Origin of the sequence: Cognatiluteimonas weifangensis (genome assembly GCF_003416885.1) — a bacterium.
In the GTDB taxonomy this organism is placed as follows: Bacteria; Pseudomonadota; Gammaproteobacteria; order Xanthomonadales; family Xanthomonadaceae; genus Cognatiluteimonas; species Cognatiluteimonas weifangensis.
The window spans coordinates 110,671-166,359 of the sequence record NZ_QVPD01000003.1 but is presented as its reverse complement, the minus strand read 5'-3'; the positions used below and the strand labels follow the sequence as shown (position 1 = coordinate 166,359).

The window sequence follows — 55,689 nt, the reverse complement described above, 5'->3', positions numbered from 1 at the left end:
GGCTCGCCGGTGCATGGCTGCGCACTCGCGCAGCGCAAGATGCTCGAAATCGACGAGTTGCGCGGTGTCGCCATCGCGGGCGATGAAACGGACCATGCGCACGCCCTGCTTGAGCAGGCCGGCCTCGACCGCGTCGAAGCGGCTGACCGAAGCCCAGTCCGCCGGTTCACCGACGTAATATCCCGTCGCCCGCTCGAACGCGGCCATGTCGGCGTCGCGCGGCGTGGCGGTCATCAGCAGCGCATAGTCCGGCTGCAGCACTTGGCTGAAGAAGGCGCGGGCCTGCGCGGCGCGCTGGAAGCTGTGGTGCGCCTCGTCCACCACGCAACCGATACGCAGCCCCTCCTCGCGCGCAAGCGCGATCACGGTGTCGATGGCCAGGCCCGCGTCGCCAGACTGGCGGGCGCGGCGGCTGTCCGCATCGCGCGCAGCCAGCGAAGCCCAGGTGACGACGAACACCCCGCCGCCGCGCACAGCGTCGAGCTGACGGTCGCTGTCGAGGTCGAGCAGCGCCAGTTCCGGCGCCTGCGCAGCGATCACCCGGCGCGACTGCTCCACCAGCCCGGTGAAGGGCGCGAACCAGAACCACAGCACCCGCTCCTGCGCCGAGGTGCGGCGCATGGCCTCCACCGCGAGCAGGGTCTTGCCCGCGCCGGTGGGCGCCTGCAGCACCAGCGCGGCGTCCTTGCGGCGCGCGTCGGCAAACTGCTGCGGCGCGGCGTTGGCCAGTTGCGCGTACAGCGCGCGGACGTTGTCCAGGCGCGCGACGATGCCGTTGCAGACCGTTTCCTGGAACTTCTTGAGGGTCGCGGGCATATCAGCGTCCGAAGCGTTCGCGCAGGTGTTGCGGGATGGGACGCCAGTCGTGCGGCGAGCCGACGGTACGGTAACGCTCGGGCGACCAGCTGTAGATCACGGCCGGGCGCTCGCCGCGCGTCGCCAGCCAAGCGTGCAGGCGGGCGACGCTGGCCGGGTAGGCGTTGGCCAGGTAGGCAAAGGCGACCGCCTCGTCCTGCCCCTCGACCGCGAAGCCCTCGCCCGTCCATGCGCTCAGCGGGCAGGCATGCAGCAGCTGCAGCGCGTTCCAGATTTCCGGGTGGTCGAGCTTCTGGGTTAGCCGGTGCCTGGGCACACGGCGCGCGCGCAGGTAGGCGAAACCGCCGCCCAGCCCGGCGACCGCTTCGCCCTTGGCATTGGTGTAGCCGCCCAGCACCTTGCGCACGCGCTGCGCGCAGACGTCGCGGCAGAGGTTCTTGTCGGGCTGGTCTTCGGTGGCTTCGGTGCTGCTGACCAAAATGAACTTGCGGCTGCCGCCGTCTTCGGCATTGAGCTTGGCGACGGCGTGGGCGGTGGTGCCGGAGCCCGCAAAAAAATCCAGAACCAATGTGTCGCTCGGTAGGTACGAAATGAGATGCGCGAGCAACCCACCGGGCTTGGGAAAAGAGAATGTTTTTCCGTCGCCAAGAATGTCCCGAATTTCGCTAGTACCTTCCTGCGTAAACGGCCCTTCGATGATCGAGTAGGGTTTCGATCCGCGCTCAGCGCCATCTCCATCTCGAAGATACTGCTTGTAGTTGACTGTCCACTCGTCGCCTTTCTTCGTGAACACCAACTCGTCAGCCGCAAGCGCAGCCATAGTCCGCTCCCGCGACCATTGCCATTGCTTGGCAGGCCAAACCTCTTCGCCGTTATACGGAATCGAATAACGAAGATTTTCCCGCGTATCCATGCTTTTCGTCGCCAACGGCTGCAAGCGGTATGGGCCACGTGTCTCGAATTTCTCGTCACGCAACTTGTAGTACTTGAGGACTTTCGGATCTGGTGGAAGCTCAATCCTCTCGATCAGATCCTTCTGTTTGGCGAAGCACAATACGTATTCGTGCAATCCGACGACATGCTTCGTCTTTGCGCCACCGCCGTAAGATTTCTTCCAGATTAGCGTCTGAATCCAGTTGCTTTCCCCAAACACCCGATCCATCAGCATCCCGAGTCGGAACAGCTCGTTGTCGTCGATGCTGACGAAGATCACGCCGTCGTCGGCCAGCAGCTCCCTGGCCAGCGTCAGCCGACGGTACATGAACTCCAACCACAGCGAATGGCGGAAGCGGTGGGTCTTGTCGACGAAGCGGTCGTTGTAGACGAAGTCGCGGTTGCCGGTGTTGTAGGGCGGGTCGATGTAGATGCAGCGGATCGCGCCCTTGTGGCTGGCCCGCAGCGCGCGCAGGGCGTCGAAGTTGTCGCCCTCGACGATGAGGTTGTCCCAGGGCGCGCCGCCGTGGCTGAGCGCCGGGTCCAGTTCGAGCGCGACGTAGTCGTCGTTGAGCGCGTTGTCGGCCTCGATCTCGTCGCGCTCCCACACCAGCCCCAGCTGGCGTTCCGCATCGCGCCGCTGCAGCAGGCGGATGAGGGTCGCGCGATCGAGGTCGTCGTAGTTCCCCATCAGCCCGCCACCCGCGTCGGCAATGCATAGTGTTGCGGCGCGTGGTCCCGCGCCGAGAGCAGGCGCAGATAGGCCGGGTGCAGGAACAGCATTTCCTTGCCCATGCGGCTCTCCTGCAGCACGCCGATGTCCACGAGCTCGCGCAGGTAGCGCGCGGCCGTCTGGCGTTTGGCGATCCCCGCATCCACCACGTTCTGGATGCGGCTGTAGGGCTGGTTGAACAGCACGTCCACCAGTTCGCGGCTGTAGATCTTGGGCCGCTGCTGGCGGATCCAGTCGCAGGCATGCCCGTGCAGTTTGCGGATGGCCTCGATCTTCGCGCAGGTCCAGCGCGCGGTGTCGGCGACCGCATCGAGCATGTAGGCCACCCACTCGGCCCATGCGCCATCGCGGGTGATGCCGAGCAGGAGTCTGTAGTAGTCGGCCTTGCGCTCGATGATGTAGCGCGACAGGTACAGCACCGGCTGGTCCAGCAGGTCCTGCTCGACCAGCATCAACAGGTTGATGACGCGGCCGGTGCGGCCGTTGCCGTCGGTGAAGGGATGGATGGCCTCGAACTGGTAATGGGCCACGGCCATCCGGATCAGCGGGTCGATCCCGCGCTCGTCATGGATGAAGCGCTCCCAGTTGGCCAGTTTCTCGCGCAGCAGCGCTTCTCCGACTGGAGGGGTGTAGATCACTTCCCCGGTCTGCTGGTTGGCGAGCGCGGTGCCGGGCACCCGTCGTACCCGCATTTCCACGTTCTTGATGCGGCTGCAGACGATTTCCGCCGTATTCGTGGACAGCGGTCTTGTGGACAGCGCCTGGAAGCCTTCGTGGAGGGCGGTCCGGTAGCGCAGCGCTTCCCGGGTTGCGGGAGTCGCGGCGTCCGCGTTTGCGGCGTGGCGGAACAACTCGTCGGTGGTGGTGACGATGTTCTCGATCTCGGAGCTGGCCTGCGCTTCCAGGATCGGGATGGTGTTGATCAGGACCGAAGGGTTGGGCAGGTGGCCGGTGGCCTGGCGGAGCGAGGCCAGGGCCTTGTGGGCGTCGATGCAGGCCTTCAGCAAGTCGCGCGTTTCGAGCTCGACGGGCGGCGGGAGGAGCGGCAGGTCGTTGTACGGGTGCCTGGGGTCCATGCGGGCCGCTCATGTCGATGGCGTCGACATGATGCCGCCGTCATGTCGAAAAAGGAAGCAATTTTGGACATGAACGCCCGGGTACGTACCGAATCTTTTCCCCCAGGAGCCTCAAAGAGGCCCTGCAAGGAAAATTAGAGCCGGAATCTTTCAAAGCTCCCGTGGCTTTTGAAACCCGGCTTTGCATGCACGTCCCTCCCGACGTGCATACGAAACTTGAAGGGCTGCCCGGACTGGCGGAAGAAGTCCGCTTTGCATGCACGTCCCTCCCGACGTGCATACGAAACCGGCATTTCCATACACGTCGGGCCTACCAGACCACCTCGGCCATCGAGCAGTTCAGGCCCGAGCCGATGCCCAGCAGGGCGATGCGGCTGCCTTTCTTCAGGCGCCCCATCTCGCGCAGCTTGCTGAGCACGATCGGCACCGAGGCCGGGCCGATGTTGCCGTGCTCGCCGAAGATCGTCAGCACCTTGCGCGGGTCGATGCCCATCGCCTTGGTGAAGGCGGCGGTGTGCACCTTGCTGACCTGGTGGATGACGTATTCGTCCAGCTCCCCGGCGACCCAGCCGAGCTTCTGCTTGGCCACCAGGAAGGTCTTCTGCGCCAGCTTGACGCCCTCGGTGAGCAGGGTGCGGGTGTCGGTGATCATGCCGTCGAGGTTGCCGCGGCACAGTTTGTTCCACTGCGTCGCCGCGCGGGTGACGCCGCCGCGGTAGCGCGGCGCGCCCGGGGCCAGCTCGGCGCGCGCCAGTACCATGGCGGCGGCGCCGGAACCCAGGGTCAGGGTCGCCAGCTCGTTGCGGAAGTCGGCCTCGGTGGAGTCGGCGCGGGTCATGCGCTCCAGGGTCTTCTCGTAGGCCAGGTCGGCGGTCTCGCCGTCGACCACCAGCGCGTACTCGATCTCGCCGCGCTCGATCATGCGGCTGGCGATGTCCATGCCGTTGAGGAACGCCAGGCAGGCGTTGGCGACGTCGAAGTTCTGGCATTCGTCGCCCAGGCCGAGGTTGCCGCTGACGATCGAGGCGGTGGACGGCTCCAGGAAGTCGCGGCTGACCGAGGTGTTGACCAGCAGCCCGACCTTGTCCGGGTCGATGCCGGCGTCGGCCAGCGCCTTGACCCCGGCCAGGGTGGCCGCGTCGGACGCCAGCATGCCTTCCTGCCACAGGTGCCGGGCGTGGATGCCGGCGATGTCCTGGAGCACGTCGGTCCTGATCCCGAGGCGGTCGAGGGTGGGCTTGAGGCGGGCGTTGATCTCGTCCGAGCTCAGCCGGCGCGGGGCGTCGATATGGGCCAGGCCGGCGATGGCGACGTGCTGGAACAACATGGGCAGTGGACCGGTTACGAAAACAATACAGGATAGCGCCTTGCGCGAGCCCGCACATTGCGCGGGTCACGGATCGGCGCGGAACGCAGCGGCAGGCGCGGCCGGGGCGCGCCGCAGCGCGGGGCCGCCCGGCTGCCGGCCGCGGGCGACCCTGCGCCCGGGCCGGTCGGGCGTCCGGCCTTGCCGCGGGGAGAATCCCGCGGGCGTCGCTCCGGCCTTCGGCTCAGCGCCCGCAGCGCCAGGCGGCGTAGCGCTGGCGGCCGTCTTCCGGGCCGTCCAGCGGCTGCACGGTGTCCGCACCCAGGCCCGGGGCCTCGTTGCGGGCCAGCGTCTCCAGCTCCTCGCGCACCCGCAGCCGGTTGCGGTCGTAGAAAACGATGCTGTCCTTGACCGAGACCTCGACCTCGCCGCGCGGCTCGCAGCCGGCCGGGGCCGTGGCCGCCACCCGCACCGCGCTGGCGCCCGGGGCCATGTGCACCCAGGTGCAGCCGCTGGCCAGCAGGGCGAGGGACAGGACGGCGGGCAATCGGCGCATGGCGGCTCCGTGGCGATGACTCATGCGGTGCAGTGTGGCCGCGCGGGGCTGAATCGGGCAATACGGGCGGCCGCGCGTGGCATGCATCCACGCCACGCGGCGTGCGGCCCGCGGACCGCCCGCCGACGCGGGCCGGCGCAAGGCGTGCGGCGGCTCGGGAAACCGGACAACGACCGCCGTCCCCGCGAGAGCGCCGATCCAGCGCCTTCGCTCCATCGTCGCGCAAAACCCCCGGAGGGGCGGACAGGCGTCCGCCGAGCCTCCGGCCTTGCGGGAACGACGCTCCGGCGCGCTGCCCGGGCCTTGCCTTACTCGGTCGCGGCCGCGGCCGTGGCCGCGACCGGCTGGCCGTCGGCGTCGACCACGCTCACCGCGCCCAGGTTCAGCGCGCGGATCGGCTGCTCGATCGTCGCCAGGTCGCCGACCACCACCCAGGTCAGCGCGGCCGGGTCGATCGCGCGCGCCGCGGCCACCACCTGCGCCGGGGTCAGCGCCTTGATCTCGGCGGCGCGGCGCACGACGTAGTCGTCCGGACGGTCGTAGCGGACGATGCCGGCGATCTCGCCCAGCACCGCCGCCGCGGTCTCGTAGGAGCCGGGCAGGCCGCGGATCTCGGTCGCCTTGACCTTCTCGACCTCGGCCGCGGTGGCCGGCGCCTGGCCGCTGCCGTAGTCGCCGATCTCGCGCGCCATCTCCTTGAGCGCGTCGACGGTCTTGTCGATCTGCACCGGGGCGAAGGCCAGCCACGGGCGCTCGCCGAGCGCCTCGCGCAGGAAGCTGTAGGCGCCGTAGGCCCAGTGCTTGTCCTCGCGCAGGTTCATGTTCAGGCGCGAGGAGAACTGGCCGCCGAGCACGGTGTTGGCGATTTCCAGCTGGGTTGCGCCGGGATCCTTGCTCGAGGGCATCAGCTCGCCGGCGAAGATGTTGGCCTGGATCGCGCCGGGCTGGTCGATCAGGTACACGCGCGGCTGCTGCGGACGCGCCACGGCGGCGACCGCGGGGGCGGCCGGGGCGGCGCCGTTGCCTTTCCAGTCGCCGAACACGGCTTCCAGCTTCGGCGTGATCTCCGCCAGCGTGGTGTCGCCGACCACGATCAGGGTGGCGCGTTCCGGGCGCACGTAGGCGTCGTGGTAGGCGACCAGGTCCTCGCGGGTCAGCGCCGCGATCGAGGCTTCGGTGCCGCTGCCGCTGAACGGGATCGCGTAGGGATGGCTCGCGCCGTACAGCAGCGGCGGCAGCACCCGCAGCGCGGCGCCGTTGGGACGCGCCTTCTCCTGGCCGATGCCGGCGATCCAGCTGGCGCGCACGCGGTCGATTTCCTTCTGCTCGAAGCGCGGCTGGCGCAGCATCTGCGCGAACAGCTGCAGCGAGGGTTCGAGCTTTTCCTTCAGCGCCGACAGCCAGGCGCTGCCGCCGTCGAGCGCGGCCGCGGCGCCGAGGTTGGCGCCCAGCGCCTCGGCGCGGTTGCCGAAGGCCAGCGCGTCCATGTCGGCCGCGCCCTCGTCGAGCATACCCATGGCGAAGCTGGCGGCGCCGAGCTTGCCGCCGTGGTCGGAGGCGTAGCCGCCGCCGAACTGGTAGCTCAGCTGCACCACCGGGATGTCGTGGCGCTCGGCCAGGATCACGCGGGTACCGTTGGACAGGGTCGCGCGCTGCAGCGCCGGGAACGCCAGATCCGGGAACGTGTCGACGCTCGGCACGCCCTGGCTGCGGTCCACGCTGCTGGCGGTGGTGGTGTATTTCGCGTCCACCGGCGGCAGGGTCAACGGCGCCGGGGTCACCGCCGGCTCCTCGGCGACCGGCTGGCGCTCGCCCGGCACCACCACCAGGGTGTGCTCGCCACCGGCCAGCCAGCGCTGGCCGGCGGCCTGCAGGTCGGCGGCGCTGGCGCCGTCGATGGTCGCCAGGCTGGCGCGGAAGCAGCCGGGATCGCCGGTGTAGACCGTGCACTCGGCCAGCGCGTCGGCCTTGCCGCCGAAGCCGCCGATGCGCTCGATGCCGCGGATGAAGCCGGCCTTGAACACGGTGCGCGCCTGCTCGGTCTCGGCCGCGCTGGGGCCCTGCGCCAGCAGCCGCTGCACTTCCTCGGCGATCGCCGCCTCGACCTTGGCCGGATCCACGCCCTGCCGGACGTCGGCCATGATCAGGAAATTGCTGCCCAGCTGCGACTGCGAGACCTGCGCGGAGACCTTGTCGGCGAGCTTGTCGTCGAACACCAGGCGCTTGTCCAGGCGCGAGGCCTTGCTGCCGCCGAGCACCTGCGCCAGCAGCTGCAGGCGCTCGACGTCGGGCTGGCCGTACTCGGCGACGTTCCAGACCCGGTAGACGCGCGCCTGCGGCACCTTGTCGGTCATCACCTCGCGGCTGGAGGCGGCGAGGCGGGCGACATCGACCGCCGGTTGCGCCATGGTCGGGCCGGCCGGGATGTCGCCGAAGTACTTCGCCACCTTGGCCTTGGCGGTGGCCAGGTCGATGTCGCCGGCCAGCACCAGCACCGCGTTGTTGGGGCCGTACCAGCTGCGGAACCAGTTCTTGACGTCCTCCAGCGAGGCCGCGTTCAAGTCGGCCATCGAGCCGATGGTGCTGTGGTGGTAGGGATGGCTGGCGGGGTACAGGGCCTTGCCGAGCGCGTCCCAGACCAGGCCGTAGGGCTGGTTCTCGCCCTGGCGCTTCTCGTTCTGGACCACGCCGCGCTGCTCGTCCAGGGTCTTCTGGTCGATCGCGCCGAGCAGGTGGCCCATGCGGTCGGACTCCATCCACAGCGCCATGTCCAGCGCGGTGGTGGGCACGTTCTGGAAGTAGTTGGTGCGGTCGGAGTTGGTGGTGCCGTTCATGTCGGTGGCGCCGGCCAGCTCGAACGGCTCGAAATATTCGCCGGTGTGGTTTTCCGAGCCGTTGAACATCAGGTGCTCGAACAGGTGCGCGAAGCCGGTGCGCCCGGCCGGCTCGTCCTTGCTGCCGACGTGGTACCAGAGGTTGACCGCGACGATCGGCGCCTTGTGGTCCTCGTGCACCACCACCCGCAAGCCGTTGGGCAGGGTGAACTCCTGGTAGGGGATGTCGACCGTGGCGGTCGCGCCCTGGGCCTGCGCCGCCGGGGCGTAGACGCCGCCGCCGAACACGGCGCCCAGGGCGAGGGCGAGGGCGCCCCGGCGCAGCAGCGCGCGGGGACGACGGAACGGACGGGCGACGGCGAGGGACATGCGGCACTCCTGTGCGGGGTCGGGGCGGCGGCCGCGGCGGGAGCCGCGCGGGACGTCGTGAAACGCAGATGAAGCGAACCGGCATCGTAACCGCCGTCACACTCCGGGCTCTAGGCCAAAAGTCCCGATGCCGCGGCCGCGCGCGGCCTGGAACCGCTTGCAACGCGGCATACTCGCGCCATGGACACGCCCCGCAGCCTCGTCACCGGCGCCAACCGCGGCCTCGGCCTGGAATTCGTGCGACAACTGCTGGCCCGCGGCGGGCAGGTGGTCGCGACCTGCCGCCATCCGGGCAAGGCCACCGCCCTCAACGCCCTGGCCGGCGAGCATCCCGGGCGCCTGTACGTGCTGCCGCTGGACGTGGCCGATCCCCGGGCGATCGCCGAACTCGCCCGCGAGCTGCCGCTGCTGGACCACGCCGCGCGCCTGGACCTGCTGGTCAACTGTGCCGGCGTGCTGCACTCGGGCGAGCGTTTCGGCAGCGTGGCGGCGGCGACGCTGGAAGACAGCTTCCGCACCAACGCGATGGGTCCGCTGCTGCTGACCCAGGCGCTGGCGCCGTGGCTGCGCGACGGCGCGCGCGTGGCCAACCTGAGTTCGGTGCTCGGCTCGATCGCCTCGGTGAACCGCTTCGGCACGCCCAGCTACAACCTCAGCAAGGCGGCGCAGAACATGGCCACCGCGCTGCTGGCGCAGGCGCTGGCGCCGCGCGGGATCGTGGTGCTGGCGCTGCACCCGGGTTGGGCGCAGACCGCCATGGGCGGCGAGCGGGCCACGGTGCCGGTGGCCGATGCCGTGGCCGGCCTGCTGCGGGTGATCGACGCCGCCGGCAGCGACGACAGCGGCAGCTTCCGCGACTGGCGCGGACAACCGCTGCCCTGGTGACGCGGCTGCACCGGCGGACGTCCGCGCGGACGCACGGACACGCCGGCGCCGCCGGCAAATCCCGCCGCAGCAGGCGTTTGTCGCTGGCACGCGGCCTGCGTGGTTCCCCGTGTCCGCCCCCATCCCGGGAGCGTGCACGAGGAGACTCCGATGTCCCTGCACACCCAACTGCTCCGCGGCCTGCTGGCCCTGCCGCTGCTGGCGCTGCTGGGCGTCGCCGCCGCGCTCTCGCCGCCGGCGCCGGCGCGCTGCAGCGGCGCACCGGCCGCCGATAATGTCGCGATGTTCGACGTCATCCTGCACCAGCCGCAGATCCCGCCCAACACCGGCAACGTCATCCGCCTGTGCGCCAACACCGGCGCGCGGCTGCACCTGGTGCAGCCGCTGGGCTTCACCCTGGAGGACGCGCAGTTGCGCCGCGCCGGACTGGACTACCACGAGTACGCCAGCGTGCAGGTACACGCCTCGCTCGACGCCGTGCTGGCCGCACTGGCGCGACGCGACGGCAAGCCGCCGCGGGTGTACGCGCTGAGCAGCCGCGGCGACACGCGCTTCGACGCGCCGGCGTTCGCCGCCGGCGACGCGTTCGTGTTCGGCAGCGAAAGCAGCGGCCTGCCTGCCGCGGTGCTCGCGGCATTGCCGCCGGCGCAGCGGCTGCGGCTGCCGATGCGCCCGCACAACCGCAGCCTCAACCTGTCCAATGCGGTCGCGGTGGTGGTGTACGAAGCCTGGCGGCAGTGCGGCTTCGCCGGCGCCGCCTGACTGAACAGGGCGGGAATAGTTCCGTCGCGCCCGCGCAGCGGCTTCAGGCGCGGTTGCGTTCGCGCTTGGACAATGGCGCCACCGGTTCGGCCCCGCCCTCCCCCGCGTCGCTGCGCCGGCCCCATAAAACAGAAAAAGAGGCCTCCATGAAACGTTCGTTCCTTGCACTCGCCCTGATCGCCGCGCTGCCCTTCGCCGCCTCGGCCGCCGACGGCATCTCCTACAACTACGTGCAGGGCGGCTACGTCGCCACCAACACCGATTCCGGCGATGCCGACGGCTGGGGCCTGGACGGCTCGGCCGCGCTCAGCCCCAACTTCCACCTGTTCGGCGGCTATGCCAACCAGGACCTCAAGGATTTCGACGCCGACTTCGACCAGTGGCGCCTGGGCGTGGGCTACAACCACGAAATCTCGCGCAACATGGACCTGCTGACCCGCGTGGCCTACGAGAAGTTCGACGCCGGCAACGGCCTGGACGCCGACGGCTACAGCGTGGAAGCCGGCGTGCGCGGCGCGATGACGCCGATGCTGGAAGGTTACGCGCTGGCCGGCTACGAGGACGGCGACGAGTTCGACGGCGATTTCTACGGCCGCCTCGGCGCGCAGGTGAAGTTCAACCCCAACTGGGGCGTGGCCGCGGACGTCAAGCTGGTCAGCGGCGACACCCAGTGGTTCGTCGGCCCGCGCCTGACCTGGTAAGCGCGCCTCGACAAGCAAGACCCTGACGAAGGGCAAGATCGCGGACGCTCCCTCCCCTGGGTTTTCGCGATCGGACCCGGCCGGCAACGGCCGGGTTTTTTTATGTCTCCGCCGCATGCGCAGGATTCTCTGCGTGGGAAGCCGGTGATCCGGCCCATGCGGGACATGCCGGCTACAAGCTTCAAGTGCGGAAACCTTTGCGGGGGAAGTCAGTGGCCCAGCCCGTGCGGGACACGCCGGATACATGCTTCAAGTGCGGAAACTTTGAGAGGGAAGCCGGCGGCCCGGCCCGTGCGGGGCACGCCGTGAAGACTTCCCTTCAAGCGCGGAAGCTGCCGCGAGGGAAGCCGGTGGCCCGGCCTGTGCGGGACACGCCGTGAATACGTCCCTGTAGGCTCCTCGGCGGCATCCATGCCGCCGACGGTCCCGCACAGGCCGGGCCGCCGGCTTCTGGCAAGTGAGTCGGCGTGCGTGGGAACAACCAGCCGAAGCGACGAGCCTCCAATCTCGCCAAGTCGCTGCCCGGCGGGCTGGGGGTGCGGAGAGTGGACCATGGATGGTCCACGACCCGACTTAAAGACAGGACGTCGTCAGGAGGGCGCAGCACCCCCAGCCCGCCGGGCGGCGACTCCCCCGAAGCCGATCTTCCAAGGTCAGACCAGGATGGCCTGCGCCCCAACTGAAAGACAGGACGTCGTCAGGAGAACGCGGCACCCAGCCCGCCGGGCGGCGACTCCTGCCGAAGCCGATCCCCGCAGTCGGGAAAAGCACCGCAAAACGCCCGCAGTCGAGGAACGCTCGACCAGCTCGGCTTCAAAAGCGCGGCGCGCGCATGCTGCCTACCCCCGAGTCTCGTTTTCGATGGCCCGAGGACACGGGATCCCCGTTTTCGCGGGGATGACGACAACGCTTCGTCAGATCTTCTTGAAGACAGGACGTCGTCAGGAGAACGCAGCACCCCGGGCTCGCCTGGAGATGACTGCGTCCGAAGCCGATTCCCGAGTCGGGAGAAGAATTTTTCCGGGCGCGCAGGACCGTCGCGCACCGATCACGGTTACCGGAACAGGTCGCCCGCGTATTCGGCTTTCTGCTCACGCGCCAGCAGGCGCTGCAGCGCCTCGGCGGGAGTGATGTCGCCGTGCAGCACGTCGCGCACGTTCTGCGCGATCGGCAGTTCCAGGCCGTGGCGCTGCGCCAGGCGCATCACCTCGTCGGCGGTCTGCACCGACTCGACCACCTGGCCGATCTCGCGCACCGCGTCCTGCAGCGACTGGCCGCGACCCAGCGCCAGGCCCAGGCGGCGGTTGCGCGACAGGTCGCCGGTGCAGGTCAGCACCAGGTCGCCGAGCCCGGCCAGGCCCATCAGCGTTTCCGGGCGGCCGCCGATCGCGGCGTTGAGCCGCAGCATCTCGTTGAGGCCGCGGGTAATCAGGCCGGTACGCGCGTTGAGGCCGAGGTTCATGCCGTCGGCGGCGCCGGTGGCGACCGCGAGCACGTTCTTCATCGCGCCGCCGAGTTCGGCGCCGCGCAGGTCGTCGCCGGTATAGGCGCGGAATTCCGGGCCGTGCAGGACTTCGGCGACCTGCTGCACGAACCCGGCGTCCTCGCCGTGCACGGTCACCGCGGTCGGCAGCCCCTGCGCGACCTCCTTCGCGAACGACGGCCCGGTGACCACCGCCAGCGGCACGCCGGGACCCAGCGTGTCGGCGGCGACTTCATGCAGGAAGCGTCCGGAGCCGGGCTCGAAGCCCTTGGTCGCCCAGGCCACGCCGGCGTGCGCCGGACGCAGCGGCGCCAAGGCGTGCAGGGTTTGCGTGAAAGCGTGCGAAGGCACCGCCACCAGCACCAGCCCGGCCGCGCGCAGCGCCGCGGCCAGGTCGGTGGTCGCGCGCAACGCCTCCGGCAGGGCGATGCCGGGCAGGTAATGCGGGTTTTCGTGGCGGCGGTCGATCGCCTCCACCACCGCCGCGTCGCGCCCCCACAGCACGGTCGGATGGCCGTGGCGGGCGATCAGCGCGGCCAGCGCGGTGCCCCAGGAGCCCGCACCGAGGACGGCGACCTTGCCGGTCGCCGGGCGGGAGGACGCAGGTGCCTGCATGCCGGACGCGGCTCAGGCGTTGCCGGCGGTTTCCGCGTCGGCGAGGCCGTCGCCGCCGGCCGCCTGCTGCGCGCGCTGGCGCAGGCTCTCGGCATACAGCGACTCGAAGTTGATCGGCTGCAGCAGGAACGGCGGGAAGCCACCGCCGACGATCAGGTCGCTGATCGCCTGGCGCGCGTACGGATACAGCGCGTTCGGGCAGTGGGTGCCGAGCATCGCGTCCAGGGTCTGCTCGTCGAAGCCGGCCAGGCCGAACACGCCGGCCTGCTGCACTTCGGCCAGGTACGCGGTCTTCTCGCCCAGGGTGCAGGTCAGGGTGATGCCGAGCACCACCTCGAAGGCGTTGTCCGACAGCCGCTGCACCTTCTGGCTGAGGTTCATCTGCAGCTGCGGCTGGCCCTGCTCGTTGAACACCTGCGGCGCGCCCGGGGCCTCGAAGGACACGTCCTTGAGGTAGAGCTTCTCGACCGTGAACATCGGGCCGGTGGCGTCGGCGGGGGCGGCGGCGCCGTTGAGGGTGTCTTGTTCGGCCATCGGGAAAACTCCAGCGCGGATGCGGAAAGTAAGCGGGGGATTATCGCACGGCTGCCGCCGATCCCCGGCGCGGGCGGCGCGTCGCGCGCCTGCGACGCGGCGCCCCGGGTTCAGGCGCGGCGGTGGACCACGCCCGCGGGGATCCGCGCGTCGGTACGGGGCGCCGCGCCCGCCGGCGCCTCAGCGGCCCTTGACCAGCGGCAAATCCGCCTGTTGCCAGACGCCGATGCCTCCATCGAGCACGTACACCCGCTCGAAACCGGCCTTGTGCAGGCGCTTGGCGGCGCCGCCGGCGGTCTGCCCGGACTTGCACACCAGCACCACCGGCAGCGCCTTGGCCGCGGCGAGCTGCTTGCTCTCCGGGTCGAACTGGCTCAGCTGCACGTTCTTCGCGCCGGGGATGTGGCCCTTGTCGAAATCGGCGATCGGGCGCAGGTCGACCACCAGCGCGTTGTCGCGGTTGACCAGCGCGGTCAGCCCGGCCGGCGCCAGGCCCTTGTAGCCGCGGAACAGGCCGATCAGCTCGTTGTAGAGGATGGCCAGGGTCAGGCCGGCCAGCGCCAGCGACAGATAGGGATGGCGGCCGGCGAAGGCGATCAGTTCTTCAAAATTCACGGTATGGCAGGCGCGCGGGGAGTCTGGCGGGCGGCGATTGTCGCACAGGCCGGATGCGGGGCCGTGCCGGCGCCGGACGCTGGTCGCCCTGCTGCTACGGTCGCTATACGGGTGCCCCGTCGGGGAGAAGGCGGGTATTTGCGTCGCTGCGCCGGCCCCTCATCCGCCCTTCGGGCACCTTCTCCCCGCAAGCGGGGAGAAGGCAAAGCGTTGCATCCCCGGTGCAAGGGGGGAGCAGGCAAAGCGTTGCATCGCCCTGCGCGCGGGAAGGAGTCCGGCCAAGGACGCCGCACTGGCGGATGCGTCGTTGCATCGCCCTGCGCGCCGGAAGGAGGCGGGGCATCTCCCTCGCCCCGCTTGCGGGAGAGGGCGGGTGAGGGGCAGCCCGGAGCCGGCTTTGCCCGCAGTCGACGCCGTCGCCGGCACGCGGCAGACGCGCTACTCCCCCTGCCACAGGTCCGGCAGGCCGACGGTCAGCCACCAGACCTTGCCTTCCGGGTCGTAACGCCAGCGCTCGGTGTAGCGCGCCTGGCGCTCGACCAGGGTGTTGCGGTTGATCACGCCGATGCCGATCTCGCGCACGGCGAGGGTCTCGCCGATCTGCTCGCCCATGTCGTGGTAGCCGGAGATCTGCACCTGCCGGTAGCGCGCGAACTCCAGGTCGGTCATCGGATGCGCCTTGCGGTAGTCCGGATCGACCAGGTTCCAAGCGCCCTCGAAGTCGCCCCAGCGGATCGCCGCCGAATACGCGTACTGCGCCTGGCGCAGGGCGTTGGTCTGGTCCATGCGCGCGGCGGCGCAGGCGGTCAGCGCGAGCGACGCCAGCAGCAACAGCAGCAGCCTTCCGAACTTCGACATCCGCATCGTGCGCGCTCCGCCCCGGGTCAGCCTGCATCCTAACCCGCGGCTGCATGGCCCCGGGCGCCCTCGGCCGGCCGCGCGATCGCCACGAAACGGGCGCGGCTCTCCGCGGCGACGCCGCCGTCGGGCAGCCGCACCCACGCCTGCAACCAGGTGCGGGCGCGTCCGTGTTCGCGCAGCGCGGCGCAGACCGCGTCCCAGGACTCGCCGTCGGCCAGCCGCGCCTCGGCTTCCAGGTCGGCGTACAGCGGCGCGCGGTAGCGCACGTTGCTGTCGGCGACGTAGACCTCCGCCGCCAGCCCGGCCTGCTGCAGGCGCAGGGTCGCCAGGCCCCAGCCGGCCAGGGTCATCAGCGACGCCAGACTGCCGCCGAACGCGCAGCCCTTGTCGTTGACGTGCGCCGCCAGCGGCGCGCACAGGCGCAGGCAGGCGCCGTCGTAACCGGCGATGCGCAATTGCAGCGCGGCGACCGGCGGCATCGCCCGGTAATGGGCGTCCAGCGCCTGCAGGGCGGGCGAAAGCGGCGACGCAACGGGGATGGTCATGCGGAACCCTTCTCCGGCAACACGGTGGGCAGGAGCGACGCGCCGGCAACACGGCGCGCATGCCGGCCGGCTTGTGCCAAGCTGATCGCATGGACCTGCCGCTGGCCGGATGCTACGTGATCTCGCTGCGCCCGGTCGGGGCGCACGCGGCGCTGCGCCGCGCGGCCGCCGCGCGGGGCGCGCGGCTGCTGGCGCTGTCGCCATGGCGGCTGCAGGCGCATGACGACACCGCGACCCGGGCCGCCCTGGCGCAGGCGCTGGCGGCGCCGCGGGTGCTGTTCACCAGTCCCGCGGCGGTGCGCGCAGCGGCCCGGCTGCAGGCCCTGGCCGAGGTCCGCGGCCGGCAATGGTTTGCGGTCGGCGCCGGCACCGCGGCCGCCCTGCGCCGCGCCGGTGCCGCCCCGGTCCTGGCGCCGACGCGGATGGACAGCGAAGGACTGCTGGCCCTGCCCGGCCTGCAGGCGTTGGCCGGCACCGCGGTCGGCCTGGTCACCGCGCCGGGCGGGCGCGGCGAACTCGCGCCGGCGCTGCAGCGCCGCGGCGCGCAGGTGTGGCGCGCCGATGTCTATGAGCGCGTCGCGATCGCGCCGGCGCCGCGCGCACAGGCCGCATTGCGCGCGCTGACGGCGCCGGCCTGGCTGGCGCTGAGCAGCGGCGCGGCACTGGACAGCGTGCTGACGACGCTGCCGGCGGACGCCGTCGCCGGGCTGCGCCGCGCGGCGGTCGTGGCGGCCAGCGCCCGGCTGGCGCAACTGGCGCGCGACCATGGCTTCGACCGCATCGTCGTCGCCGCCAGTGCGCGCCCGCGCGATCTGCTGGCCGCAGCCGCCGCGGCGCATCCGCTAGCATGAGCCGCCCCGCCGAGCGCCAAGCCGCCGTGACCGACGCCGTTTCCACCACCCCCGTTGCGCCCGCACCGCGCCGCCGCGGCCGCGCAGTGTTCTGGCTGCTGGTCGCCTTGCTGCTGGCGGTGCTGGGCTGGCGCGGCTGGGGCCTGTGGCAGGCACGGCAGGCGCAGGCCGCCGCCAGCGCGCGCATCGATGCCGAGCAATGGCGCGCACTGGAGGCCCGCATCGACGCGCTGCGCCGCGACCAGCGCGCACAGGCGCAGCGCATCGCCCAGGCCGACGCCGGCACCCGCGTGCTGCGCGACGAGGTGCTCGGCATCGGCCAGCGCGCGGCATTGCTGGAAGACAGCCTCGACCGGCTCGCCGACCCGACCCGCCACGGCGTCCAGGCGCTGCGCCTGGACGAGGTCGAGTTGCTGCTCGGCCTCGGCATGCAGCGGCTGCAGCTGGCCGGGGATCTCGACGGCGCCCGTCGCGCCTACGCGCTCGCCGCCGGCGTCCTGGCCGGCATCGACGATCCGGCCTGGCTCAACCTGCGCCAGGCGCTGGCACAGGAACGCGCCGCCCTCGACGCGCTGGGCACCGACCCCAAGGCGCTGGCGCTGGCGCAACTGGACGCCTTCGCCGCCACCCTGGCGCCGCCTTCGGTGTTGCCGGAGGCCGCACCGGCAGCGGCACTGCCATGGTGGCGGCGCGCATTCGCCGGCCTGGTCCAGGTCCGCCCGGCCGAGCGCGCGGTCGCGGTCGCTCCGCAGGAACGCGCGAGCGGCTACGCCGCCCTGCAACTGGAACTGGCGCTGGCCCGCAGCGCCGCCGAACGCCGCGACCAGGCTGCCTGGCGCGGCGCCCTGCAGCGCGCCGACGGCTGGCTGCAGCGGCTGTGGCCGCCGTCGCCCGCGCGCCAGCAGCAGCAGGCGCGCCTGCGGGCGCTGCAGGCGGCGCCGCTGGTGCTGGCGCTGCCCACGCTCGGCAGCACCTTGCAGCAACTGCAGTCCACGCGCGCGGCACGCTGATCCGCGCTACCGTGCCCGCCGTCGCGGCCCCGCAAACGCCGTGCCGACATCGGCCCGGCTAGGCTGCGGGCGCTGCGGGCGCTACCCGCCACTGCCGGAGGATCGCGCGATGGGCCTGTTCCGCAACCTGCTGTTCTGGATCGTGCTGGCGCTGCTCGGCGCCCTGCTGGCGCAGCTGCTGCTGGCCGATCCGGGCTACGTGCTGGTGCGCTTCCGCGGCAGCGACTACACCACCACCGTCGCCGCCGGCCTGCTGCTCCTGCTGGCCGCCGCCGCCGCGGCGTGGCTGCTGTGGCGGTTGCTGACGCTGCCGTTCCGCAGCTGGCGCACGCACCGCGACCGCCGCGGCCGCGCGCGCCTGGGCGAGGGTCTGGAAGCGCTGCACCAGGGCCATTACGCGCGCGCCGAGAAACTGCTGGCGCAGGCGGCCGACGGCACCGACGGCGACGCCGTCGCGCGTCTGGCTGCCGCCCGCGCTGCAGCCGCGCGCGGCGACCACGCCGCCGCGCGCGCGCAGCTGCAGGCGCTGGGCGAGCGCCACGCCGCCAGCCGCGCGATCGCCGCCGCCGAACTCGCGCTCGCCGAGCAGCACCCCACCGACGCCCTGGTCGCGCTCGACGCTCCCGCCGCGCAGCCGCTGCCGCCGCGCGGGCTGGCGCTGCGCGCGCAGATCCTGGCCGATAGCGGCCAGGCGGCGCAGGCCTACGGCCTGCTAGGAGCGCTGCGCCAGCAGCAGGCGTTGCCGGCCGCGCAGCTGGACGCACTGCAGGCGCAATGGGCCGAGGCCGCGCTGCGCCAGGCCGGCGACGCCAACGCGCTGGCCGAGCGCTGGGAAACGCTGCCCAAGCCCCTGCGCAGCGAACCGGCCGTGGTCGACGCCTACGCGCAACGCGCCGCCGCCCTGCGCTGGGACGAGGCCGCGACCCGATCGCTGGAACAGGCGCTGGACACGCGCTGGGACGAGACCCTGGCTGCGCGCTACGGCAGCCTGGACGTGGGCCGCCTGGAGGCGCGCCGCGCCCAGGCCGAGCGCTGGCTGCCGGCGCACCCGGCCAGCCCCGCGCTGCTGCTGACGCTGGCGCGGCTGGCGCGCGCGCAGGGCCAGTGGCCGCAGGCCGAGAACTACCTGCATCGCGCCATCGCCCAGGGCGCCGGCGGCGAGGCCTGGGAAGAACTCGGCCACGGCTTTGCCGACAACGGCGAGGAGGCGCTGGCGCGGCAGTGCTACGCCAACGCCCTGCGCGTCGCGCGCGACGAACCGCCGGTGGCGCTGCCGGTACGCGACCTGCGCCAGCAGATCCAGGACCACGCCGCAATCGAGGAGCGCGACGAGCACGGCCTGCCGCGGCTGCGCGGCTGACCCGGGCGTCGTCGAAACAATCCGGATCCCGCGGTTCGACGACATGCCAGTGCGGGACACGGTGCGAAGAAGACTTCCCTTCAAGCACGGAAGCTTCTGCGAGGGAAGCCGATACCCCCGCCAGCGCGAGGCACGGTACGAATGACTTCCCTTCAAGCGCGGAAGCTTCCGTGAAGGAAGCCGGTGGCCCGGCCTGTGCGGGACACGCCGGATACATGCTTCAAGTGCGGAAACCTTTGCGGGTGAAGCCGGTGGCCCGGCCTGCGCGGGACACGCCGTGAATACGTCCCTGTAGGCTCCTCGGCGGCATCCATGCCGCCGACGGTCCCGCACAGGCCGGGCCACCGGCTTCCAGGCAAGTGAGTGCGCGCGTGGGAACAACCAGCCGAAGCGAGAAACTCCAATCTCGCCAAGTCGCCGCCCGGCGGGCTGGGGGTGCGGAGAGTGGACCATGGAGGGTCCACGACCCGACTTAAAGACAGGAGGTCGTCAGGAGGGCGCAGCACCCCCAGCCCGTCGGGCGGCGACTCCCTCCGAAGCCGATCTCCCGAGGCCAGGCATCACCCGCGCCCAGACTAAAAGACAGGATGCCGTCAGGAGCACGCAGCACCCACGTCTCGCCGGGCCGCGACTCCTTCCGAAGCCGATCGCACAAGTGCAGGACAGGCATAGTCCGCGACCCGACTTGAAGACAGCTCGTCAGGAGCGCAGCACCCCAGCCCATCGAGCAGCGATTCGTTGCGAAGCCGATCCGGATGTCGGGGGGAGGCACCAGGCCCCTCAGCAGGAACCGCTCGCGCTCAGCGCTCCAGGATCGCGACCACGCCCATGCCGCCGGCGGTGCAGATCGACACCAGGCAGCGGCCGCCGCCGCGCGCCTGCAGCTCCTTGGCCGCGGTGGCGACGATGCGCGCGCCGGTGGCGGCGAACGGGTGACCCGTCGCCAACGAGGAACCGTTGGGGTTGATCCTGGCCGGATCGATCCGGCCCAGCGGCGCGGCCAGGCCCAGCCGCGTCTTGCAGTATTCCTCGCTCTCCCACGCCCGCAGCGTGCACAGCACCTGCGCGGCGAAGGCCTCGTGGATCTCGTAGAAGTCGAAGTCCTGCAGCGTCAGCCCGTTGCGCGCCAGCATCTCCGGCACCGCGATGGTCGGCGCCATCAACAGGCCCTCGCCATGGACGAAGTCGACCGCGGCCACCTGCGCGTCGCGGATGTGGCACAGGACCTCGTGGCCGTGCGCGGCCGCCCAGGTGTCCGACGCCAGCAAGCAGGCGGCGGCGCCGTCGGTCAGCGGCGTGGAATTGGCGGCGGTCAGGGTGCCGTGGCCGGAGGTCTTGTCGAACGCCGGCTTGAGCGTGGCCAGTTTTTCCAGCGAGGTGTCCGGGCGCAGGATGTTGTCGCGCGCCACGCCGCGGAAACTGACCACCAGATCGTCGAAAAAGCCGCGCTCGTAGGCCGCGGCCAGCTTGCGGTGCGAGCCGACCGCCCACTCGTCCTGCGAGTCGCGGCCGATGCTCCATTGCCGCGCCATGTCCTCGCAGTGGTCGCCCATCGACTTGCCGGTGCGCGGCTCGGCCACGCCCGGGAACTCGGGCTTGAGTTCGCGCAGGCGGAAGCCCTTGAACGCCGCGACCTTGTCCTTGAAGGTCTTGCCGCGCGCGGCCAGCAGCAGCCGCCGGCGCAGCGCCTGGCCGTAGACGATCGGCACGTCCGAGGTGGTGTCGCTGCCGCCACCGATGCCGGCCTCGATCTGGCCGGTGGCGATCTTGTTGCCGATGGCGACGATCGCGTCCAGCGAGGTGCCGCAGGCGCGCTGCAGGGTGATGCCGGGCGTCAGCGGCGACAGCCCCGAGGACAGCGTCGCCTCGCGACCGAGGTTCCAGTCCGAGGGGTGCTTGATCACCGCGCCCATCGCCACTTCGCCCAGCTGCTGGCCGTGCAGGCCGAACTTCTCGACCAGCGCGCCGAGCGTGCGCACCGACATGCCGAGGTTGCCGACGTCGGCGTAGGCCGTGTTCTGCCGGCAAAACGGGATGCGGACGCCGCCGAGCACGGCGACTGGACGGCCTTGCAGCATGGTGACCTCGCACGGCCCGCGGAACGTCGCAGGCATAATGGCAGTGTAGTCCCGCAGCCGTGCACGGCCAATCACGCATGAGCGACACCCCTGCCCCGAACGAAACCGGCTGCGCCCTGGTGGTGCTGGTGCTGGAACTGGTGCCCGGCAGCCACGCCGCGCGCGACACCCTGACGCAGGCCCGGGCCGGCGAACTGGCGACCTGTATCGCCGGCGACCTGGCGCGGATCGAGCCGCGGGTGGCGCAGCTGGACCTGGCGCTGGTCGGCGCGCATTACGACCCGGTCGAACTGCTGCGGCCGGGCTGGCCGCTGCACCGCGAACTGGAGCAGCTAGCCGCGCGCGCGCCCGGCGAACGCGGCGACGGCGCCCGGGTCATCGCCTTCGGCGCGCACGCCGGCCAGTTGCCGGCGACGCTGGCGCCGGCCGCCGACTACGCCGGCGGCGCGCTGCGGCTGCTGCCGCTGGTGCTGGTCGGCGCGGACGCGACCGCGGGCGCGGTGGCCGAGGTGTTCGAGAACGAGCTGATCGACCGCGGCATGATCCGTCCGGAAACCGCGCTGCTGCTGCAGGAGGCGTTCGGCGCGCAACTGGAACACGCGCAGTACCTGACCCTGCACGACGTGCTGGCGATGATCGCCGGGCAGTACGAGTACGCCGGGCTGGCGGCGCTGTGGCCGCTGCTGGAAACCGCGCTGCTGGCGCCGCAGGCCGAGGAATGGCTGGACCTGCCGCCGGAACCGCTGGCGCACTACGTCGACGGCGAGGCGCGGATCGCGCTGTTCACGCCCGCCGCCTGGCGCGCGCGCTACATCGTCCGCGGCAGTACCGACGAGGCGCGGCTGGCGCGGCACTTCGAGCGCTTCCAGGCGCGGCAACGGCAATTCGCCGCGATCCTGGGCGCGCACGGGGTACCGGTCAACTTCATCCACTGCGACAGCGGCCAGCCCGAGCTGTAGGCGGGCCCGCGCGCGGCCTGGCTGGGCGCAGGCGCCGTGGGAGCGACGGCAGTCGCGATGACTGTCCGGGTGACGCATCGCGACCGACGTCGCTCAGCAGCCGCTCCTGCGCGGGCCTGGCGCGCGCAAGCCGCCTAGTGATGCCTATTCGAAGGGCTGCTCGTACAGCGCATAACCGGCGTCGCGCATGCCCAGCGCGGCGTAGGTGCGCTGCGCGGCGGCGTTGTGCCGCTCCACGTACAGGCGCAGGCCGACCACTCCGGGCGTCGCCCGCGCCTGCGCTTCGACGTGCCGGTACAGCGCGGCGAACACGCCCTGGCGGCGGTAGTCCGGCGCGACGTACACGCTCTGGATCCACCACCAGTCGCCGTTGCGCCAGTCGCTCCACTCGCGGGTGAGCATCAGCGTGCCGGCCGCCACGCCCACGCTCTCGTGCCCGGCCAGGGGCGCATCGTGCATGGCCACGAAGTAACGCGCGCGAGCCGGATCGGCCAGGCCGGCGGCGACGCCGGCGCGCACCGTGGCCGGATCCAGGCGCTTGTGCTCGGTTTCCCACGCCATCGCCTGCGCCCACTGCGCGAGCAGGTCCAGGTCGGCGGCGACGGCGTCGCGGATGCGTGGAGTTGGCGGCATCCGGGCATCCTAGCCGCGAATCCGCGCGGTCGCCGGGACGACCGCGCCGCGGTGGCGGCCAGCGCGCCCGCCGGCGCCGCCAGGACGGCTGGCGGCAACGGCGCGCGGACGCGGCGGGCGGGTGCCGCCTCAGTCGACCGCGATCACGCCGCAGGCGATGCGCGCGCCGGCGTTGCCGGCGGGTTGCGAGGCGTAGTCGTCGGCGGCGGCGTGCACCACCAGCGCGCGGCCGGCGATGTCGTTGTCGCTGCCGTCGCCGAGCGCGACCCCCGCGACCTGCACGTCGACGCGGGCCACGCCGTCGGCATCGGCGCGGATGTTGTCCATGTCGCCGGCGTGGTGCGGCGTGGCGCCGGCGCGGCCGTGGGCGCTGGCGTGCGGGTTGAAATGGCCGCCGGCGCTGGAGGCGTCCGCGGCGCTGCAGTCGCCGGTCTCGTGGATGTGGAAGCCGTGGCTGCTGCCCGGCGCCAGGCCGCCGATGTCGCCGGCGATGCGCACGCCGCCGGCGGTGGGCGTCAGCGTCAGCCGGCCGCTGACCAGGCTGCCGGAGGCCGCGGCAAGGTTGGCGACCGCGTGCCGGGTGCTGGCGGCGGCCGGCGCCGTGGCGGTCGCCGGCGGCGGCGTGGTGCTGCACGCCCCGAGCAGGCCGAGCGCGGCGCAGGTGGCAACGAGGGCGATACGCATGGCGGGTCTCCTTTCCGATCGTGGGTGGGGGGATTTTGCACCGTCGCGCGCCCGGGCCGCAGGCGGGCGCACCGCTCAGCGCCGCTTGCGCCCGGGGCCCAGACGCCGGGTCAGGGTGTTGCGGCCGAGGCCGAGCCGGGCCGCGGCGGCGCCGCGGTGGCCGCCGGTATGCGCCAGCGCAGCGTCGAACAGCACCCGTTCCAGGCGCGCGCGGGCATCGGCATGCAGCGCCTCGGCGCCGCTGGCCAGACGCGCCTGCGCCCAGGCCGCAAGCGCGGTTTCCCAGGCGTCGGCCGCCTCCGGCGCGGCGCTGGCGAGCGCAGCGGGATGCGCGTCGCCACCGGCCCCGCCAGCGCGGGATGCACTGTCGCGAAGCCCGCGGTCCTGACGCCCGCGATCGGACGCAGCGTCGTGGAGCGCGCCGTCGTGGAGCGCGCCATCGCGGAGCGCACCTTCGAGATCGGCGGCACCGATGCTCGCATCCGGCGCCAGCGCGGCCAGGCGCCAGCACAGGTTCTCCAGCTCGCGCACGTTGCCGGGCCAGGTGTGGGCGCGCAGCCGCTGCAGCGCCGACGCATCCAGACGCTTGACCGGCGTGCCGAGCTTGCGCGCGGCCACGGCGAGGAAGCGCGCGGCCAGCCGCGGCACGTCGTCGCGGCGCTCGCGCAACGGCGGCAACTGCAGCCGCACCACGTCGAGCCGATGCAGCAGGTCGGCGCGGAAACGGCCGGCGGCGACCAGCGCTTCCAGCGGCTGGTGGGTGGCGGCGATCACGCGCACGTCGACCCGGATCAGTTCGCGGCCGCCGACGCGGAAGAACTCGCCTTCGGCCAGCACCCGCAGCAGCCGCGTCTGCAGCGGCAGCGGCATGTCGCCGATCTCGTCGAGGAACAGGGTCCCGCCGGCGGCCTGCTCGAAACGGCCGACGTGGCGCTTGCTGGCGCCGGTGAAGGCGCCGGCCTCGTGCCCGAACAGTTCCGACTCCAGCAGCTCGGCCGGGATCGCCGCGGTGTTGAGCGCGATGAACGGCTGGCGCGCGCGCGGCGACTCGCGGTGCAGTGCGCGCGCCACCAGCTCCTTGCCGGTGCCGGTCTCGCCGGTGATCAGCACCGCCAAGGGCGCCTGCGCCAGGCGGCCGATGCTGCGGAACAAGGTGCGCATCGCCGGGGTGTCGCCGACCAGCGCGGCGCTTTCCTCCGCCGGCGCGGCGGACATCGCCGTCTCGGGCGCGGCAGCCGGCGCCGCCGCCGGCAGCGCGCGGGCCGCCAGCGCGACCGCGTCGTCGAGGTCGAACGGCTTGGACAGGAATTCCCAGGCGCCGCCGCGGAAGGCGCCGGCGGTGCTGGCGATGTCGGTGTAGGCCGACATCACGATCACCGGCAGCTGCGGATGCGCGGCCTTGAGCCGTTGCAGCAACGCCAGACCGTCGTCGCCGGGCATGCGCACGTCGGTGAAGATCAGGTCCGGCGGCGGCAGGCCGGCCGCATCGCGCGTGCGCAGCGCTCCCAACGCGGCCTGCGCGGACTCGAAATCCTCGACCGCGTGCCCGGCCTCGCGCAGCGCGGTCGCCAGCACGAAGCGCACCGCGCGATCGTCGTCGACGATCCAGATGCGCGCACTCATGGCGGCGTGCCCCGTGAGCCCCGGCAACACCATGCGTGCCGAGCGCAGACGGCGCGGCGGTCGCAGCCGAAGGGCTTTCCGGCAGCTCGGGCCGCCGTGGTGACGACGCCCGGCATCCTGCGCCTGCGGCGCTGCGCGCCTGCGCTCGGGACGAACGGCACCCTTCGACTTCGGTGCTGCGTGCCTGCGCTCTGGACGAGCGGCGCCCTTCGCCTGCGGCGCTGCGCGCCTGCGCTCGGGGCGAACGGTCTTCCGGAGTAGTCGGCAGCGTGCATCATGTCGCTTCCTCCTCGGGCATCGCCATCGGCAGCAGCAGGGTGAACACCGTGTGCCCGGGGCGCGAGCGGTAGGCCAGCGAGCCGCGATGCTCGCGCGCCACCTGTTGCGCCAGCGCCAGGCCCAGTCCGGTGCCTTCGGCGCGGCCGCTGACCAGCGGCAGGAACAGCTGCTCGGCCAGCGCCTCCGGCACCCCGCGGCCGTCGTCGACCACCTCCAGCCGCAACGCCAGCGCATGCGCGGCCTCGCCGATGCGCACGCCGTGCTCGGCGCGGGTGCGCAGGACGACATTGGCGGCGCCGGCCTCGATCGCGTTGCGCACCAGGTTCCACAGCGCCTGGGTCAGGCGGTCGTCGTCGCCGACCAGGTCCGGCAGGCTGGGGTCGTAGTCGCGCTGCAAGCGCACCGCCCAGCCGGCGTCGCTTTCGGCCAGGCGCAGCACGCGCTCGAGCACGGCGTGGATGTTGAGCGGCGCGTGCGGCCGCGGCGGCGCCGGCGACAGCAGGCGGTCGAGCAGCGCGGCCAGGCGCTCGACCTCGGACTGCAGCAGCGCGAGCAGTTCGCGTTCCCCGGCGTCGCCGCCGCGGGCATCGGCGCGGCGCGCCAGCAGTTGCGCCGCGCCCTTGAGTCCGGCCAGCGGATTGCGCAGCTCGTGCGCCAGCCCCTTGAGCGCGGCCGACAACGCGCCGGGCAGCACCTGCGCCGGGTCCTCGCCGGGGAACTCGTCGACCGGGTGCGCCTCCAGCCAGCAGCCACCGTCCGTGCGCGGCGACAGCACGACGTCGGCAAAGCGCGCCGGCGTGCTGCCGGGGAAGGCCAGCGGCAGCCGCCGCAGCCGTACCGCCTCGGTGGCGGCCGGCGCCTGCGCCAGCCACTGCGCCAGGCGCTCGCCGTCGGCTTCCAGCGCCGCCAGCGGCAGCCCCGGCAGGCGCCGCGCGCCGACCCCGAGCCAGCGCGCGAAGGCGGCATTGGCGCCGGCGACGCGCCCGTCCGCGCCGCTCCAGGCGATCGGTGTGGTCAGGGTGTCGAGGACAGGCGCATCGCGCATTGCACCAGTATGGGGCAACGCGGCCATCCCGGGGCAAGCCCCCGGCAGCCCGTCCAGGTGCGGCCGGCTAGGGCGACGCGGACCGGGTCAGCGCGTACAGGATCCGCGCATCCTCGGCGTCCAGCGCGTCGCCCTCGTCGCCGCGGAAGTGGCGGCGGAAGGCGCGCACGGTAGCGGCGTAGCCGGGGCTGTCGTCCTGCTGCAGCGGATAGCCGAGCAGCCGCAGCGCCAGCCACGGGTCGAAACCCGGCGGCGGCTCGGCCAGCGGCGCCTGCGGCCACAGGCCGAAACCGGCGTCGGCGAGTCGCTTCCACGGAAAGCGGAAGCCGGGATCGCGCTTGCGCGTCGGCGCCATGTCGGCGTGCGCGATCACCTGGGTGCGCGGGATGTCCAGGCGTTCGCACAAATCCTCGAGCAGCCGCAGCAGCGCCGCGACCTGCGCATCGGTAAACGGCTCGCTGCCGTCGTTGTCGAGCTCGATCCCGATCGAGGCGGAGTTGACGTCGGTGATCGTGCCCCAGCGGCCCGGACCGGCGTGCCAGGCGCGCAGTTCGTCGGCCACCAGCTGGTAGGTCGCGCCGTCGTCGCCGACCAGGTAATGCGCGCTGACCGGACCACCGCTGTTGCCGGTGCGCAGCGTGTCCAGGCTTGCGGCCGCCGACTCCTGCTCGGTGGCGTGCAGCACGATCAGCACCGGCCGCCGCGGCTCGAAGTTCGGCGACGGCACCCATTGCGCCAGCGGATTGCGCGGCGGCGCATGCGTGCATGCGGCGAGCGCCAGCAGCAGGGACAGCAAGACAAGCGTTCGCTGGATCATGGCCGGCATTGCAACGGCTGGGCGACGACTTTGCAAGCCGTCCCGGGCCGCCTTGCGGGAGCGGATTGCTCTCGCCATCATCGTGGCCTCTGGGGGGAGCCGCTATGGGCGAATGCCGAAGGATGCCGAAAACCGTGCGGGTTCTCGGCCTGGGTCTCGCAATCATCGCAATTGCGCCGGGCGCTTCCGCGCAACAGGTATGGAGCGACTATCTGCGCCGAGACGCGGTGGAGAACATCCAGATTTCGCCCGGTGGCAAGCACCTGGCGCTGGCGGAGCGCCATGATGACGGCACCGTGGTCGTCATTCGCGACACCGCGACATTGCTGGTTCAAGGGATGGTGGATCCGGGCAATCACGGCGAGATCAGCGATCTCAAGTGGCTGGACGATGATCGCCTGCTGGTCGGCGCCAACCGCGCGGACACCCGCTACCAGGTCGCGCTGGTGGAGCCGGCGATGTATATCGTCAATCGCAACGACAACTCCAAGTATCGGCTGCCCGCGAACTTCGTCGCCACAATCGACGGCGATTCCGCGCACCTGCTGGTGAGCACCTGTGGCCACTGGGAGGATGGAGGTTGCGTACCGGCGATCCATCGTGCCGAAATCGGCCACCTGAGCCGCCTCGGCGATCCGCTGATCAGCGCCCCGGATACGCACTCCACGTTATGGACGGATCAGCAAGGACACGTGCGTTTCGCAGTGGCCTGGGACGACAGGAGCGACAGCAAGCTCTGGGTTCACCGAGATGGACGCGCCCCCTGGACGCTGGTCAACGACAGCAGCGAGTCGGGCATCGACTCCCTGCCGCTTGGCGTGGACCAATCCGGCATGCAGGCGTATCTGGCGACCGAGCGCAAAAGCGGCGTGGGGGTAATCGAGCGCTACGACATCGCCAGTGGCCAGCGTACCGAGATCTACCGGGACAAGACGTCCGATCCGCTATGGCCGATTTACGCCTTCGATGGCAACACTCCGGTCGGCGCCTGGTACGACGCAACCAGGCCACGCGCGGTGATCTGGAACCAGGCGCACCCCGATGTACCGGCATTCCTGCAAATCCTCAACGCGTTTCCCGGCGATATCGTCACTGTCGTCAGCGCGTCCGCCGACCGCAACCTGGCCATCGTCCTGGTGGGTAACGACCGCGACCCCGGCGCGTTCTATCTGTTCGACCGCACAGCGCGCACGGCGAGTCTGATTGCACGCAAACGGCCGTGGCTTGAATCAATGCCCAAACCGCCCAGCCGTGGCGTGCAATTCGTGGCACGCGACGGACTGGTGCTGCACGCGCTGCTGACGCTGCCTGCCGGCAGCGGGCCGCGGCCGCTGGTGGTGATCCCGCACGGAGGGCCCTACGAATTCATCGACACCTGGGGTTACGACGCCGAGGCCACCCTGCTTGCGAGCCGTGGCTACGCCGTGCTCCGGGTGAATTTCCGCGGTTCCGGCGGGTACGGCCGGGATTTCGTGGAGCGCGGCTACCGGGAATGGGGGCGCGCCATGCAGGATGATCTCACCGACGCCACGCGCTGGGTGGTGTCGCAGGGAGTCGCCGATGTTTCGCGCATCTGCATCTATGGAGCCAGCTACGGGGGCTATGCGGCGTTGATGGGAGCCGTGCGCGAACCTGCCTTGTACCGCTGCGCGGCAAGTTACGCCGCGCCCACAGACCTGTCGAAAATGTACAAATGGGGCAGTATCCGCCGCAGTGACCTGGGCATGAACTACCTCGAACGCGTGCTTGGCACGGACCGGGAAGAATTGGCGCACCGGTCCCCCGCGCAGCAAGTAGCTTCGATCCGGATACCGGTGCTGCTGGGTCACGGGAAGCTGGATGGGAGGGTGGACGACAAGCATGTCCGACTCCTCGCGCGGAACATGCGCAAACAAGGGCTCTCGCCCGAGCTCGTCGAGTACCCCTACGAAGGCCATGGCCTGGCAATCGCCCAGGACCAGATCGACTTCTATGGCCGGCTACTCAGGTTCCTGGACGCCAACATCGGTCCGGACCACGAGCCGGCTCGAAACCCGGACGCTTCGAGGTAAGGGCAAGCCCCGACTTGCGCGGCGCAACGCAGCCCCAACGGGCAACGGCCGCGCCGCCGCTTCTGGCTCCGCGCACAGCAAGGCCCACCGGCGAAGGCGGGCCTGTCGCCGCTCAAATCGTGTAGTACATCTGGTACTCGAGCGGGTGGGTCGCGGCGCGGAAGGCGGTGACTTCCTTCATCTTCACGCCGATGTAGGCATCGATGAAGTCGTCGCCGAACACGCCGCCGGCCTTGAGGAACTCGCGGTCCTTGTCCAGCGCTTCCAGCGCCTGGTCAAGCGAATGGCAGACGGTGGGGATGTTCTTTTCCTCTTCCGGCGGCAGGTCGTAGAGGTCCTTGTCCGACGGTGCGCCGGGGTCGATCTGGTTCCGGATGCCGTCCAGGCCGGCCATCATCAGCGCGGCGAAGATCAGGTAGCCGGAGTTCATCGGGTCGGGGAAACGGATCTCGATGCGGCGCGCCTTGGGGTTGGCCACGTACGGAATGCGGCAGCTGGCCGAGCGGTTGGACGCCGAGTAGGCCAGCATCACCGGCGCCTCGAAGCCCGGCACCAGGCGCTTGTAGGAATTGGTGGTCGAGTTGGCGAAGGCGTTGATCGCGCGCGCGTGCCTGAAGATGCCGCCGATGTACCACAGCGCGGTCTGCGACAGGCCGCCGTAGCCGTCGCCGGTGAACAGGTTGACGCCGCCGCGGGCCAGCGACTGGTGCACGTGCATGCCGCTGCCGTTGTCGCCGACGATCGGCTTGGGCATGAAGGTCGCGGTCTTGCCGTTGCGGTGGGCGACGTTCTTGACGACGTACTTCATCGTCAGCAGCTCGTCGGCCTTGCGCACCAGGGTGTTGAAGCGGGTGCCGATCTCGCACTGGCCGGCGTTGGCGACCTCGTGGTGGTGCACCTCGACCTCGATGCCGACCTGCTCCAGCGTCTTGCACATCTCCGCGCGCAGGTCGTGCAGCGAGTCCAGCGGCGCCACCGGGAAGTAGCCGCCCTTGACCCCCGGCCGGTAGCCGCTGTTGCCGCCGGCGTACTCGCGCGAGGAATTCCACGCCGCCTCTTCCGAGTCGATGTGGAAGAAGGTGTGGCCCATCTCGTTGCCGTAGCGCACCGAGTCGAACACGAAGAATTCCGGCTCCGGGCCGAAGAACGCCTGCTCGGCGATGCCGCTGGCCTTGAGGTAGGCCTCGGCGCGCCGGGCGATGCCGCGCGGGTCGCGGCCGTAGGCCTGCATCGTGGTCGGATCGAGGATGTCGCAGGTCAGCACCAGGGTCGGGTCGGCGGTGAACGGGTCGAGGAACGCGGTGTCCGGATCCGGCAGCAGCACCATGTCCGACTGGTGGATGCCGCGCCAGCCGACGATCGAGGAGCCGTCGAACATGCGCCCGTCCTCGAACAGCGTGGCGTCGACGATCGACCGCGGGAAGGTGACGTGGTGCTGCACGCCGCGCATGTCGGCAAAACGCAGGTCGACGAACTCGACCTTGTGGTCGCGGATCAGTTTCTCGACGTGTTCGAGGGACATGGGAACTCCGGGGTCGGATGGGCGGGGATGCAGGAAGGGGCGCAACGGGGAAGGGGATCGGGGCAGCGGCGGGCGCGACGTCGGGCCTTGAGTACGCAACGAGCGTGCCAGGTCCGGCGCAGGCGCAAAGCCTTGATCGGCAAGGAGCCGCGGAGACCGCTCCGGCTGGCATGCCCGATGATGGTGCGATCTTCCCGCATCCCTGCACCAGACTGGTTCGAATCCGCCTTCGGCTATGCTGCCCGCTTTCCCGTCCCTCCCTCCGGATCCGGCCCTGCCCATGCCCGAGTTTCTCGCTGCCTTGCTGCTGGGCATCATCGAAGGCATCACCGAGTTCCTGCCGATCTCCAGCACCGGCCACCTGCTGATCGCCGAGCGCTGGCTCGGGCAGCGCAGCGACCTGTTCAACATCGCGATCCAGGCCGGCGCGATCCTCGCGGTGGTGCTGATCTACCGCCAGCGCCTGTGGCAGCTGCTGCTGGGCATGCATCCGTGGCGGCGGCGCACCGACATTGCCGCCGCGCACCACGCCCACGACTACGCCCTCAAGCTCGCGCTCGCCTTCGGCGTCACCGCGGCCGGCGGCCTGCTGGTCAAGGCGCTGGGCTGGAAGCTGCCGGAATCGGTGACCCCGGTGGCCTGGGCGCTGGTGCTGGGCGGGGTCTGGATGCTCGCGGCCGAACACTTCGCCGAGCGCCACGCCGCGCGCGTCGGCGAACACAGCCGCATCGGCTGGACGGTGGCGGTGCTGGTGGGCGTCGCCCAGGTGGTCGCCGGCGTGTTCCCCGGTACCTCGCGCTCGGCAGCGGCGATCTTCGTGGCGTTGCTGTTCGGCACCACCCACCGCGCCGCCGCCACCGAGTTCGCGTTCCTGGTCGGGATCCCGACCATGTTCGCGGCCACCGGCTACGAATGGTTCGACCTGTACCGCAAGGACGCCCTGGCCGGCGAGGACTGGGGGCTGCTGGCGGTAGCGTTCGTGGCCTCGGCGGTGACCGCCTTCGTCGCGGTGAAATGGCTGCTGCGCTACATCCAGAGCCATCGCTTCACCGTGTTCGCGGTCTACCGCATGCTGCTGGGCGCGGCGCTGCTGGTGTGGGTGCCGGTCTGAGTCGGGGTGCGGCCCGTGGCGGCGCGCGTCACAGCGTCCGCGTCTGGCCGCCGTCGACGTCCACGATCGCGCCCTGCACGTAACCGGCATCCGCCGAGGCGAGGAAGGCGACCACGCGCGCGACTTCCTGCGGCGTGCCGAAACGGGCCACGCGCAGTTGCCGCGCCAGCTCGGCCGCGGCCGCCTCCGGCGCGATGCCGCGCTCGTCGGCAAGCCGGTCGATCCGCTTTTGCGTGCGTTCGGTGGCGATCGCGCTCGGGTTGACCGCATTGACGCGCACGCCCTCGCGCACGCCGCGATCGGCCAGCGCCTTGGTCAGGTTGAGCAGCGCGGCATTGACGCTGCCGCCGATGGCGAACTCGGCGTTGCCGGTGCGGCCGCCGATGCCGGCGATGTTGACGATGCAGCCTTGCGCCTGGGCCAGCGCCGGCCACGCCGCGCGGCACAGCCGCATCGCGCCGAAGAACTTGAGCGCGAAGCCGTCGTCCCAGTCGGCATCGGAAAACGCGAGGAAGTCGCCGCGCGGGGTGGCGCCGGCGTTGTTGACCAGCACGTCCAGGCGGCCGAAGCGCTGCAGCGTGGCGGCGACCACGCGCTGCGCGGCGTCGCGCTCGCGCAGGTCGGCCGCCAGCGCCAGGCCGGCGTCGGCGAACTCCGCGGCGAGCGTGTCCAGCGCATCGCGCGAGCGCGCCACCAGCGCCACCGCGCAGCCCTCGGCCGCGAGTTGCTGCGCGATCGCGCGACCGATGCCGCGGCTGGCGCCGCTGACCAGGGCGACCCGGCGCGGGGCGGCGCTCATGCCGCCAGCCGCGGGTGCAGGGAATAGGTGCCGAAAAGCGCGGTCTCGCCCAGCACGTGGCCGTGCATCGCGGCGAACACGTCGCCGGCGGCAAAGCGCGCGGGCAGCGCCAGGCGCTCGACGTCGAGCGCGAACAGGCGGAAGAAGTAGCGGTGCGGGCGCAGGTCGTTGGCCGGCGGGTAGGGGCCGTCGTAACCGCAGTAATCGCCGCCCATGTCGGGGTCGCCGGCGAACCAGCCGGTGTAGTCGTTCAGGCCCTGGCGGCTGCCGGCGGGGCCGGGCGGGTTGCGCTTGCCGCGGCGGGTGACGCCATCGCTGCAGCTGCCCGCGGCGATTTCGCGGACCTCGCCGGCAATGTCGGCGACCACCCAGTGCACGAAATCGGTGCGCGGCTGGGCCACCGGAATCTCGAGGTCGTCGCGACCCACCGTGGCCGGGTCGGTCGGCGCGTCGGTGTCGATGCACAGCAGCGCGAACGAACGCGTGCCCGCCGGCACCGCGTCCCAGGCCAGGTGCGGGTTGCGGTTGCCGCCGAACCCGTCGCGCGCGCCGAGCGCGAACTCCGCCGGAATCGGGCCGCGATGCTCGAAACTGTCGCTGCGGATGCGCATGGAACCCCCTCGCCGCTGTTGGAGGCCGCCATTGTAGAAGCGCGGCGCACTGCGCGCGGTGCGCCTGCGGAAATCACGGCATCGCCGCTCGATGCCGGCGGCGGATCACTGCAGCGCGGGTTGCGGCGCCAGGCGACTGGCCACCCAGGCCTCGGCGAAGCCGTCCATCCCGGCGCCCAGCAGGAAGCCGCAATGGCCGCCGCTGCCGGCGATCTCCAGGTGCACCTGCGGCGGCAGCGCCAGCGCGCGGAAGCCGTCGAGCGGGATCACCGGATCGTCGCTGGCCATCAGGATTTCGGCCGGTACCGGCAGCGCCGCCAGCCGCTCGCCGGCGATCGAATAGCCGTCGAAATACGCGTCCAGACTGGCGAACTCGGTGTGCCGCTGCACCAGCCAGCGGGTCAGCTCGCGCATGCCCAGCCGCAGCACGCGGTCGTCGAAGTCGTGGGTGCGCGGAAACAACGCGCGCTTGCGCAGCAGCGAGCGCCGCCAGCGGCGCTCGAAATGGTGCAGGTACACGGGCCAGCCCTGTTCCATGTGGGTCATCGTCCGCGCCGGATCCAGCACCGGGCAGACCGCGGCCACGCGCGTCAGCGCCAGGCCCGCGGCGGGCGCGCGCAACGCCAGACGCAGCGCGAAGTTGCCGCCCAGCGAATAGCCGGCGACCACCAGCGGCGCGCGCGGTCCCGGGGAGAAGCGGCGGGCGATGTCGCCGGCGGCCTGCACCACCTCGCCGATGCGGTTGGAGTGGAACAGCGCCTCGTTGAGGTGGTGGCTGTCGCCATGGTCGCGGAAGTTGAGCCGGAAGGTGGCGAAACCGCGCTGCAGCAACTGCGCCGCGGTCAGGCACATGTAGCTGGAGTCGGCGCTGCCCTCCCAGCCGTGCAGCAGCAGCGCCAGGCCGCGCGGGGCGACGCCCGGCAGCCGGCTGTACACGCCCTGCAGGCGCACCCCGTCGCCGCCGTCGACCACGTGCACGCTGCTCACCGTCCCCAGCGCCGCCAGCGCCCGCCGGCCGCGGCGCTGCCGCCACGGGCTGGAGCCGAGCATGGTCTGCAGATGGCCGTTGCGCAGCCACCACGGCGGCCGGTAGTCGACCGCGCGCAGCGGGCGGGCGCCGCCGGCGCCGGGCACGGCGCGCAGCAATGCGTCCGCCGGCGGTGGTGCCGCCTGCACGTCCGCTTCCATCCGCTCTTCCGCCGTCCCGAATTCCATTCCCTGCCGCTTCCCGATAGCCCCGCCCGCTCCGACCGCGGCATCCTACGGCGCCGCGGATGAGCGCGCCGTGCATGGGTGCGGCTGCCCGGGCGCGCGGCGGCCTAGTCCCGGCGCGCCATCGCCGCGACGATCCGCGCACGCGCCAGTTCGGCGATGCGGCGGCGGCCATCGGCGGCGCCGGGTGCGATCGGCTCCAGGAAGTGCACCTCGGCGCTGCGCGCCGGCTCGCCCAGCAACCGCAGGAAGTTGCCGGGGAAACTCTCGCCGGGCCGGAACGCGATCTGCGTCTGCGCCTGCCCGTCCGCGCCGTAGCGCAGCGCCACCGGCTGCACCGGCACCCCGGCCTCGACCGCGGCCAGGAAGATGCGTGCGTGGAACGGCCCGACCTCGCGGCCGTCGCGGGTGCGGCCTTCGGGGAACACCCCGACCGAACGCCCGGCGCGCAGCCGCGCCAGCATCGCGTGCAGCACGCCGCCCAGCGACTCGGTGCTGCCGCGCTGGTGGAAGATGGTCTCGCCGCGGCCGGCCATCCAGCCGACCAGCGGCCAGCCGGCGATTTCGCGCTTGGCGACGAACCCCATCATCCGCTGGCTGTGCAGCGCCACGATGTCGAGCCAGCTGACGTGGTTGGCGACGAACACCGCCGGCCCCGGCAGCGGCGTCCCGGCCCGGCGCAGGCGAAAGCCGAAGATCCGCATCAGCCCGCCCTGCCACAGCCGGATCGCGCGGTGGCCCAGCGGCTCGCCGCGCAGCTCGATCCCGGCAGTCAGCGGCGTCAACAGCAGCAGCACCAGCGGCAGGTCGACCAGCAGGTGGCCCAGCAGCAGCGGCAGCCGGTAGCCGTAGCGCAACCAGCGCACGCTCAACGTCCGCCGGCCGGCAGCCGGCCGGCGCGCGATGGGAAGGAAACGGTCATGGACTCATGCAGCGGACGGATCGATGCCCCGCACGGGCGGGACGGCGGCGCGGACCGGCGGGCACCGGGCAGCCGGCACCGACCGCGGCGATTCAGGTGAACTTGAACAGGCCCGGGCGCCAGGCGCGGACGTAGCTGCCGCGGCTGGAGGCGTAGCCGCTGCTGCTGCCGTAGCCCACGCCCATGTCGCGCTCGCGGCGCTGGTGCATGCGCTCGACCAGCTCCTCGCGGCGGCTTTCCAGCCAGTCGGCGTGGCCGACCTTGTCGGCCTCCAGGCCGCGGTGCCGGGCCTGGTTCTGGCGGAAGTCGCAGAAGTCGTCGTAGGCGTCGAGCTCGTGCCGCAATTCGCGCACCGACAGCTCGATCATGATCGCGTCGTCGAGGAAGCCCAGCACCGCGACGCTGTCGGGGATCACGTCGTCGGGATCGCAGAAATACGCCAGCGCCGACAGCACGCGCTCGCGGTCGGCCGACGGCAGCGCCCAGGCCTCGTCGCGCACCATCGCGATCATGTCGTCCAGGCGCAGCAGCCGCTGCAGGATGAAGTCCGGGATCTGCACCTTCTGCGCGTCGCTCAGCAGTCGCGCCGCGCAGTCGACGATCTCCTGCGCCGACTTGCCGTTGGCCGCCTTCTTCGCGGCGGCCATCGCCGCCTGGAAATGCTCGAGGTCGCGATCGTTGAGTTCGAAGTTGAGCGAGATCGACATGGCGGTCCGGAGCGGAAAGGAAGGGAAGACGCGCAGACTAGGGCGGCGGCCGCCGGTGCGTCAATCGAGAATGAACGCAAATCCGGCCGGGTTGCGGCCGCGCGGTCAGCGCGCGCGCAGCGGCACCGCCGCCAGCGTCAGCCGCGAGATGCAGACCAGGCGCCCGTGCGCGTCCTCGATGCGGATTTCCCAGACCTGGGTGCTGCGGCCCACGTGCAGCGGCCGCGCGGTGCCGGTGACCGTGCCCTCGCGCACCGCCGCCAGGTGGTTGGCGTTGATCTCGATCCCGACCACGCCCTGGCCCTCCTCCACGCACAGGCCGCCGGCGCTGCTGCCCAGGGTCTCGGCCAGCAGCACCGAGGCGCCGCCGTGCAGCAGGCCGTACGGCTGGCGGGTGCGGGCGTCGACCGGCATCGTCGCCCGCAGGTAGTCCGGGCCCAGCTCGGTGAACTCGATGCCCAGCGGGCGCATCGCGGTGCCCTCGGACAAAGCGTTGAGCTCGGCGAGGGTGGTGGCGCGACGGAACAAGGTCATGCGGCAAGGATAGGCCATCGGTGGGGTGACCTCCGGCACGTTCGACGATAGTCTTGGTGTTGTAGATTACTACCACACCAGTTCATCTGGGCTTCAGGAACCGCCGCCATGACCCGCCACCCCCGCAACCTCGTCCCCGAGTTCCGCCTGGTCCGGCCGGCCGCGCCCCCGCCGGCGGCCCGCCGCGCCGTCTACCGCGAGCGCGAGCCGGGCGTGGGCTACGGCAACAGCAGCGGCTACGCCAGCGACCGCCACTACGCGCAGGGCTGGCAGGGCCAGCCACGGTTCCGCTGCGGCTGAGTCCGCAAGCGGCCGGCGCGACGGCCCTCCCCCATGTCGCGTCGGCCGCTTGCTTACCGTCCGCCCGCAGCCTCGGCACGTGCGGACCGGCGTTGTCGCCCGGCCGCAGGCCAGCTTGCGGCCACGCGCCGAGGCGGCGGGACACAGGCATGACCGGCGCCTTGCGCCGCGACCACCGGCCGCACTACAGGATCGGCGCCAGACCCGCACCGAAGGCGGTGAAGATCCGGGTCAGCAGCGGCTTCAGGCCGAGCGCGACCTCGGGGAAATCCCCCACCGGCCGGTGGCAGACGCCGAACGCCGGATCGAACGGCGAGCGCGGCGCCGGGCAGTCCGGCCCGGGCACGAATTCGTAGCTGGTGGCGTAGCGCACCGGCCACAGGTCGAAGATCGGCATCCGCTCCGAGATCTTCGCCAGCGTGTATTCCAGCCCCGAGAACAGCGGCGGGTCCGGGCGCCGGGCGATGGTCCAGGCGTTGCCCGGGGCGATGTCGCGGCGGATGCTGGCCGCCAGCGCCCGGGCGAATGCGGGATCGTCGATCACCACCGCGCTCTCGGTGTTGTAGTGGTCGCTGCGCGGATCGAAATTGTGGGTGCCGACCACGCCGACGCGCTCGTCCACCACCAGCGACTTGGCATGCAAGCCGATGCGCACCCCGGCGCGCGCCAGCGGCACGCGTTCGTTGGCGCTGCGGCGGGCGTAGCGCAGCGCCGCGTACTCGCTTTGCAGCGGACGCCGGTAGCGCTGCGCGTGCGCGCCGTCGTCGGCACGCGCCGCCAGCAGCCGCGCCCGTGCCTGCGCGATCTCCTCCTCGCTGGGCACCGGCGGCAGGGTCGCGCCGGTGGCGGCCAGGTCGATCGGCGCGTCGGCCGGGAACGGCTTGAACTCGTGGATCTCGAAGCCGAAATCGCGCAGGTAGCGGCGCTTGTACTTGTAGGACAGCGCGTAGGTGATGAACGAGTCGGTCGACGCCAGCGAGTTGGTCGAGACGATCACCCGCGGCGGCGACGCGCGCCGGTGCAGCGCACGGAACAGGTCCTGCGCCGGCTGCGACAGCACCAGGTAGGGCGTCTGCAGCAGCACCTCGTCGCGCGCGGACTCGATCAGCGTGCGCAGTTCGCCGCTGGCCGGCGCCGGCAGCGGCTGCTCGGCGCGGTGCTTGCGCGGCAGGTCGGCGATGTAGGCGACCGCACCGACCGGCAGCGCGGCCGCGGCCAGCGCATCGATGCGGGCGCTGTCGTCGGCCGCGCGCGCGACCTGCGCCACCCGCCGCGGATGCTCGAACGGCGCCTGCGGCAGCGCCGGCACCCCGCTGCGCAGCAGGCGCCGGCCGACATCGTGCAGCTGCGCCGGCGGCAGGCTGCGCTCGTCGTCCCAGAACGCCTGGAAGTTGGCGGCCATCGCCTGCGCCACCGGGCCGGCGACCAGCACGTCGCGGTCGCGGAAGTTGTACTCGTCGTTCCAGTCGTAGTAGTCGTCCTGGTAGTTGCGCCCGCCGGTGATCCCGACCGTGCCGTCGACCAGCAGCAGCTTGCTGTGCATGCGCTGGTTGAGCCGCTGCCAGCAGCAGGCCGCGGCCAGCAGATACTGCGGATAGCTCAGGCGCGCGCGGCCCAGCACCGGGTTGTAGATCCGCAGCGAGAAATTCGCGTGCGCGCCGGCCAGCGCGGCCAGGGTATCCACGCGCTTGAGCGCCGACAGCTGGTCGACCAGCAGCCGCACCCGCACCCCGCGCCGCGCCGCGGCCAGCAGCTCGTCCAGGAACAGGTGGCCGGCGTCGTCCTCGTCGAAGATGTAGGTCTGCAGGTCGATGCTGGTACGGGCGCTGCGGATCAGGTCGATCCGCGCCAGCAGCGCGTCCTGGCCCTGGTCCAGCAGCAGCGCGTAGTGCCGCGGCGCGCCCGGCGCACTCTGCGCGAACGCGCGCGCGCCGAGCCGGTGCAGCGACGAGGGCCGCGCGCAGGCATCGGCGCGGTCGCAGTCCAGCGCGGTCGCGCGGGCTGCCTGCGCGATCTGCGCGCTGTGCGTGCGCTGCGCCGGCGACAACGTCGCGCAGGCGGCGCAGGCCAGCGCCAGCAGCAGGGCGAGCGCATGGCGGCCGCGGCTCATGCCCCGCCGTCCGCGCGCAGCCGGATCCGCAGCGCGAAGGCCACCTCCTCGGAGATCGCGACCCGCCAGCGGCCCATGTCGAAGTCGCTGCGGCGGATGCGGCCGCCGGCGACCACGTCGCAGTCGCGCCCCGGGCGCGCACAGGTCGCCGGCTCGATCAGGAACACCGTGTGCCGCGCGATGCCGCGGATGCGCAGACTGCCGCCCAGCGTGCCGCCGTGCTGCAGCAGCGCCGGCGGATAGGGGTCGGAGAGGAATTCGACCTGCGGCCAGCGCGCGGCGGCGAAGAACCCCTGGCCGCGGGTGAAGCGGGTGTAGCCGGGATGGCCGAGGATCTCGACGTCGCCGGTGGCCAGCTCCAGGCGGACGCGGCGGCGGCCGTCGGCGAGCGTGTCGACCTCGCCGCGCACGCTCGGGAAGCGGCCCTGCAGGGTCTGGCCCCAGCGCGTCTGCAGGCTGAACCCCGCGTGCGAGGCGGCGCCGTCGATCTCCGCGGCCGCGGCCAGCGTCGCGGCCGCGAGCAGCAACGCGCCCCAGCAGCAGGCGCCGAGCCAGCGGACCGGCCGCCAGCGCTGGCTCACGGCCACCAGAAGGCGGAGAGGGTCGCGCTCCCGGGTTCGATCGGCGCATCGGCGGGCAAGCCCAGCACCACGATCGCGCCGGGCGGCAGGCCGCGGTAGTCGCCGGACTGGCCGCTGTGCAGCAGCGCGGCCAGGTGTTCCAGCCCGGGATTGTGGCCCACCAGCAGCAGCCGCTCGGCCTCGCGCTGGCTGTCGGCCAGCGCCGCCAGGGTGCCGGCGGTGGCCTCGTAGATGCCGTCCTCCAGCCGCTGCTCGACGTAGCCGATCGCGCCCAGCACCGCTTCCAGGGTCTCGCGCGTGCGCCGCGCCGGCGAGCACAGCACGCAGTCGGGAATCAGGCCCTGCGCGGCCAGCCAGCGCCCGGCGGCCTCGGCTTCGGCCAGGCCCTCGGGCGACAGCGGCCGATCGAGGTCGGCCTGGCCGGCGCTGGCCGGTTCGGCATGGGCATGACGCAGCAGGATCAGTTCGCGCATCGCAGGAGACCGGGCAGGAAGAAACGGAGCGGCGGTGCGGCGGGCTGTCGCCGCCGGCCGCGGGCACGCGGCGATGATGCCATCGCCGCAGCCATGGCGGCGTGCAGGCGCGGTGCGCGCCCGGCCACGCCCGCTATTTGCGCAACCAGCGCAGCAGCGGCTGCCAGTCGTCCTGGTGCTCGCGCACCTGCGCGGAGTGGTAGTCGAACAGGCTCTTGCCCAGTCCGGTCAGCAGCGCATACGCCTGGCTGTCGCGCAATTGCGCCGCCAGCGGATACGGCCACTGTCGCCACAGGTCCAGCGCCTGCTGCGAGGCGTTGGTCCACGGCCGCAGCTTGTTGCCGACCAGACCCACGCGCAGCTCGCCACGGCGCACGCGCGCGGTCCTGGCCAGGGTGTCCAGGAACGGCACCGTGGCCTCGATGTCGAGCGTGGACGGCAGCACCGGCACCAGCACCGCGTCGGCGCGCTCCAGGAACGGCGCCAGCGCCGGCGCCATCGCCCCGGCCGCGGCATCGACCACCAGCGTCTGCGTGTCCTGCGGCAGTTGCCGCTGCCAGCCGCGGCCCGCGCTGCCGTCGATCGGCAGCACCGCGCTGTCGAGGCCGGCGCGGCGTTGCGCCCAGCGCGTGGCGGAACCTTGCGGATCGGCGTCGACCAGCACCGTACGCTGGCCGGACAGCGCCGCCTGCGCCGCGAGGTGGGTGGCGATGGTGGACTTGCCGACCCCGCCCTTGGAACTGGCCACCACGATCGTTTTCATCCGCGCCTCCGCCATGAACACGAAGTCCGCAGCCTAACACCGCGCCACGGCCCGCGCGGCGGTGTCCGCGCCCGCGCCCGGCGGCCACGCGCGGCTCAGCGCGGGTAGCGCTCGCCGACGTAGCGGCGCAGGCGCTCGGCCGCGGTGGCCAGGTCCGCGGCCAGCGACGGCAGCGGTGCCCAGGTGCCGCCGCGGCCGGCGGCTTCCAGTGCGGCCGCGGTCTGCGCCAGCTCGGGCGCGCCGATCATGCGCGCGGCGCCCTTGATCTTGTGCGCCTGCCGGGTCAGTGCGGCCAGGTCGCCGGCCGCGCACGCGGCTTCCAGCGCGGCCAGGTCCTGCGCCGTGCTGGCGAGGAAATCGTCCAGCAGGGTGCGCGCTTCGGCCGGGTCGCCGCCGGTGAGCGCGTCCAGCGTGGCCGGGTCCAGCGCCGGCGGGTGCGCCAGCTGCGGCAACGGCGCCGGCGCCGCATCCGCTGCCGGTTCCGGCGGTGCGGTGTGCGGCAGCCAGCGTCGCAGCGCCGCGGTCAGCGCCGGAATCCCGACCGGCTTGGCCAGGTAGTCGTCCATGCCGGCGGCCAGGCAGCGCTCGGCTTCGCCCTTCAGCGCCGAGGCGGTCAGGGCCACGATCGGGGTGCGTGCGCGGCCGTCGCGCGCTTCCTCGGCGCGGATCCGGCGGGCGAGTTCGTAGCCGTCCAGGCGCGGCATGTGCACGTCCGACAGCAGCAGCGCGAAACGCCCGCTGCGCCATTGCTCCAGGCCCGCGGCGCCGTCCTCGGCGGCCTCGCTGGCGTAGCCGGCCAGCGCCAGCTGGCGCGCGATCACCATGCGGTTGGTCGGATGGTCGTCGACCAGCAGCACCAGGCTGCGCTCGCGCTCGGCTTCCGCGACCGTGGGCAGGCGGCGCACGGCGAGCCCGGTCGCCGCCGGGGCGGCGGCGGCTTCCGGCCCGACCTCCGCCAGCGGCGCGCGCGGCAGCGTCAGCGTCAGCCGCAGCGTGGTGCCCAGCCCCGGCACGCTTTCCAGGCCGACCTCGCCGCCCATCAGCTCGGCCAGCCGGCGGCAGATCGCCAGCCCCAGGCCGGTGCCGCCGAAGCGGCGGGTGGTGTCGCCCTCGGCCTGCGAGAACGGCTGGAACAGCCGCGCCTGCGCCTCTTCGCTGATGCCGATGCCGGTGTCGGTGACGCGGAAGCTCAGCAGGTCGCGGCCGTGCGCCAGGTCGTCGCGCGGATCGCCGCCGCGCCATTCCAGCACCGCCTGCACCGAGCCGGCCTCGGTGAACTTGATCGCGTTGGAAAGGAAGTTGCCGAGGATCTGCCGCAGCCGCAACGCGTCGGCGTAATGCGCCGGCGGCACCCGCTCGTCGACGCTGCAGGTCAGGGTCAGGCCCTTGCTCGAGGCCGAACCGCTGAAGTTGGCGACCACGCTGTGCAGCACCCGCGCCAGGCTGGTGGCCGCCGGCTGCAGGTCCAGCCGCCCGGCCTCGATCTTGGAGAAGTCGAGGATGTCGCCGATGATCTGCAGCAGCGACTGCGCCGAGGACTGGATCACGTTGAGCGCGCGCCGCTGCTCGGTGTCCAGCGCGGTGTGCGAGAGCACCTCGACCATGCCGGTGACGCCGATCATCGGGGTGCGGATCTCGTGGCTCATCGCCGCCAGGAACGCGCTCTTGGCGTGGTTGGCCTCGCGCGCCCGCGCCTCGCTGTCGCGCAGCGCGTGCTCCAGGCGCTTGAGCGCCGACAGGTCGGTGGCCACCAGCAGCAGCCCCAGCGGCTGGCCGGCGTCGTCGTGCATCGGCGACAGCGCCAGCAGCACCGGCAGCGCGCGCCCGCGGCGGTTGCGCAGCGCCATCTCGCGCGGCGCCTGCTTGCGCGCGGCCAGCCGCTGCAGCGCGTCCCAGCCGGGGGCCACGTCGCCACCGCCGGCACGCGACAGGCTCTGCGCCAGCGCCTGCAGCGAGTCCGGCTCGAACAGCTCGTGCAGTTGCCGCCGCCCCAGCAGGTCGGCCGCGGGCCAGCCCAGCAGGCGCTCGGCGAACGGGTTGATCCGGGTGACCGTGCCGTGCTCGTCGGCCGCCACGATCGCGGTCTGCGCCGCGTCCAGCAGCGAGCGCTGGAACGCCTCGCGCTGTTCCAGCGCCTCGCGTACGCGCTCGTTGCGCACCAGCTGGTCGGTGAGCTCGGCCTCGAACTTGAGCACGTCCGAGCGCATGTCCAGGAACGCATCCATCACCTCGCCGAACTCGCCGCGCGGGCGCGCGCCGGGCGCGGCCACGTAGTCGTGCTCGCGCATGCGTTGCGCCAGCCGGGTCAGGGCCTCGATGCCGCGGTAGGCGTCGCGCAGGATCCGCTGCCCGGCCAGCGTCGCCACCAGCAGCGCCAGCAGCGACAGGCCGATGCGCAGCGCGCTGTCGCGGTAGCCGCGGCGCACCTCGGCGCGGACCTTGGCCTGCGCCTGCAGCATCGCCTGGTCGCTGAGCGTCTGCAGCCGGGTGGCGACCGGATCGATCGCCGGATACAGCGCGCCGTCGGCGAAACGGCCGAGCGCGGCGATGTCCTGCTGCACCAGAATCGCGCGCAGCTCGACCGTGGCGCGGTCGGCCCGCAGCCGCGCCTGCGCGGTCTGCGCGAACAGCCGCTGCTGCGCCGGCGTCCGCGGCATCGCCTCCAGCTCGCGCCAGTGGCGCTGGATCGCGGCGTGTGCGCGGTCCAGCGCGGCCACGCCGTCGGGCCAGTCGATCAGGTAGTTGCGGACCTTGAAGGTGGTGTCGACCACGCCCAGGCTGTAGCCGTCGGCGACCGCCTTGAGCGCGTGCAGCCGCCCCAGCGACTGCGTCTCCAGCGCGCGCAGCGACTGTCGCGCGCGGTGCTGCGCGATCTCGTCCAGCAGCAGCACCGCGGCGCCGGCCAGCAGCAGCAGGCCGAACAGTGCCAGCAACTGGCGGCGGATGCTCGGGTTGGCCGGGCCCAGACGCACCGCCGCGGCTCAGTGCTCCGGGCGCCGCCAGCGCGCGACCGCCGCCGCCAGCTCCGCGCCGGGGACCGGCCGTGCGATCAGGTAGCCCTGGGCGACGCCGCAGCCCAGCTCGGCCAGCATCTGCCACTCCTCGGTGGTTTCCACGCCCTCGGCCACGACCTGCAGCTGCAGCTTGCGCGCCAGCTCCAGGCTGGCCTCGATCACCGCGCGCTTGCGCGGCTCGGCGTGCGCGCCGGAGACGAAACCCTGGTCGATCTTGAGTTCGGTGAAGGGGATCCGCGAGAGCTGCGCCAGCGACGAATAGCCGGTGCCGAAATCGTCGATCGACAGGCCGAAGCCCTTCAGCCGCAGCCGTGCCAGCACCCCGAGCCCGCGCGCGGCGTCGGCCATCAGCGAGCTTTCGGTGATCTCCAGCATCACCTCGCCCGGGTCCACGCCGTGGTCCTGCACGATCTGCTGGTAGTGGTCGGGAGCGGCCGGATCGGCGAGCGTGGACGGCGACACGTTGACCGACAGCTTCAGGTGCAGGCCGTCGTCCTCCCAGCGCCGCTTCCAGCGGCAGGACTGCTCCAGCATGCGGTCGGTCAGCTGCGGCGCCAGGCCCTCGCGCTCGAGCAGCGGGATGAACTGCAGCGGCCGCACGATGCGGCCGTCGCGACGTTGCCAGCGCGCCAGCGCCTCCACCGACACCGCGTGGCCGTTGCCGAATTCCACCTGCGGCTGGAACCACGGCTGCAGCTCGTCCTCGCGCAGCGCCGCGCGGATGTCCTCCAGGCCGACCTCGACCGGCTCCTCGTCGTCGCGCTCCTGGCGGCGGCTCTCGTAGCTGGCCAGCACCACGCGCAGCTTGTCCGCGGTCAGCGGCTTCTCGACGCTGCCCAGCACGTGCAGGCCGTAGGCGCGGGCCATGGTCTGCACGGTGTTGAGCAGTGCGGCGTCGAGCGCGCTGACCAGGGCGACGCCGCGCGCCAGCCGCTGCTGGGCGACATGGCCGATGAACTCCACGCCGTCCATGCCCGGCATGTCCAGATCCACCAGCACCACGTCCGGGGGCTGCGCCAGGCGCTGCAGCAACTCCAGCGCGGCGATGCCGTCGGCGGCCTCGTGCACGGCCTGGATGCCGAGCTCGGCCAGCAGCCGCAGCGCCATCCGGCGCTGGAAGCCGTGGTCCTCGACCACCATCACCTGCAGTACCGGCAGGGTCATCGCACCTCCCCGAGGATGCCCGTCGTCCGGCCAGCGTACTCCAGCGCGGGGGTGGCGTGGTGGCCACCGGGGGGTGGACGGCGCGCGCGACGCGCGGCAAGGCGGCGATGCGAGTGGCGCGCGTCAGCGCGCGGCGGTCGCCAGCAGCCCGTCGCCGCCGCCGCGGGCGCGCGCCCGGGCCAGGATCTCGCGCGCGCTGCGGCCGCTGCAGCCGAACCAGCGCGAGCCCGACAGCCACTCGGCCTCGTCGGCGTAGGCGAACAGCAGCTGGCCCTGCTTGAGCGTGTCGATCACCGCGCGCGCCACCTGCGGGCGCAGCGCCGGGCAGCCCCAGCTGCGGCCCAGCCGGCCCTGGCGCCGCGCCTGCGCCGGGTTCACGTAAGCGGCGCCGTGCATCACGATCAGGCGCCGGCGGGCGTTGTCGTTGAAGCCGGGGTCGAGCCCGTCCATGCGCAGCGAGTAGCCGTTGCCGCCGACGTAGGTGTCGGCGGTGGCGAACAGGCCGAGGCTGCTCTGGTGGCTGCCGTCGCGGTTGGAAAATGCGGTGGCGAGATTCTCGCCGCTGCCGCGGCCGTGGGCGACGTGCTCGTCGTACAGCAACGTGCCGCGGTGCAGGTCGAACACCCACAACCGCGGCTGGGTCGAGGGCCGGGTGTAGTCGATCACCGCCAGCCGCGGCGCGTCGGCGATGTCGCCGGCGGCCAGCGCGCAGCTGCGCGCTTCCAGCGCCAGCGCCAGCACGCCGCGGTCGGCAGCCGGGGCCAGCCGCGACAGCCGCGCCAGCAGCGCGGCGTTGCGGTCCTCGGCGGTCGGCGCCGATACGGATGCCGGGTGCGGGGCCGGCGCGGCCGCGGGTGCAGGCGGCCGCGCGGTGGCGGCGGTCGCCGCGCGCGGCGCGGAGGCGCTGCTGGCGGCCAGCACGACCGCCGTCAGCCCGCTCAGGGCAAGATGAAAACGCGACATGCGCCGCAGGATAGCGGCCTCAGTCGCCGGCCGGCTGAACCGGGGGCGCGGGCTCGGCCTCGAGCACGGTCCGGTCGGCGGCGGCATCGACCTGCGCGGCCACCTGCGGCCCCAGGGCCTCGCCGGTCACCACCAGGGTCGCGCCCGGCGCCAGCGCGTCGTACAGCGCCGCGGCGAACGCCGGCGCCAGCTGCAACCGGCCGTCGCGGACTGCAGCGACCAGCGCATCGGCGCCCGCGTCCGGCGCGGCGGCGGTCGCCTCCATCCAGCGCCGCGCCGGGCGGCCCGGCGCCAGCGTGCTGGCGCCGCTGCCGTTGCCGTCCAGCAACACCCAGGCGCGGGTACCGGTAAACGCCGGGCCCTGCCAGCGCACCGGCGCGCGGCCGATTTCCACACCCTGGCGCAGCACCGCGAGGGCGCCGTCGCGCAGGCTCAGGACCACCGTCAGCGGCCCGTCCGGCGCCAGCTCCGGCTGCCAGCGGTAGCCGGCGATGCCGACCGCCGGCGCCGGCCGCGGCTGCCCGGTGCCCGGCGCCACCGGCGCGAACCAGCCCGGATAGGTCACGCTGGGCGCGTGCGAGACGGCGTCGGCGATCACCACGGTCATGCCGCGCGCGGTGGTCGCGAACAGCAACTCGGAGAACTTGTACGGCAGGCGCACGCAGCCGTGCGAGGCGGGATAGCCCGGCAGCTTGCCGGCATGCAGCGCGATCCCGTCCCAGGTCAGCCGCTGCATGAACGGCATCGGCGCGTTGTCGTAGAGGTTGGAGTAGTGCTCACGGCGCTTCTCCAGGATGGTGAACACGCCGGTCGGGGTTTCGTGCCCGGGCATCCCGGTGCTCACCGTCGACACGCCGATGCGCACGCCGTTGCGGTACACGTGGGCGCGCTGCTCCGGCAGGCTGACCACCACCACCACCGGCCCGCTCGGCGCCAGCTGCGGCATCCACACGAATTCGCCCGGCGCCAGCACCGGCTCGGCCGCCACCGCCGGCAACGCCGCGACCAGCAGCAGCACGCGCGCCAGCCAGCGGCGTGCGCGCGCAACGGGGACGAGGCGTGCAAGACCCATGGCGACAGTCTGCGCAGGACGCGGCGCGCGGATCTTGATCCGGGTCAACCGTCGCGGCGCGGCAGGCATGCGGCAGCCGCCGCAACGCTTGCATGCGGCCGCCGTCAGGCCGCGACGGTTCCCGCCGGCCAGCGCGTGCGCTGGCGACGACGGCCGGCACGACGGGCCCGCGTCAGGCCGCCGACTCGGCTTCGGCCGGCGCCGCGGACCGCGCCGGCCCGGGCGGACGCAGCCAACGCCGGCGGATGGCGCGATCGCAGGGGTCGGTGAAATAGCGCGCCAGCAGCGCCCCGAGCGCCCAGCACAGCGCCACCGCCGGCAGATACCACCAGAAGCCGCTGCGCAAATCCGCGCCGGCGGCCCGGAACAGGGCGACCACCGCGAACACCACGAACATGTGGGTCAGATAGATCTCGTAGCTCAACCGCCCCTGCACCCGCAGCCAGCCCAGGCCGCGACGACCGGCGCGCGGCGCCAGCTGCTGGCGCCAGTGCAGCCCGACCAGCAGGACGGCGACGGACAGCGTGAGCAGCAGCATCGTGCCGTTGCCCAGCGCGCGCCACAGCCACGGCCCGCACAGCAGCGCCGCGGCCAGACCGCCGCCGCCCAGCCCGCACAACGCGCCGGCCAGCGCCCGCCGTGGCCGCACCCGGGCTGCCGTCAGCGCGGCGCAGACGCCCGCCGCGATCGCGGCCATGCCCGGCAGATAGGCCTTCTCCTGCCAGATCTCGTTGCTGCCCGCGAGCGCCGCCAGCGCCAGCGGCAGCGACACGGCGCCCAGCAGCAGCGCCGCGAACAGCACCCGCGCATCGCGCAGCAGCAGGCAGGCCAGCGGAAAGCCGAGATAGAACGCCTCCTCGATCGACAGCGACCACAGCACGTCCCAGTTGCCGGGCAGGTAGCCGGTGACGCCCTCGTACCAGTTCAGGTGCAGCCCCAGCGCCGCCAGCAGCGCGCGCCCGAGCGACTGCTGCGCACCCGCGATCACGTAATCGGGTGTCCCAGCCAGGTGCAGCACGGACAGCACCGCCAGCAACGCCAGCAGCAGCGGCAGGATGCGAGCGGCGCGGCGCAGGTAGAAAGCGCGCGCATCGATCCGCGCCAGCGCGCCCCAGCGGCCGAGCGCATGCGTGGCGATCAGGAATCCGGAGATCACGAAGAACACGAACACCGCGCTGTAGCCGTTCCAGCTCAGGGCCGCGAGGAGGCGCCCGGGCACGAAGTCCGCGAGTGCGGTCTGCTTGAGCGGGATCCGCAGCGCGAGGTGATGCAGCACCACCAGCAGGATCGACAGCCCGCGCAGCGCGTCGATGCCGGGGTTGCGGGGGAAGGCGGCGGCGGACGGTGCGGCGTCGGGCATGGCGGGGCGGCGGGTGCGGCCGGCGCGGCGGCGGCCGCGCTCGGGCGTGGAGGAAAGCCAGCGACGGCGGAAGGTCGGCGTGCCCCGCTTCCCGGTCCCCGCGAACGGCGGGGTTCGCGGCGGGAACCGCGCCGGCCGCCGCCGCCGCCGCGGGCGGCTGCGTTCCCGGCCGCGGGGGTCGGGGCGCTAGGTCATTTGCGTGCGGCGAAGATCCGCGACAGCCGGTCCGGGACACCGTCGATCCGCTGCAGGTGCGGATAGCGCAGGCCGCCGCGGTAGTCGAGGACGACCGTGCGATAGCGGTCGAACTCCTTCACCAGCAGGCGGATCGGTGCGTTGCCATTGGCCGCCGCCTTGACCGCGTCCTCCAGCACTTCCGGCGCGTAGGCCTGGTCGTTGACCGCCACCAGCGTGGTGCCGCTGCCCAGGCCGGCATCGAACGCCGGGCTGTCCCAGCGCACGTCGCCGATGGCGCCGTCCTTGTCCAGCGTCAGCCCCAGCGAATACACGAAGTCGGCGCCGCCGCGGGCGTCCTTCATCCGCGCCTTGGCGTAGGCGTTGGGCGTGTCCTCGTACACCAGCTTCCAGCCGCTGGCTTCGAGCCCGCCGGTGAGGCCGACGCGGCCGTCCAGGCGGTCGCGCAGGAACGTGGCCCAGTCGTACGGCAGCACCGCATCGAGGGTCGCGACCACGTCGTCGAAGGTGTAGGTGTCCTGCACCGCCCATTCGCCGTCGTTGACGCCGAAGAAGGCGCGGGCGAAATCGTCCAGCGACTTGCGGTCGTGGCTGCGGTTGCGGATCAGCGCGTCGGCCTCGAGCCAGATCAGCTGCCCGGCCGAGTAGTAGTCCTCGCTCATCTGGTAGTTGCGGTAGGCACGCGGCGCGCGCGAGGCGATGATCGGGTCGTTGGTGGTGTCCTGCACGTTGCGCCAGGCCAGGCCCGGGCGGTTGTCGGCGTAGGTCGCCGCGACCAGCGCCAGCGCGTCGCGCGAAGCCTCCGGCGGGCGCAGGCCGCCGCGCGCGGCGAGCACGTTGCCCCAGTACTGGGTCTGGCCCTCGTACACCCACAGCAGCGAGTCCTGCATCGGCACGTTGTAGTTCGGCGTCCACAGGTCGGCCGGACGCCGGTACTTGCCGTTCCAGGAGTGCACGAACTCGTGCGCCAGCAGGTCGGTGAAGCCGGCCTTCTCGTTCCAGCCGGTGAAATAGTCGGTGCCCACGCCGTTCTCGCTGGAACGCTGGTGCTCCAGGCCGTTGCCGCCCATCTGCGCGGACAGCGAGAACAGGAACTGGTAATGGTCGTAGTGCTGGGCGCCGAACAGCTTCAGCGCCTGCGCCACCATCGCCTGGTGCTGCGCGATCTGCTTCGGCTTGGTCTCCAGGTACTTGGCGGCGTCGGCGATCACGCCCAGCCGCACCGGCACCGCGCTGCCGGCCGGAGTCAGGTCGATCTGCCGGGCGTGGCGGCCGGCGTACACCGGCGAGTCGGCGAGGATGTCCAGCGGCACGTCCTCGTAGTCGACGGTGTCGCCGGTGCGCCCCTCGACCGCCAGCGCGGTGAACGCGGTCCAGCCGGCCGGGTAGGTCACGCGCGGATCGAAGCGGATCTGCGCCGCGTAGTGCCCGGCCGGATACAGCAGCGTGGAGATCCACTGCAGGTTGAGCATCTGCGGGGTCATCACCACGCGGCCCTGCGCGCGGTCGGTCGCGGTGAGGAAGTCGAACTGCGCGGTGATCGTCTGCACGCCTTCGGGCACGGTGAGGTGGAACGCGTGCACGTCGAGCGGGTCGCGGGTCCACGCCAGCTTCTGCCCGTTGGCGACGAAGGTGATGCCGGCGACCTTGTCGATCGCCCCGCGCGGCGAATGCCCGCCGGGGATCCATTCCGGATACAGCAGGGTCAGCGCGCCGGGCTGCACCGGGATGGTCTGGGTCACGCGGAAGATGCGCTGCGCCAGGTTGGTGGCGTCGACCTCGACCTTGATCGTGCCCGGCGCGTACGGGGTGTCCTGCGGCGCCGGCACCGCGGCCTGCAGGGCGCCGGCGAAGGCGAGCGCGAGGACGGACACGGCAAGGCGGCGATACGACATCGGAATTCCCCCGGCGGACGGACAGCGTTCCATCCTAGCGGCCGCGCGCCGCGCCGCCCCTGCCAAAAGGCACGGAGCGCGCGGCGAGGATCGCCAGCCGCGCTGCCGGCGACACCGCCCCCGGACGCCGCCGTGCACGGCGCCAGTGGCGGCGTTCTCAGGGGCGCATCGATCCCGTTTCCACGAACCGCTGGTGCCAGCTCAAGGCCTCCCTGAGCAGGTGCGGGGTGTGCTTGCCGTAGCTCTCGCGGCAGGCGCGGTCGAAGTAGTCCTGCAGCAGCGGCCGGTAGTCCGGATGCGCGCAGCGCTCGATCACCAGCCGCGCCCGCTGCTTGGGCGAGAGTCCGCGCAGGTCGGCCAGGCCCTGCTCGGTGACCAGCACCATCACGTCGTGCTCGGTGTGGTCGACGTGGCTGACCATCGGCACCAGGCTGGAGATCGCGCCGCCCTTGGCGGTGCTCGCCGACATGAACACCGACAGGTAGCCGTTGCGGGCGAAGTCGCCGCTGCCGCCGATGCCGTTCATGATCCGGCTGCCGGCGACGTGGGTGGAGTTGACGTTGCCGTACAGGTCGGCCTCGAGCATGCCGTTCATGGCGATGCAGCCCAGGCGCCGGATCAGTTCCGGATGGTTGGAGATCTCCTGCGGCCGCAGCACGATGCGCTGGCGGTAGAAGTCGACGTTGGCGTTGAACTCGGCGATGCCGTCGGGGCTGAGCGAGAACGAGGTCGCCGAGGCCACCCGCAGCACGCCCTCGCGCAGCAGCCGCAGCATGCCGTCCTGGATCACCTCGGTGAACGCGGTCAGGTCGCGGTAGCCGCCCTCGGCCAGGCCGGCGAGCACCGCGTTGGCGATGTTGCCCACGCCCGACTGCAGCGGCAGCAGGGTGTCGCCGAGGCGGCCGCGGCGGCGCTCGTGGGCGAGGAATTCCAGCAGGTGGCCGGCGATGCGCTGCGAGGTCGCGTCGGGCGCGGCGAACGGCGAGTTGCGGTCGGGCGCGTCGGTCGCGACCACGGCCACGACCTTGGCCGGATCCACCCGCAGGTACGGCTCGCCGATGCGGTCGTCGGCGGCCAGCAGCGGGATCGGCTTGCGCTGCGGCGGCAGCGCGGTGCCGTAGTAGATGTCGTGCATGCCCTCCAGCGCCGCCGGCTGCCAGGCGTTGACCTCCAGGATCACCTGCTCGGCCTGGTCGAGCCAGGTCTTGTTGTTGCCGACCGAGGACGAGGGTACCAGGCGGCCGTCGGCGCGGATGCCGGCGACCTCCACCAGCGCCACCTCGACCGGGCCGAAGAACCCGAACCAGGTGTATTGCGCGACGTGGCTGAGGTGGATGTCGATGTAGTCCAGGGTGCCGGCGTTGATCTGCGCGCGCAGGGTCGGGTCGGACTGGTACGGCAGGCGCAACTCCATGCCGCGGGCGTGGGCCAGCACGCCGTCGAGTTCGGGCGCGGTGGAGGCGCCGGTGAGCACCTGCACCCGGAACGCCTGGCCGGCGGCGTGCGCCTGCTGCATGCGCGCGGCCAGCGCCTGCGGCACCGCCTTGGGATAGCCGGCGCCGGTGAAGCCGCTCATGGCCACGGTGTCGCCGGGCCGGATCAGCGCCGCGGCGTCGGCCGCGGACATCAGCCGCGCACGCAGCCGCGGGTCGAGGATGCGGTCGGACATGGCGGCCTCCGGGATGCGGCGGTGCCACCAGTCTACGGCGCGGCGGCACGCCGTCGGCCACGCCGACGGTTGACGCGCGGCACACGCCGTCGGGGCGATGCTGGCGGTCCGTTGCGCCCCGGAGGATCGCCATGGCCAGGAACCCGCCGCCCGTGATCGCGCGCGAGGCCACCGTCGGGACCGGCTGCGGCTGAGGTGGACGGACCCCGTCGACGCGGCATGCCTGGGCTAGACTCGCGCGATCCGCACGGGAAGGGCCGCATGCGTCGATACGCTTGGATGGTGGTGGCGCTGGCGCTGGCGGCGTGGTGGCTGGGGCCGCCGCGGGCGCCGACAGCCGCTTCCGCGCCGACACTTCCGGTCGCGACCGAAGCGCCCACCGCGCGCACGCCATGGCCGGCCGACCTGCCGCCGGAAGCACTGGCCACGCTGCAGCGGATCCAGCGCGGCGGGCCGTTCCCGCATCGCCAGGACGGCGGCACGTTCGGCAACCGCGAGCGCCTGCTGCCGCCACAGCCGCGCGGCTACTACCGCGAATACACGGTGGCCACGCCGGGAGCGCACGACCGCGGCGCACGCCGCATCGTCGCCGGCGGCGACCCGCCGGTGGAGTTCTTCTACAGCGCCGACCACTACCGCAGCTTCCGCCGCATCGCCGCGCCGGCGCACCGCGACGCCGGAGGCGCGCCATGAGCGACGCCGCGGTCGCGCTGCGCGCGCTGCTGGCCGACGCCAGCCAGTGCGGCGCGTATTACGTCGACGCCCGCGACCGCGAGTCGCTGGCGGCGGCGGCGCGGGGGCTGGAGTTCGCGCTGGCGCCGCTGGATTTCGCCGGCTGCGCGAGCAAGGACGACGTCCTGGCGCGGTTCGCGCGGGCGCTGAAGTTTCCGGAATGGTTCGGCGGCAACTGGGACGCGCTGGCCGACTGCCTGTCCGACCTGTCGTGGTGGCCGGCGCCGGGCTACGTGCTGCTGCTCGAACACGTGGACGCCTGGCGCACGGCGCAGCCGCAGCTGTACGACACCGTGCTGGCGATCCTGGAGGACGCCGCCGCCGCCTGGACGCGGCAGCGCAAGCCGTTCTGGGCGCTGATGCCGCTGCCGGCGGATGCGCTGGCGACGCTGGACGCCGACTGAGCGAGGGCCGGCGCCGCGCCGCCGCGCTCAGATGCGGTCGTCGATCCCGCGTACGCCCGCGGCCTTGGCGCAGTGCGCGCAGCAATAGAACACGCCGGCGTGCTCGCTGCCGTGGCCGACGATGCGGCAGCCGCAGTGCGCGCAGGTCGGCGCCAGCGCCTGGATCGCGCATTCGAACGAGTCGAAGGTGCCGCTATCGTTGAAGGTGGTGACGGTGAACGCCTTGTCGTAGTCGTTGCCGCAAACATCGCATCTGGCCATGGCGCGCGCTCGGCGGGACGGGCGGCCAGTGTCGGCCGCGGCGGTGTCGCGCAGGGGTGAAGGCGCGCGCGGCGCCTGCCGCCACTCCCCTCCGCGTGCTGCGCGCCGCACGCACCCGCGGGCGGCACCGGCCCGATCCACGCCGCACGGCCGCGGCCCGCCCGCGACGAAGCGCTTCCGGGCGCCTATGCCGCGTGCGGCACCGGCGCCGGCACGCGCGCGTAACGCCACGCCAGCAGCACCGCGCCGCCGAGCAGCCCCGCGGCGATCAGGAACGGCGCGCCGGGCAGGTGCAGCGGCGCCTGCGGCCCGATGCACCAGCCGAAACTGCCGGCGAAGATGCCGGGGCCGACGATCCCGGCCAGCGACACCAGGCTCATCAGCGCGCCCTGGATGCGGCCCTGCACCTCGCGCCCGACCTGGCGCGTGATCAGCGCCTGGGTCGCGGGCGCGGCCAGGCCCCAGATCGCGCTGACCGGAATCCCGAGCAGGAACATCCAGCCACGGCCGGCGGCCGCGTAGATCGCGAAGCCGGCCGCGCCGCAGGCCAGGCCCAGCAGCAGCGCGCGGCGCTCGCCCCACGCGCGCACCGCGCGCCCGACCAGCCCGGCCTGCACGATCACGCTGCACACGCCCACCGCCGCCAGCACCCAGCCGACCTCGCGCGGGCCCCAGCCGTAGCGGTAGTCGGCGAACAGCACGAAGATGCTCGGGTACACGTAATGCGCCAGGTTGGCGATGAACACCACCGCCGCCAGCCCGAACACCTGCGGGTAGCGCCGCAGCAGCGCCAGCGCGCCCAGCGGGTTGGCGTGCGACCAGTCGAACCGCTGCGCGCGCTTCTCCGGCGGCAGCGATTCGGGCAGCACGAACAGGCCGTAGCCGAAGTTCAGCAGCGCCAGCCCGGCGGCGCACCAGAACGGCAAGCGCAGGTGCACGTCGCCGAGCCAGCCGCCCAGCAGCGGGCCGACGATGAAGCCCAGTCCGAACGCGGCGCCGATCAAGCCGTAGCTCCTGGCGCGCTGTTCCGGCGCGGTGATGTCGGCGATGTAGGCGTTGGCGGTGGTGAAGCTGGCCGCGGTGATGCCGGAAACGACGCGGCCCAGCAGCAGCCACGGCAGCGTATTGGCCAGCGCCATGAACACGAAGTCCAGGCCCAGCCCGAGGCACGACAGCAGGATCACCGGCCGCCGGCCGTAGCGGTCCGACAGCGCCCCCTGCAGCGGCGCGGAGAAGAACTGGATCGCCGCGAACACGGTGCCGAACACGCCGACCCAGTACGCCGCGTGCGCGGTGTCGCCGCCGACGAAATCCTCGATCAGGTGCGGCAGCACCGGGATGATCACGCCGAACGCCAGCACGTCGATCAGCACGGTGACGAAGATGAAGGCGAGCGCGGCGCGGCGTCGGGCGGGCCCCGCGGGCTGCGGGGGAAGGGATGGGATCGGCTCGCTCACGGGGGGCCTTGCGGGTCGAAGGCCGCGCAGTCTAGCGCCGCGCGCCGGCCCGGCCGCGCGCACGGCGCCCGCGGCGGCTCAGCGGCCGGGGCCGACGTCGATGAACTGCAGGAACTCGGCGCGGGTGCGCGCGTCCTCGCGGAAGCTGCCCAGCATCTTCGAGGTGATCATGCCGACCCCGCGCTTGTGCACGCCGCGGGTGGTCATGCATTCGTGCGCGCCCTCGATCACCACGCCGACGCCGCGCGGATTCAGCACGCGCTGGATGCAGTCGGCGATCTGCGCGGTCATCTTCTCCTGCACCTGGAACCGGCGCGCGTAGGCATCGACCACGCGCGCCAGCTTGCTGATGCCCACCACCTTGCCGTCGGGCAGGTAGCCGATGTGCGCCTTGCCCACGATCGGCGCCATGTGGTGCTCGCAGTGGGATTCGAACTCGATGTCGCGCAGCACGATCAGCTCGTCGTAGCCGGCGACCTCCTCGAAGGTGCGGGCGAGATAGTCGTCCGGATCCAGCGCGTAGCCGCTGAACCAGTCGCGGTAGGCCTCGACCACGCGCTTGGGGGTGTCGAGCAGGCCTTCGCGCGCCGGATCCTCGCCGGCCCAGCGCAGCAGCGTGCGGACCGCGTCCTCGGCCTGCTGCTGGCTGACGTCGGCGCGAAACGGGGGCGGCTCGGCTGTGCTCATCGGCAGGCTCTCGTCGGCACGGCCCGGACAGGGCGGGGTTGGCATCCTACTACTGCGGCCCCGCCGCGGCCGCCCGCGCCTGCCCGCGCGTGGCGTGGATCAGTGCAGCGCGCCGGCGCGCGCCGTGCGCCGCTGCCGCGCTTCTTCCAGCGACTGC

51 protein-coding genes (2 of these 51 cut by a window edge) are annotated in these 55,689 nt (G+C 72.4%); 12 read left to right on the top strand and 39 right to left on the bottom strand.

Going from position 1 to position 55,689, the window contains the following annotated elements; all coding sequences use genetic code 11:
* From D0Y53_RS04105 to D0Y53_RS04080, 6 genes are all read right to left on the bottom strand, one after another.
* Positions 1-816, bottom strand: the 5' end (the start) of a protein-coding gene (locus D0Y53_RS04105) for a DEAD/DEAH box helicase (RefSeq protein WP_117201932.1). Its footprint begins 1,686 nt before the window's first position; 816 of the gene's 2,502 nt are visible here — the first part of the coding sequence; the start codon lies at positions 814-816; the stop codon falls past the left edge of the window.
* A gap of 1 nt (position 817) precedes the next feature.
* On the bottom strand, positions 818-2,443 hold the full coding sequence (locus D0Y53_RS04100) for a site-specific DNA-methyltransferase (protein WP_117202066.1): 1,626 nt from the start codon (positions 2,441-2,443) through the stop codon (positions 818-820).
* Positions 2,440-3,558, bottom strand: a complete 1,119-nt coding sequence (gene fic / locus D0Y53_RS04095; protein WP_117201931.1) for a protein adenylyltransferase Fic — start codon at positions 3,556-3,558, stop codon at positions 2,440-2,442. The genes D0Y53_RS04100 and fic overlap by 4 nt, the downstream gene beginning before the upstream one ends.
* A 310-nt stretch (positions 3,559-3,868) precedes the next feature.
* Positions 3,869-4,885, bottom strand: a complete 1,017-nt coding sequence (locus D0Y53_RS04090) for a 3-oxoacyl-ACP synthase III (protein WP_117201930.1) — start codon at positions 4,883-4,885, stop codon at positions 3,869-3,871.
* Between the two features lie 223 nt (positions 4,886-5,108).
* Positions 5,109-5,420, bottom strand: a complete 312-nt coding sequence (locus D0Y53_RS04085) for a DUF4156 domain-containing protein (protein WP_117201929.1) — start codon at positions 5,418-5,420, stop codon at positions 5,109-5,111.
* Positions 5,421-5,728: 308 nt separating this feature from the next.
* Entirely contained in the window at positions 5,729-8,623 is a 2,895-nt protein-coding gene (locus D0Y53_RS04080; RefSeq protein WP_117201928.1) for a M16 family metallopeptidase, read from the bottom strand.
* Positions 8,624-8,803: 180 nt separating this feature from the next.
* On the opposite strand from D0Y53_RS04080, the gene D0Y53_RS04075 reads away from it, so the two are divergent.
* From D0Y53_RS04075 to D0Y53_RS04065, 3 genes are all read left to right on the top strand, one after another.
* Entirely contained in the window at positions 8,804-9,508 is a 705-nt protein-coding gene (locus D0Y53_RS04075) for an SDR family oxidoreductase (RefSeq protein ID WP_117201927.1), read from the top strand.
* Between the two features lie 282 nt (positions 9,509-9,790).
* Positions 9,791-10,270, top strand: coding sequence for a tRNA (cytidine(34)-2'-O)-methyltransferase (locus D0Y53_RS04070; protein ID WP_117202065.1), 480 nt, complete (start codon positions 9,791-9,793; stop codon positions 10,268-10,270).
* 146 nt (positions 10,271-10,416) lie between these two features.
* The gene (locus D0Y53_RS04065; RefSeq protein WP_117201926.1) at positions 10,417-10,971 is read left to right on the top strand and encodes an OmpO family porin; all 555 of its coding nucleotides are present in this window, start codon (positions 10,417-10,419) and stop codon (positions 10,969-10,971) included.
* Positions 10,972-12,025: 1,054 nt separating this feature from the next.
* On the opposite strand, the gene D0Y53_RS04060 is transcribed toward D0Y53_RS04065, so the two are convergent.
* The 5 genes from D0Y53_RS04060 to D0Y53_RS04040 form a co-directional block, all read right to left on the bottom strand.
* Positions 12,026-13,069: an NAD(P)H-dependent glycerol-3-phosphate dehydrogenase gene (locus D0Y53_RS04060; protein WP_117201925.1), complete on the bottom strand. Its 1,044-nt coding sequence runs from the start codon at positions 13,067-13,069 to the stop codon at positions 12,026-12,028.
* Between the two features lie 12 nt (positions 13,070-13,081).
* Complete coding sequence (gene secB, locus D0Y53_RS04055) at positions 13,082-13,603, bottom strand: protein-export chaperone SecB (RefSeq protein ID WP_117201924.1); 522 nt, start codon at positions 13,601-13,603, stop codon at positions 13,082-13,084.
* Positions 13,604-13,783: 180 nt separating this feature from the next.
* Positions 13,784-14,218, bottom strand: a complete 435-nt coding sequence (locus tag D0Y53_RS04050) for a rhodanese-like domain-containing protein (RefSeq protein WP_117201923.1) — start codon at positions 14,216-14,218, stop codon at positions 13,784-13,786.
* 438 nt (positions 14,219-14,656) lie between these two features.
* Positions 14,657-15,076 (bottom strand): hypothetical protein, encoded by a 420-nt coding sequence (locus D0Y53_RS04045; protein ID WP_325048063.1) that lies wholly within the window; start codon positions 15,074-15,076, stop codon positions 14,657-14,659.
* A gap of 38 nt (positions 15,077-15,114) precedes the next feature.
* Entirely contained in the window at positions 15,115-15,624 is a 510-nt protein-coding gene (locus tag D0Y53_RS04040) for a YiiD C-terminal domain-containing protein (RefSeq protein ID WP_117201921.1), read from the bottom strand.
* An 89-nt stretch (positions 15,625-15,713) separates the two neighbouring features.
* Between D0Y53_RS04040 and D0Y53_RS04035 the strand changes: the two genes are divergently transcribed.
* The 3 genes from D0Y53_RS04035 to D0Y53_RS04025 all read left to right on the top strand — a co-directional run bounded on the left by D0Y53_RS04035 (position 15,714) and on the right by D0Y53_RS04025 (position 18,845).
* A complete protein-coding gene (locus D0Y53_RS04035; protein WP_117201920.1) occupies positions 15,714-16,475 on the top strand; it encodes a uroporphyrinogen-III synthase in 762 nt (253 codons plus the stop codon).
* The gene (locus D0Y53_RS04030; protein ID WP_117201919.1) at positions 16,472-17,485 is read left to right on the top strand and encodes a uroporphyrinogen-III C-methyltransferase; all 1,014 of its coding nucleotides are present in this window, start codon (positions 16,472-16,474) and stop codon (positions 17,483-17,485) included. The genes D0Y53_RS04035 and D0Y53_RS04030 overlap by 4 nt, the downstream gene beginning before the upstream one ends.
* 109 nt (positions 17,486-17,594) lie before the next feature.
* Positions 17,595-18,845: a heme biosynthesis protein HemY gene (locus D0Y53_RS04025; RefSeq protein ID WP_117201918.1), complete on the top strand. Its 1,251-nt coding sequence runs from the start codon at positions 17,595-17,597 to the stop codon at positions 18,843-18,845.
* 800 nt (positions 18,846-19,645) lie between these two features.
* On the opposite strand, the gene D0Y53_RS04020 is transcribed toward D0Y53_RS04025, so the two are convergent.
* Complete coding sequence (locus tag D0Y53_RS04020; RefSeq protein WP_117202064.1) at positions 19,646-20,923, bottom strand: acetyl-CoA C-acetyltransferase; 1,278 nt, start codon at positions 20,921-20,923, stop codon at positions 19,646-19,648.
* Positions 20,924-21,000: 77 nt separating this feature from the next.
* On the opposite strand from D0Y53_RS04020, the gene D0Y53_RS04015 reads away from it, so the two are divergent.
* A complete protein-coding gene (locus D0Y53_RS04015; RefSeq protein WP_117201917.1) occupies positions 21,001-21,882 on the top strand; it encodes a hypothetical protein in 882 nt (293 codons plus the stop codon).
* 144 nt (positions 21,883-22,026) lie between these two features.
* Here the strand turns inward: D0Y53_RS04015 and D0Y53_RS04010 are convergent, their stop codons facing one another.
* From D0Y53_RS04010 to D0Y53_RS03990, 5 genes are all read right to left on the bottom strand, one after another.
* Positions 22,027-22,515, bottom strand: coding sequence for a GNAT family N-acetyltransferase (locus D0Y53_RS04010; RefSeq protein ID WP_117201916.1), 489 nt, complete (start codon positions 22,513-22,515; stop codon positions 22,027-22,029).
* Between the two features lie 129 nt (positions 22,516-22,644).
* The gene (locus tag D0Y53_RS04005; RefSeq protein ID WP_117201915.1) at positions 22,645-23,199 is read right to left on the bottom strand and encodes a superoxide dismutase family protein; all 555 of its coding nucleotides are present in this window, start codon (positions 23,197-23,199) and stop codon (positions 22,645-22,647) included.
* Between the two features lie 75 nt (positions 23,200-23,274).
* Complete coding sequence (gene ntrC, locus D0Y53_RS04000) at positions 23,275-24,855, bottom strand: nitrogen regulation protein NR(I) (protein WP_386724641.1); 1,581 nt, start codon at positions 24,853-24,855, stop codon at positions 23,275-23,277.
* A gap of 241 nt (positions 24,856-25,096) precedes the next feature.
* On the bottom strand, positions 25,097-26,146 hold the full coding sequence (locus D0Y53_RS03995; protein WP_117201913.1) for a two-component system sensor histidine kinase NtrB: 1,050 nt from the start codon (positions 26,144-26,146) through the stop codon (positions 25,097-25,099).
* Positions 26,147-26,213: 67 nt separating this feature from the next.
* Entirely contained in the window at positions 26,214-26,963 is a 750-nt protein-coding gene (locus D0Y53_RS03990; RefSeq protein WP_233511637.1) for an N-acetylmuramoyl-L-alanine amidase, read from the bottom strand.
* A 122-nt stretch (positions 26,964-27,085) separates the two neighbouring features.
* On the opposite strand from D0Y53_RS03990, the gene D0Y53_RS03985 reads away from it, so the two are divergent.
* On the top strand, positions 27,086-29,014 hold the full coding sequence (locus D0Y53_RS03985; RefSeq protein ID WP_158550567.1) for an alpha/beta hydrolase family protein: 1,929 nt from the start codon (positions 27,086-27,088) through the stop codon (positions 29,012-29,014).
* 112 nt (positions 29,015-29,126) lie between these two features.
* On the opposite strand, the gene glnA is transcribed toward D0Y53_RS03985, so the two are convergent.
* The gene (gene glnA / locus D0Y53_RS03980; RefSeq protein ID WP_117201911.1) at positions 29,127-30,536 is read right to left on the bottom strand and encodes a type I glutamate--ammonia ligase; all 1,410 of its coding nucleotides are present in this window, start codon (positions 30,534-30,536) and stop codon (positions 29,127-29,129) included.
* Positions 30,537-30,816: 280 nt separating this feature from the next.
* Between glnA and D0Y53_RS03975 the strand changes: the two genes are divergently transcribed.
* A complete protein-coding gene (locus tag D0Y53_RS03975; protein WP_117201910.1) occupies positions 30,817-31,647 on the top strand; it encodes an undecaprenyl-diphosphate phosphatase in 831 nt (276 codons plus the stop codon).
* A gap of 28 nt (positions 31,648-31,675) precedes the next feature.
* Here the strand turns inward: D0Y53_RS03975 and D0Y53_RS03970 are convergent, their stop codons facing one another.
* The 6 genes from D0Y53_RS03970 to D0Y53_RS03945 all read right to left on the bottom strand — a co-directional run bounded on the left by D0Y53_RS03970 (position 31,676) and on the right by D0Y53_RS03945 (position 36,432).
* Positions 31,676-32,446 carry an SDR family oxidoreductase gene (locus D0Y53_RS03970; protein ID WP_117201909.1) on the bottom strand — a complete coding sequence of 257 codons (771 nt, stop codon included), beginning with the start codon at positions 32,444-32,446 and terminating at the stop codon, positions 31,676-31,678.
* Positions 32,443-33,057, bottom strand: a complete 615-nt coding sequence (locus D0Y53_RS03965) for a YbhB/YbcL family Raf kinase inhibitor-like protein (RefSeq protein ID WP_117201908.1) — start codon at positions 33,055-33,057, stop codon at positions 32,443-32,445. Before D0Y53_RS03965 ends, D0Y53_RS03970 begins: the two co-directional genes overlap by 4 nt.
* A gap of 105 nt (positions 33,058-33,162) precedes the next feature.
* Complete coding sequence (locus tag D0Y53_RS03960) at positions 33,163-34,164, bottom strand: YheT family hydrolase (protein ID WP_233511650.1); 1,002 nt, start codon at positions 34,162-34,164, stop codon at positions 33,163-33,165.
* 212 nt (positions 34,165-34,376) lie between these two features.
* The gene (locus D0Y53_RS03955) at positions 34,377-35,141 is read right to left on the bottom strand and encodes a lysophospholipid acyltransferase family protein (RefSeq protein ID WP_199491998.1); all 765 of its coding nucleotides are present in this window, start codon (positions 35,139-35,141) and stop codon (positions 34,377-34,379) included.
* A 142-nt stretch (positions 35,142-35,283) separates the two neighbouring features.
* The gene (locus D0Y53_RS03950; RefSeq protein WP_117201905.1) at positions 35,284-35,898 is read right to left on the bottom strand and encodes a YkvA family protein; all 615 of its coding nucleotides are present in this window, start codon (positions 35,896-35,898) and stop codon (positions 35,284-35,286) included.
* Positions 35,899-36,003: 105 nt separating this feature from the next.
* The gene (locus D0Y53_RS03945) at positions 36,004-36,432 is read right to left on the bottom strand and encodes a hotdog fold thioesterase (RefSeq protein ID WP_117201904.1); all 429 of its coding nucleotides are present in this window, start codon (positions 36,430-36,432) and stop codon (positions 36,004-36,006) included.
* 108 nt (positions 36,433-36,540) lie between these two features.
* On the opposite strand from D0Y53_RS03945, the gene D0Y53_RS03940 reads away from it, so the two are divergent.
* A complete protein-coding gene (locus tag D0Y53_RS03940; protein WP_117201903.1) occupies positions 36,541-36,732 on the top strand; it encodes a hypothetical protein in 192 nt (63 codons plus the stop codon).
* Positions 36,733-36,916: 184 nt separating this feature from the next.
* Here the strand turns inward: D0Y53_RS03940 and D0Y53_RS03935 are convergent, their stop codons facing one another.
* The 11 genes from D0Y53_RS03935 to scpC all read right to left on the bottom strand — a co-directional run bounded on the left by D0Y53_RS03935 (position 36,917) and on the right by scpC (position 51,991).
* Entirely contained in the window at positions 36,917-38,842 is a 1,926-nt protein-coding gene (locus tag D0Y53_RS03935; RefSeq protein ID WP_117201902.1) for a phospholipase D family protein, read from the bottom strand.
* A complete protein-coding gene (locus D0Y53_RS12830; RefSeq protein WP_158550566.1) occupies positions 38,839-39,423 on the bottom strand; it encodes a YceI family protein in 585 nt (194 codons plus the stop codon). The genes D0Y53_RS03935 and D0Y53_RS12830 overlap by 4 nt, the downstream gene beginning before the upstream one ends.
* Positions 39,420-39,896, bottom strand: a complete 477-nt coding sequence (locus D0Y53_RS03925; protein WP_117201901.1) for a SixA phosphatase family protein — start codon at positions 39,894-39,896, stop codon at positions 39,420-39,422. Before D0Y53_RS03925 ends, D0Y53_RS12830 begins: the two co-directional genes overlap by 4 nt.
* Before the next feature lie 133 nt (positions 39,897-40,029).
* Positions 40,030-40,659, bottom strand: a complete 630-nt coding sequence (locus tag D0Y53_RS03920) for a ParA family protein (RefSeq protein ID WP_117201900.1) — start codon at positions 40,657-40,659, stop codon at positions 40,030-40,032.
* Between the two features lie 95 nt (positions 40,660-40,754).
* Positions 40,755-43,631 (bottom strand): ATP-binding protein, encoded by a 2,877-nt coding sequence (locus tag D0Y53_RS03915; protein WP_147318998.1) that lies wholly within the window; start codon positions 43,629-43,631, stop codon positions 40,755-40,757.
* 9 nt (positions 43,632-43,640) lie between these two features.
* Positions 43,641-44,837, bottom strand: a complete 1,197-nt coding sequence (locus D0Y53_RS03910; protein ID WP_117201898.1) for an EAL domain-containing response regulator — start codon at positions 44,835-44,837, stop codon at positions 43,641-43,643.
* Positions 44,838-44,960: 123 nt separating this feature from the next.
* Positions 44,961-45,800 carry a murein L,D-transpeptidase catalytic domain family protein gene (locus D0Y53_RS03905; protein ID WP_117201897.1) on the bottom strand — a complete coding sequence of 280 codons (840 nt, stop codon included), beginning with the start codon at positions 45,798-45,800 and terminating at the stop codon, positions 44,961-44,963.
* A gap of 19 nt (positions 45,801-45,819) precedes the next feature.
* A complete protein-coding gene (locus D0Y53_RS03900) occupies positions 45,820-46,872 on the bottom strand; it encodes a L,D-transpeptidase family protein (protein ID WP_117202059.1) in 1,053 nt (350 codons plus the stop codon).
* Positions 46,873-47,044: 172 nt separating this feature from the next.
* On the bottom strand, positions 47,045-48,232 hold the full coding sequence (locus D0Y53_RS03895) for an acyltransferase family protein (RefSeq protein ID WP_117201896.1): 1,188 nt from the start codon (positions 48,230-48,232) through the stop codon (positions 47,045-47,047).
* 191 nt (positions 48,233-48,423) lie between these two features.
* Positions 48,424-50,322, bottom strand: a complete 1,899-nt coding sequence (locus D0Y53_RS03890) for a M61 family metallopeptidase (protein WP_117201895.1) — start codon at positions 50,320-50,322, stop codon at positions 48,424-48,426.
* Between the two features lie 157 nt (positions 50,323-50,479).
* Positions 50,480-51,991 carry a succinyl-CoA:acetate CoA-transferase ScpC gene (gene scpC / locus D0Y53_RS03885; protein ID WP_117201894.1) on the bottom strand — a complete coding sequence of 504 codons (1,512 nt, stop codon included), beginning with the start codon at positions 51,989-51,991 and terminating at the stop codon, positions 50,480-50,482.
* A 261-nt stretch (positions 51,992-52,252) separates the two neighbouring features.
* Here scpC and D0Y53_RS03880 point away from each other — a divergent pair, with 261 nt between their 5' ends.
* The gene (locus tag D0Y53_RS03880) at positions 52,253-52,684 is read left to right on the top strand and encodes a guanyl-specific ribonuclease (protein WP_117201893.1); all 432 of its coding nucleotides are present in this window, start codon (positions 52,253-52,255) and stop codon (positions 52,682-52,684) included.
* Complete coding sequence (locus tag D0Y53_RS03875; protein ID WP_117201892.1) at positions 52,681-53,127, top strand: barstar family protein; 447 nt, start codon at positions 52,681-52,683, stop codon at positions 53,125-53,127. The genes D0Y53_RS03880 and D0Y53_RS03875 overlap by 4 nt, the downstream gene beginning before the upstream one ends.
* A gap of 27 nt (positions 53,128-53,154) precedes the next feature.
* Here the strand turns inward: D0Y53_RS03875 and D0Y53_RS03870 are convergent, their stop codons facing one another.
* The 4 genes from D0Y53_RS03870 to D0Y53_RS03855 form a co-directional block, all read right to left on the bottom strand.
* Complete coding sequence (locus D0Y53_RS03870; RefSeq protein WP_117201891.1) at positions 53,155-53,388, bottom strand: hypothetical protein; 234 nt, start codon at positions 53,386-53,388, stop codon at positions 53,155-53,157.
* A gap of 185 nt (positions 53,389-53,573) precedes the next feature.
* Positions 53,574-54,845, bottom strand: a complete 1,272-nt coding sequence (locus D0Y53_RS03865; protein ID WP_233511636.1) for a TCR/Tet family MFS transporter — start codon at positions 54,843-54,845, stop codon at positions 53,574-53,576.
* 78 nt (positions 54,846-54,923) lie between these two features.
* On the bottom strand, positions 54,924-55,532 hold the full coding sequence (gene folE, locus D0Y53_RS03860) for a GTP cyclohydrolase I FolE (RefSeq protein WP_199491997.1): 609 nt from the start codon (positions 55,530-55,532) through the stop codon (positions 54,924-54,926).
* A 99-nt stretch (positions 55,533-55,631) separates the two neighbouring features.
* Positions 55,632-55,689, bottom strand: partial view of a hypothetical protein gene (locus tag D0Y53_RS03855; protein WP_117201889.1) — the 3' portion only. It continues 416 nt past the right edge of the window; 58 of the gene's 474 nt are visible here — the last part of the coding sequence; its start codon lies off the right edge, out of view — the gene reads right to left on this strand; the stop codon is at positions 55,632-55,634.

Bases quoted from the DNA above. Each gene is read 5' to 3' on its own strand.
- D0Y53_RS03895 (WP_117201896.1), bottom strand. From the start codon at position 48,232: ATGCCCGACGCCGCACCGTCCGCCGCCGCCTTCCCCCGCAACCCCGGC.
- D0Y53_RS03990 (WP_233511637.1), bottom strand. From the start codon at position 26,963: ATGATCCAGCGAACGCTTGTCTTGCTGTCCCTGCTGCTGGCGCTCGCC.
- D0Y53_RS03935 (WP_117201902.1), bottom strand. From the start codon at position 38,842: ATGAGCCGCGGCCGCCATGCGCTCGCCCTGCTGCTGGCGCTGGCCTGC.
- D0Y53_RS04035 (WP_117201920.1), top strand. From the start codon at position 15,714: ATGGACCTGCCGCTGGCCGGATGCTACGTGATCTCGCTGCGCCCGGTC.
- secB (WP_117201924.1), bottom strand. From the start codon at position 13,603: ATGGCCGAACAAGACACCCTCAACGGCGCCGCCGCCCCCGCCGACGCC.
- D0Y53_RS04090 (WP_117201930.1), bottom strand. From the start codon at position 4,885: ATGTTGTTCCAGCACGTCGCCATCGCCGGCCTGGCCCATATCGACGCC.
- D0Y53_RS04075 (WP_117201927.1), top strand. From the start codon at position 8,804: ATGGACACGCCCCGCAGCCTCGTCACCGGCGCCAACCGCGGCCTCGGC.
- D0Y53_RS04020 (WP_117202064.1), bottom strand. From the start codon at position 20,923: ATGCTGCAAGGCCGTCCAGTCGCCGTGCTCGGCGGCGTCCGCATCCCG.
- D0Y53_RS04080 (WP_117201928.1), bottom strand. From the start codon at position 8,623: ATGTCCCTCGCCGTCGCCCGTCCGTTCCGTCGTCCCCGCGCGCTGCTG.
- D0Y53_RS04010 (WP_117201916.1), bottom strand. From the start codon at position 22,515: ATGCCGCCAACTCCACGCATCCGCGACGCCGTCGCCGCCGACCTGGAC.
- D0Y53_RS03920 (WP_117201900.1), bottom strand. From the start codon at position 40,659: ATGAAAACGATCGTGGTGGCCAGTTCCAAGGGCGGGGTCGGCAAGTCC.
- D0Y53_RS04040 (WP_117201921.1), bottom strand. From the start codon at position 15,624: ATGACCATCCCCGTTGCGTCGCCGCTTTCGCCCGCCCTGCAGGCGCTG.
- D0Y53_RS03880 (WP_117201893.1), top strand. From the start codon at position 52,253: ATGCGTCGATACGCTTGGATGGTGGTGGCGCTGGCGCTGGCGGCGTGG.
- D0Y53_RS03905 (WP_117201897.1), bottom strand. From the start codon at position 45,800: ATGTCGCGTTTTCATCTTGCCCTGAGCGGGCTGACGGCGGTCGTGCTG.
- D0Y53_RS03975 (WP_117201910.1), top strand. From the start codon at position 30,817: ATGCCCGAGTTTCTCGCTGCCTTGCTGCTGGGCATCATCGAAGGCATC.
- D0Y53_RS03995 (WP_117201913.1), bottom strand. From the start codon at position 26,146: ATGCGCGATGCGCCTGTCCTCGACACCCTGACCACACCGATCGCCTGG.
- ntrC (WP_386724641.1), bottom strand. From the start codon at position 24,855: ATGGTGTTGCCGGGGCTCACGGGGCACGCCGCCATGAGTGCGCGCATC.
- D0Y53_RS03925 (WP_117201901.1), bottom strand. From the start codon at position 39,896: ATGCGCGAACTGATCCTGCTGCGTCATGCCCATGCCGAACCGGCCAGC.
- D0Y53_RS03900 (WP_117202059.1), bottom strand. From the start codon at position 46,872: ATGGGTCTTGCACGCCTCGTCCCCGTTGCGCGCGCACGCCGCTGGCTG.
- D0Y53_RS03870 (WP_117201891.1), bottom strand. From the start codon at position 53,388: ATGGCCAGATGCGATGTTTGCGGCAACGACTACGACAAGGCGTTCACC.
- D0Y53_RS03970 (WP_117201909.1), bottom strand. From the start codon at position 32,446: ATGAGCGCCGCCCCGCGCCGGGTCGCCCTGGTCAGCGGCGCCAGCCGC.
- D0Y53_RS04065 (WP_117201926.1), top strand. From the start codon at position 10,417: ATGAAACGTTCGTTCCTTGCACTCGCCCTGATCGCCGCGCTGCCCTTC.
- D0Y53_RS04015 (WP_117201917.1), top strand. From the start codon at position 21,001: ATGAGCGACACCCCTGCCCCGAACGAAACCGGCTGCGCCCTGGTGGTG.
- D0Y53_RS04005 (WP_117201915.1), bottom strand. From the start codon at position 23,199: ATGCGTATCGCCCTCGTTGCCACCTGCGCCGCGCTCGGCCTGCTCGGG.
- scpC (WP_117201894.1), bottom strand. From the start codon at position 51,991: ATGTCCGACCGCATCCTCGACCCGCGGCTGCGTGCGCGGCTGATGTCC.
- D0Y53_RS04030 (WP_117201919.1), top strand. From the start codon at position 16,472: ATGAGCCGCCCCGCCGAGCGCCAAGCCGCCGTGACCGACGCCGTTTCC.
- fic (WP_117201931.1), bottom strand. From the start codon at position 3,558: ATGGACCCCAGGCACCCGTACAACGACCTGCCGCTCCTCCCGCCGCCC.
- D0Y53_RS03965 (WP_117201908.1), bottom strand. From the start codon at position 33,057: ATGCGCATCCGCAGCGACAGTTTCGAGCATCGCGGCCCGATTCCGGCG.
- D0Y53_RS04070 (WP_117202065.1), top strand. From the start codon at position 9,791: ATGTTCGACGTCATCCTGCACCAGCCGCAGATCCCGCCCAACACCGGC.
- D0Y53_RS04060 (WP_117201925.1), bottom strand. From the start codon at position 13,069: ATGCAGGCACCTGCGTCCTCCCGCCCGGCGACCGGCAAGGTCGCCGTC.
- glnA (WP_117201911.1), bottom strand. From the start codon at position 30,536: ATGTCCCTCGAACACGTCGAGAAACTGATCCGCGACCACAAGGTCGAG.
- D0Y53_RS03985 (WP_158550567.1), top strand. From the start codon at position 27,086: ATGCCGAAAACCGTGCGGGTTCTCGGCCTGGGTCTCGCAATCATCGCA.
- D0Y53_RS03940 (WP_117201903.1), top strand. From the start codon at position 36,541: ATGACCCGCCACCCCCGCAACCTCGTCCCCGAGTTCCGCCTGGTCCGG.
- D0Y53_RS03875 (WP_117201892.1), top strand. From the start codon at position 52,681: ATGAGCGACGCCGCGGTCGCGCTGCGCGCGCTGCTGGCCGACGCCAGC.
- D0Y53_RS03950 (WP_117201905.1), bottom strand. From the start codon at position 35,898: ATGTCGATCTCGCTCAACTTCGAACTCAACGATCGCGACCTCGAGCAT.
- D0Y53_RS03945 (WP_117201904.1), bottom strand. From the start codon at position 36,432: ATGACCTTGTTCCGTCGCGCCACCACCCTCGCCGAGCTCAACGCTTTG.
- D0Y53_RS03910 (WP_117201898.1), bottom strand. From the start codon at position 44,837: ATGACCCTGCCGGTACTGCAGGTGATGGTGGTCGAGGACCACGGCTTC.
- D0Y53_RS04045 (WP_325048063.1), bottom strand. From the start codon at position 15,076: ATGTCGAAGTTCGGAAGGCTGCTGCTGTTGCTGCTGGCGTCGCTCGCG.
- D0Y53_RS04085 (WP_117201929.1), bottom strand. From the start codon at position 5,420: ATGCGCCGATTGCCCGCCGTCCTGTCCCTCGCCCTGCTGGCCAGCGGC.
- folE (WP_199491997.1), bottom strand. From the start codon at position 55,532: ATGAGCACAGCCGAGCCGCCCCCGTTTCGCGCCGACGTCAGCCAGCAG.
- D0Y53_RS03890 (WP_117201895.1), bottom strand. From the start codon at position 50,322: ATGTCGTATCGCCGCCTTGCCGTGTCCGTCCTCGCGCTCGCCTTCGCC.
- D0Y53_RS04025 (WP_117201918.1), top strand. From the start codon at position 17,595: ATGGGCCTGTTCCGCAACCTGCTGTTCTGGATCGTGCTGGCGCTGCTC.